Below are 56,827 nucleotides of genomic sequence, written 5' to 3'. Positions count from 1 at the left end.
ATCCGGGTACGCCGGGTCACGCCGGGGCCCGAGGGTGTCCGCCAGGACGGATCCGCCGCCGGGACGGCACGACCGCGCGCGGGAGACGCCCATGACGGTGCGGTTGCCCTGTACACCACCGCCGCGAGAAGGGAGTGCGATCCTAAATCCCCTCGACCGCGTCCAGATACAGGGCCACGTACCGTTCCACGTCGACTTCCAGGGCCACGTCGACCAGCGGCTGCTCGCGTGCGTCGCCGTGGAGTTCGGACTCGCCGGGGCGGGCGCGGCGGTCCACCAGGGTCTGGCCGCGGGCCGGGCCCGGGGAGAGGACCACCTCGACCGGGAGGCGGTGGGTGGTCAGGCCGGCCGGGTCGATCACCGCGCAGACCGCGCCCGCGTCGCCGAGGCCGCCGCCGGGGTCCGCCTCGTCGGTGGCGGGGCCGCGGTGGGTGAGCAGGGCGCCGGCGAGGCGGGTGCCGGGGTCGGTGCTCGCGCGCAGGCGGCGGACGTCCGCGCCGGGGACGACGACCCGCTCGAACACGTCCAGGCCGTACATGGTGATCGGCACCCCGGCGGTGAGCAGGATCGCCGCCGCCTCGGGGTCGTGCCAGACGTTGAACTCGGCGACCGGCGTCGCGTTGCCGGTGGCCACCGCGCCGCCCATGAAGACGATCCGCTCGATGTTGCGGGTGACCTCGGGGTGGGTGCGCAGCAGCAGGGCGATGTTGGTGGCGGGCGCGGTGGGGATCAGGGTGACCGGGCGGGGGGAGGCGAGGATCTCCCGGCGGAGGAGGGAGACGGCGTCGGTGTCGACCGGGGTGCGGGCGGGGGCCGGCAGGCCCAGGTCGCCCATGCCGTCGTGGCCGTGGACGTGCCGGGCGGTGCGCACCGCCTCGATCAGCGGGCGCTCGGCGCCGCGGGCGACGGGGATACCGGGGGCGCCGGCCTGTTCCAGCACGGTCAGGGTGTTGCGTACGACGCCGTCGACGTCCGTGTTGCCGGCCACGCAGGTCACCGCGCGCAGGTCGAGGCGCGGATGGCGGACCGCCAGCAGCAGGGCGAGGGCGTCGTCGATTCCGGTGTCGCAGTCGATGATCACCGGGATGGGCGTCGGTCGCTGCGGGTCGGTCGGCACGGTACGGGGCTCCTTCGGCGCGGCGGGGGCTGTGGCGAACTCCGGGGCCCGACCTTACGCGGGGACAGGGGCGTCGGGGGCGAGGCCCGGGGGGGGCGGCGGGGCGGGGGCAGCGGCGGGGCGGGGGCGGGGCGGGACGAGGGGCAGCGGCGGGCCGGGAACCGGTGGCGGGCCGGGGAGCGGCAGGGCCGGGGACCGGCGGCGGAACCGGGGCGGTCTACTCGTCCGGGCTCAGGCGCCGGCGGTGGGTGATCACGTCCTGGGCCGCCTCCTGGACCGTACGGCCCCGGGCGAACGCGTCGCCGCGCAGGCGGGCCAGGGCCTCGTCGGAGCCGACGCCGAGCTGGGCCATGATCATGCCGACCGCCTGGTGGATCCGGTCGTGGCCGGTGGTCAGGCCGTTCAGCCAGGACAGGCCGCCCGGAGGGCCGTCGTCGTCCTCCTCGTGCGGCAGCGCCATCAGGGCCATGGTCATCACGCCGGCGACCAGCCGCGCCGTCCGCAGTTCCTCGCCGCTGAGCCCGCCGGGGGTGTCCCGGTAGAGGTCGAGGGTGCCGAGGCACACCGAATCGCTGCCCAGCGGCAGCGCGTACACCGCGCGGACCCCGGCCGCCGCCGCCTGCTGGGCGTAGACGGGCCAACGGGCCGCCTCCGGTTCGGCCGTCACGTCGCGCACGAGCACCGGGGCACCGGTCTGCGCCGCGTGCACGCAGGGCCCGTCGCCCAGGGTGGCCTGGATCTCCGCCACCCGGCCGGCCCGCTCGCCGCTGGCGCACAGCGGCACCGGTACGCCGTCGCTGCGCAGCGACGCGCTCGCGCCGGACAGCGGCAGCAGCCGGACCACGACCTCGCACAGCCGGGCCGGCACCTCGCCGGGCGGGGCGTCGCCGACGCTCTCCGCGATCAGGTCGGCGACCCGGCCCGCGTCCGCTCGCCCAAGCCGCTCGGGCCGGTCGGCGGGCCCCTGGGAATCGTCGCTGGGCGACACGCCACCCGCCTCCTTCGCCGACCCGGAAGGCCACCTCGGCAGCGCCCGACTACCCGTGGCCGACCAGGCGAAACCGTGCCCGCCCCGCTCGCCGTTCTTGCAAGGCCCCTTGCCGTATCGGGCATGCTGGCGGCCATGAGCAGCACCGGCGGGGACACCGGCACCGGGAAACAGGACCGGCTCGCCGCCGTCGGGCCACGGCTGCGGGAGCTGCGGCGCCGGCGGGGCCTGACACTGGCCCGGCTCGCCGAGGAGACCGGCGTCAACGCGAGCACGCTCTCCCGCCTGGAGGGCGGCACCCGCAAGCCGGCCCGGGAGATCCTGCTGCCGCTGGCCGAGGTGGCCGAGGTGTCCCCCGGCGGCGTGCAGGCGCACAAGCTGCTGATCCCGCCCCGGCCCGGCACGGAACCGGACCTGAAGACCCACGAGGGCTTCGAATGGGTCTGCGTCCTCGCCGGCCGGCTCCGGCTGCTGCTGGGCGACCGGCGCCTGGTGCTCAGGGCGGGCGAGGCGGCCGAGTTCGACACCCACGTCCCGCACCGGCTCGGCCCCGACGACGACCGGACCGTGGAACTCCCCGTCCTGTCCGGCCCCCAGGGCGAGCGCGCCCACCTCCGGGCCCGCACCACCTGACGGGCGGGCAGCGCCGCTACGGCCGTTCGTACGGGTTCGCCGGCTGCGTCACCCGCCGTACCTGTGCCGCGTCCACGACCGGCGGCCAGGCCTCCTCCGAGCCGAGGGTCCCCTCCGGGCGCCATGTGCCGGTGACCGTGACCCAGGAGCCGTCGTCCGGGGCGTCGGCCGCCGCGTCGCCGCGGACCTCGACCTTGCTGGTCGTGGCGTCGGCGGCGCAGCAGGTGACCAGGAGCCGGGTGACGTACCAGGTGCCGTCGTCGTCGCGGGTGACGAAGCCGGTCAGGCGGACGGTACGGCCCTTCAGGGAGCGTCCGCTGTCGTAGATCGCGCGGGACGAGAACTCGGCGAGGGTCAGCTCCACCGGGTCCCCGGACGGCAGCGCGGGGAACGTGCCGACGCCCTGGGCGGCGCGCTGGGCGGCCTCGCGTTCGGCGCTGTAGGTGCCGAGGGCGGGCGGCGGGAAGAGGAGCAGGGCGAGGGCGGGCAGGGTGAGCAGCCAGGCGACACGGGGGCCGGCCGCGCCGTGACTGTGGCCATGGCCGTCGTCGTCATGGCCGTAGCCGTCGTCGTCATGACCGTGGCCGTCGCCGTCATGACCATGACCGTTGCCGTCATGACCATGACCGTCGTCGTCATCATGGCCGTGGCCATGGCCGTCGTCGGGCGCCTCCCCCCGTGGGCGCCGCGCGCACACCGAGACCGCCGCCAGCAGCACCAGTACCGCCCCGGACAGGATCAGGTAGGGCCGCAGCCCCTCCTGCACGTACCGCAGGTACAGCTCCGAGAAGAGCGAGATGCGCAGCACCGCCGCGCCGGTCAGCACCAGCAGAACCGCCGGTCCGTACCGCCTCACAGCAGCCACCACCCCACCAGCACACTGCTCGCCACCGCCACCACCCACGTCACCGACGCGAACCGCACCGCGAACGCCCGACCGAAGGTGCCCGTCTGGAGCGCGATCAGCTTCAGGTCCACCATCGGGCCGACCACCATGAACGCCAGCCGGGCCGTCGGCGAGAACCCGCTCAGCGACGCCGCCACGAACGCGTCCGCCTCGCTGCACACGCACAGCACCACGGCCAGCACCGCGAGCAGCAGCACCGACAGCCAGGCCGAGCCGGTGAAGACGTCCAGCACGGAGCGGGGCACCGCGATGTTGAAGGTGGCCGCCGCCCCGGCGCCCACCACCAGGAAGCCGCCCGCGTGCAGGAAGTCGTGCCGCAGCCCGGTCAGGAACCCGCCGAGGCCGTACGACGATCCGGTCCCCGTCGGCCGTTTCGGCAGCCGCAGCCACTCGTCCTTGCCGAAGCGCGCCCACAGCCAGCCCATCACCACCGCCGCCGCGAGGGAGGCCAGCAGCCGGGCCGCCACCATCGACGGCTGCCCGGGGAAGGCGATGGACGTCGCCACCAGCACGACCGGGTTGATCGCGGGCGCGGAGAGCAGGAAGGCGAGGGCCGCGGCCGGGGCGACCCCGCGCCGCATCAGGCTGCCCGCCACCGGCACCGACGCGCACTCGCACCCCGGCAGCACCACGCCCGCCGCGCCCGCGACCGGCACCGCGAGCGCCGGGTTGCGGGGCAGCAGCCGCCGGAAGACCCGGTCGGGCACGAACGCGCCGATCGCCGCCGACACCACCGTGCCGAGCAGCAGAAACGGCACGCCCTGGACGACGACGGCGGTGAACACCGTCCACCAGGCCGCCACCGCCGGGGTGTACAGGTCGAGGGCGACGACCGGGCCGAGCACCGAGACGACGGTGGCGACCGCGATCAGCGCGGTGCCGCCGACGACGGCGTACAGCAGCGCGCGCAGCACCAGCCGCAGGGCGTCGGCCGCCGTCCGCCCGTCCCGGAACCGGTTTTCCATTCGCGCAACCTAACCGAACCCCCTGTGCGCCGGCTCGCACGTCTCACAGCGGAGGCTGTGCGGGCGCGGGGCCCAGGGTGGTCGTCCCGGGCGCCGTACGGTGGCCCAGGCCCGTGCGGTACGCGTCCAGGGCGGCCTCCGTACGGCCGGTGCGGCGCAGCAGGTCGCCCAGCAGCCGGCACAGGTCGGCCAGGTCCCCGGCGGCGCCCGCCCGCTCCAGCAGGCTGAGCGCGCGCACGTAGTGCTCCTCGGCGGCCTCGGTGTCCCGGGCCTCCTCGGCCATGATGCCCAGCAGCCGGTGCGCGCCGGCCGCGTGCACGGCGCCGCGCTCGGAGGTCAGGTCGTCCAGCACGGTGCGCAGCAGGGCGGCGGCCTCCTCGGACTTGCCGCGCCGGCGCAGTACGTCGGCCAGTTCGACGGCGGCCTGGCTGGTGTAGAGGGCGGCGCGCTTGGCGGAGAGCATGTCCAGCGCCTGCCGCAGCTCGGCCTCGGCGTCTTCGAGGCGGCCGTTCTGCGCGTAGACGTAGCCGCGCATCCAGTGGCAGTTGGCCAGTTCGGTGCGGAGCTGGAGCGTGCGGTACAGCTCGGCGGCCTTGGCCAGGGAGGCGTCGGCCTCGGCAAGGCGGCCCTCGGCGACCAGGGTGCGGGCGACGGACCGGTGCATCCGGGCGACCAGCGCCGGGTCGCCGGCCTGCGGGGCCAGGGCGAGGGCCAGTTCGGCGGCCTGCGCGGCCCGGGCGTGCGCGCCCATGTCCATGTACGGGCCGATGGCGCTGGCGTAGAGGAGGAGCAGGGCGTCGGGGTCGTGCAGGCCGGCGCGGTTCAGCTCGTCGAGGGTGGATTCGAGGAGGTAGACGGCGTAGCGCAGCTCTCCGGCGAGGTAGTGGGCCAGCGCCCTGCCGCGCAGGGCCGGGACCCGGGCGGGCAGCGGGGCGCCGGTGTCGGTCAGGCGGCGTTCGGCCCGTTCGAAGTACTCCCGGCCGCGGGTCAGCTCGCCCTGCTCCACCGCGCACTCCCCGAGCCCGAGCAGCGCGGCGGCCTCGATGTCGGTCAGCCCGTGCGCCTCGGCCTCGGTGAGCAGTTCGGCGTAGTTCTCGGCCGCCGCCTCGGTGGCGCCGGTGGCCAGGGTGCGCTGGGCGCCGGTCAGCCTCAGGCGCAGGTCGGTGGCGAGGTGCGGCGGGCGGCCGGTGACCAGCTCCTCGAAGGTGACGCCGAGCCGTCCGGCGATGTGCCGCAGCGCCTCGTCGGAGGGGCGGACGCGGCCGGCCTCCAGGGTGGAGACGTAGGCGGGGGTGTAGGCCGGTTCGGCCAGCTGCCGCTGGGTCAGGCCGCGGTCGGTCCGCAGCCGCTGCACCCGGCGTCCGATGACCGCTGGATCGTCCCGGTCCTCCATCGCCAACTCCCCCTGTGCCCCTTGCCGTTCGGCACCCCCGGCCCTAGGTTAAACCGAGAGTTAAGCGTGTTTAACACACCGCCGTACATCGCTGTACCCCTCTCGTCCGATTCCCGTTCCCGTGGACCGCTGCTGCGAGGTCGCCGTGCTCGAACGCCCACGCACCGCCGAGCGCTATGTCCGTGCCGTCGCCGCCGCCGTCGCCGCCACGGCCTGTCTGCTGCTGGCCGCCACCACGGGCGGCCCGGCGCGGTCGGCGGACGAACCACCGCGCACGCCCCGCCCCGCCGCCCCCCGGCTCGACGGACCGCACACCTGAGGCGTCCTCGTCCCGCCCTAATCCGGCAGCGCCCGCCGCAGCGCCGCGTCCAGCCGTTTCGCCAGCGTCGCGTCGTCCGGCGGATCGGTGCCGAACAGCGGCCCTAGCTGCGCGGTGAAGGTCTGGGTGAACGCCCCGTACAGCGGGGTCCGCGGCCGCTGCACCGCCCGCCGCAGCGCGGGGAGCAGCACGGAGGCGGCGTAGGCGGGCCGGTCGGCGGCGTCCCGGGGCATCCGGTCGGGCCGCTCCCCGCTGGGGGCGGCCGACGGGGTCCCGGCGGTGTCCACCGGGCACCGCACGTCGTCGTCGGTGTACGCCGAGACCCGCGTCGCCGCGAACCCCGCGTCCAGCAGACAGCGTTCGCTCTCCTTGCCGGTGAGGAACTCGATCAGCTCGGCCGCCTTGTCCGCCCGCCGGGAGGCGGCCGTCACCGCCAGGTTCTGGCCGCCCAGCACCGCCCGGCCCGGCAGCGCCGTCACCCCCAGCTGACCGGCGGAGAAGCTCTGGTGCAGGGTGCGGTACACCCACGGCCAGTGCCGCAGGAAGGCGGTACGGCCGTCCGCGAAGTCGGCGAGGGAGGCCGCCTCGTCGGACTGCGCGGCGTCGGCGAGGGTGTACGGCGTGGCCGTGCGGCGGCGCAGCTCGGCGACGCCGCGAGTCAGCTCCTCGACGGTCGCCGTGTAGCGGCCCTCGTCGTCGGTGAGCGGCACGCCGCCCGGTACGGCGGCGAACGCCTCCACGGCGTTGACGGTGCGGCCCTCGTAGGCGGCGAGCTGGGTGGTCCAGCCCTTCTCGTAGCCGGGGACGTCCCGCTCGTCCAGGGCGTCGATCAGCGTCTCCAGTTTCCGCCAGTCGGTCACCCCGGCCAGCTCCGTCCGCTCCAGGCCGGCCCGCGCGAGGTGGTCGCGCCGGTAGTAGAGGAGGCCGACGTCGCTGTTGAACGGGACCGCGTAGACCTTCCCGTCCCAGCGCGCGGTGCCGGCCACCGAGTCCACGACGTCGTCGTCGACCAGCGCCTCGGGCAGCGGGCGGACCAGGCCGGCGGCGGCGAACTCCGGCACCCAGGTGACGTCCAGGTTGACCACGTCGTAGGCGGAGCTGCCGGACTGGAGGGCGCCGAGCAGCTGGCCGCGCTGCTCGTCGGCGCTGCCGGGGAGTTCCACCAGGCGGGCCTGGTAGTGGCTGCCCGCCTTCTCCTGCCGTTCGTTCCAGGCGTCGATCAGCCGCCGGCGGACCCCGTTCTGCCCGGTGACGTCCCGGCCGCTGGCGACCACGATGGAGCCGGGCACGTCGTCGGAGGGGGCCGGTCCGGTACCGTCGCCGCCTCCCGTGCAGGCGGCGGAGGCGAGCAGGACGGCGGCCAGCAGCAGGCCGATCGGGCGGCGGAACGGGCGGCCCAGCGGGCGGCGGAACGCACGGCCCAGCGGGCGGCCCAACGGGCGGACGAGCGGGCGGACGAGCGGGCGGACGAGCGGGCGGCGGGGCATCAGTTCTCCTCCCCCGTTCCGGTGCGGGCGACCTCGTCGTGCAGGGCGGCGCCCGGGTCGTCGCCGGCGTCCAGGCAGCGTCCGCCGCTGGCCTCGGCGATCCGGGCGTCGGGCCGGCCCGGGTCGCAGCCGCCGCCCGCCAGGGACACCATCGTCACCGGCACGTCGGCCGCGCGGGCCGCGTCGAGCACGGCGTCGAGCCGGTCGCCGCGCAGCCGGCCGGCGTCCTCGTCGTCGGTGACGTACACGATCAGGCCGGTCCGCTCCCGCTCGGCGTCGCGCCGCTCCATGTGGTCGAGGGCGGCCAGCAGGGCCCCGTGCGGATCGGCGTCGTCGGCGGACCGGGTGACGGCGGCCCGGTCCAGGGCCCGCTCGGCGTCCCGCCGGCGGTGCGGTCCGGTCGCCAGCAGGGTGTCGTACGGGTCGTCGCCCGTGCCGTACACCGCCCACACCCCGTACTCGTCGCGCGACCCGAGGCCGCCCAGCGAACGGGCGATCAGGCCGGGGCCGCCGCTCGGCCCGTCCCAGACGTCGCGCATCGAACGGGAGCTGTCGAGCAGGAACAGCACCCGGCCGGGCCCGTCGACGTCCCGGTAGGCCTCCAGCGCCGCCTCCATCGCGTCCCGTCCGGCCGGTTCGATCAGCGGGGCCGGGGCCGCCAGCACCCCCGCGGCCCGGCCGTCCTCGTCCAGCAGCGCCCGCTCCCCGTCCGCCGCCCGGAACCCGGCCTCGGCGAACACCTCACGCCCGCCGGTCCGGGTGAGCCACCGGCGGAAACCGTCGGCGGCGGCGTCCCGGTCCGCCGTGTCGCGGTCGGCGCCCCGCCAGCGCACCCGGACGAAGACCGGCTCAAGGCCGGGTACGTCGCCCGGGTACTGGGCCATCCGCGGGGTGCGCCGCGCGCTGTCGCAGCCGACACCGCTGCGCATCAGGAACTCGGGCACCAGGGCGGCGGTCCGGTCGTCCACGGCGTCGTCGTCGGGCAGCGCGCACAGCAGCTCGGCGGCGGTCGGGGCGGGCGGGCCGGACTGCGCGACCCGGCGTTCGGCACCGGCCGCGTCCCGGGCTTCGGCGCCGGAGTGGGTGCCGTACAGGCCGATGGTGGCGAGCAGCCCGGTGTCCGCGAACTCCGGGTCCGGGCGGCGCACCTCGGCGTCCGCGCGACGTTCGCGCAGGGCGTCGATCATGCGGTTGAGCGCGACGGAGACCCGTTCGTCCTGCGACTCGGCGGCCAGCTCCTGCGGGACGGCGAGGACGACGGGCGAGTACGCGAACGGCTGCCGGTCCTCCTCCAGCGCGGCGACCGCGTCGGTGTCCCGGCCCGACGCCGCGCGGGCGACGTCGGCGGGGGAGGAGGGTATCCAGACGTCCGGCTGCGGGCCCACGTCGCGCTGCGGGTTGGGGTCGTCGCCGGGTTCCTGCCAGGCACCGGTCTGCCGGCGCAGCGCGGTGACCGCGTCGGCGGTGCCCGCGCTGTAGACGGTGAGGCCGGCGCGGCGGCAGCCGTCGTCCGTGGTGTTCTCGTCCGAGGTGAGGTAGGCGTCGGCGGCGGCGCGCACGGTCGGCTCCAGGTCGGGGTCGGTCAGCACGCGCAGCTCCGGGGGAGGGGCGCAGGTCACGCCGGAGCCGGGCGGGGAGACGAGCCGGTAGGTGCCGATGCCGGCGGCGGCCAGGGCGAGGGCGAGCAGGGCGACGAGGACGGTCGGCAGCCGGCGCCCGAACAGGTACAGCGCGGTCACCGCGCCGGCCACGGCGCCGGCCACGGCGGAGGCCACCGCCACGAAAGCGGCGGCCGTCCGGTCGAGGAGTCCGGGCCGGCGGGATCCGTCCGGTCCGTCCCCCTCCCTGACCTGCTTTTCCGGCTTCTTCCCCGGCTTTTCCGGCTTCTTCCCCGGCTTTTCCGGCTCGGTCGGCCCGGGCGGCTCGTCCGGGGCGGCGGACGGCGCCCACAGCAGTACGTCCTCCCCCGGCTCGGACCGGCTCTGCGGCTCCCACGGCGCCGACCGCACCGTACGGTGGCCGCCGGCCGCCATCCCCTCGCGCAGCGCCTCGGCGAGCCCCCCGAACCACAGCCCGCCGCCGCCCCGCCCGTCCCGCCCGTCCCGCCCGTCCCGTCCGTCCCGTCCGTCCTGCTCCTCCAGCACCCGCAGCAGCTCCGCGGTGAACGGCGTCGGCGTGCCCGGGGCGCCCGCGTCGGTGCGGTGGTTGGCCTGCACGCTCATCAGCAGCAGGACCCGCCGCTTCTCCCGGAAGGTCTCCCACAGCCAGGCCGCGTTGCCCGCGAAACAGCAGTCCAGCACGATCACGATCCGCCGGGCCGGACCGGCCGCGAGCATCGTCAGCACGTTGGAGAACAGCTCCGCGCCCGGGAACACCGCGTGCCCGCCCGCCACCACGCTGGCGTTGCGCATCTGGAGGAACAGCTCGTCGCCCGCGCTGGGGATCGCCCCGTGCCCGGCGAAGTACAGCAGCAGGACGCCCTCGGCCTCGTCGGCGGCGGAGCGCAGCTGCCGGTTGAAGTCGTCCAGCGTCGGCGACCGGGACAGCGTGATCTCCCGCTCGCCGAAGACCCGGCCCCGCTGCAACGCGTCCCGCAGCCGGTTGAGGTTGTGCTTGACCGCGGGCAGGTCGCAGGGCACGCCGGACGGCGGCTCCGTGAAGTCGTACTCGGACACCCCGACCAGCAGCGCCCGGTTCACCTGCCCGCGCGGGTCGAAACCGGCCACCGGCCTACCTGTCGTCGGGGTTCACCGGGTCGACACGGCCCTCGGGCGGTTCGCCGTCCTCCACCTCGCGCCGATTGGTCCGCCAGGCCTCCACGGCCCCCTTGACCTGGTCGAGCAGTTCGCGGAACACCACCGAGGCGGCTCCCGACGTCACCGCCACGACGATCTCCATCCCGACGCCCATCGGGGCGCCGGACTCGTCCGTGTGCGGGCGTTCGTGGATGCGCAGCCGCCCGGCGCGGACCAGCTCGTCCAGCGGCTTCTCCCGCTCCAGCCACTTGCGCAGGGCCCCGATGTCGCTCTCGGTGGCGGTGCCGTCCAGCCGAACCCGGATGTCCTGTGTGGCCACTTCGTCCCCCTTAGCCATAACTCACCATCATGGCACCGGGAATGCGCAAGGGGGAGGGGTCGGACCGGCCGGACCGGCCGGACCGGGGTTCAGCCCTGGGTCTGCAACTGGTCCAGCTGCTTGCGTACGTGGTCCAGGGCGCCCGCGCGCCGGCCGGGCACCCGGCTCCGCAGCTCGGCCAGCACCTGGCCCAGTTCACGGGCCCGGTGCGGGTCACGGATCTGCCCCCACTGGTGGTGGGCCCGGTCCACGGCGGCCTCGACGGCGGGCGCGTCCGCCGCCTGCCCGGAGTTGAGCCGCATCCGCGCCACCTCCAGCCAGCCCCGGCAGCTGCGCACCGGGTCCCCGGCGAACATCGCCAGGTCGGCGCGGACCTCCGTCCAGTGCAGCGCGTCCTCGGAGGCCGGCCCGTGCGTGTAGGCGGCGGCCCGCTCGTGGGAGGCGGCCAGCGCGTCGGCGTCGGCGTGCCGCCCGGCCTGCACGGCCGCGGTGACGGCGTCGTGCGGGTCGCCGGGGGCCGGGCCGGGCACCGTCAGCACCAGGTCGGGGACGCGGCCGCCCCCGCCCTCGGCGGCGGCGCGGGCCAGCGCCTGCTCGTGCAGCTGCTGCAACGGCGGCCGGTGCCCGCTGCGCAGGATGGTCGCGACCCCGCGCATGTACGCCGGGACCGCCGTCCCGCGCCGGGACGGGGGCGGCGCGACGCGGCCGTAGACGGCGTTGTTGCGCCCGCAGTCCAGCGGGTGCCGCTGGAGCCACTCCCAGGTCTCCTGGTCGGCGTGCAGGTCGAGGACGAGCGTCGTGGCCCCGGTCGGGCGCAGCCGCAGCTCCTCCTTGATCCAGTGCCAGGGCAGGGCGGTGTAGCGGACGGTGGCCGGGGTGGTGCGGGCCAGCGCCAGGTGCGGCAGGTGCTGGCGGCGGTCGGTCTGGAGCTGTCCGGTGACGTACACGGTCAGCGGGCCGGGCGCCGCGGCGGCGGCCCGCAGCCGGGTCAGCACGGCCTGCGGGTCGAGCGGGTCGGCCAGTTCGATGACGTTGGCGGTGTCCGTCCCGGACAGCACCGGGGGCGGCACGGCCGCGAGGACGGGGAGCACCGAGGCCGCGTCCACCAGGCGTCCCTTGCCCACGGGCGAAGCCGCCAGCAGCAGCACGGTTCCGGGCATGTCCCCTCCCCTGTCGATCACGTACGTCAGCACCGTAACCGCTGCGGCTGCGAAGAGGGGCACCCGGCGGAAAGTGTGACCCCCGCCCCGGCCGGAGCCGGGGGCTCGCGGACATCGCGCGAACCGCCCGCCGCGCCCCTCACGCCCGGTACCGGCGCCGGACGGCGAACACCGTCGTGTCGTCGCCCAGCCGCCCGCCGCAGTGCCGCAGCGTGCCGTCGCGCACGAGGCGCACGAGCCGGCGCGGCGCGGTGTTGCGGGCGTCGGCGGCGACGGCCCGGGCGACCTCCTCGGCGTGCCGGTAGAAGCCCCCGTCCCGGTCCCTGGCCTCCGTCACCCCGTCCGTGACCAGCAGCAGCGTCTCGTCGGCGGCCAGCTCCAGCCGGCGCACCGGCGGCGGCCCCGAGCCGAGTTCGGCCAGGCCCAGCGGCAGCCCGCCGTCGACGGGCAGCTCCCGTACGCCGCGCGGGCCGACCGCGAGCGGCGGTTCGTGGCCGAAGACGACGGTGTCGACGGCGCCGGGCGCCCGGGGCGGGAAGCCGACCAGCACGGCGGTGGCGAACCGGTCGCCGCCGCCCGCCCGGCCGTGCACCGCCGCGGTGTGGCCGCGGTGCCGCGTCATGCGCACCTCCAGCCGCTCGGCGACCGTCGCCAGGTCCGGCTCGTGGTAGCCGGCCTCGCGGAAGGCGCTGAGCAGCGCCGCCGCCGTCTCGACCGCGCCCAGCCCCTTGCCCTGCACGTCACCGACGAGGACGCGGGTGCCGTGCGGGCCGGGCTGGATGTCGTAGAAGTCGCCGCCCACCCGGGCCTCGGCGTCGGCCGGCAGGTAGACGGCGGCGTGGTCGAGGCCGCCCCAGCCCGGCGGCAGCGGGCGCAGCACCACGCGGCGGGTGGTGTCGGCGACGTCCCGGATGTGCAGCATCCGCCGCTCCCCGCGCACCCGCAGCACACAGGCCAGGGTGGCCAGCAGCCCGCCCACGGCGACGAGGATGAAGTCGGGCAGCCCGCTCTGGTACTGGTGCGGCCAGGCGCTGTCCACGGTGTAGTACGTGGCGACGGCGAGGGCCGCGTAGACGGCGGTGCCCCACACCCCGCACAGGGCGGAGGCGATCCCGGGGACCAGCACGATCCAGGAGATCATCCGGAACTCGCCGCCGGTGTTCGCGTCGGCCGCCGCGACGCCGGTCAGCAGCAGCAGCGGCGGGACCCAGCCGACGCCGAGACCGCCCACCCGCACCAACGGGTTCCGGTGCGCGGCACCCGGGTCCCCGGACAGCCGGCCGGTCCGTCCCATCCGTCCCGTCCGTCCCGGCCTGCCGCGCGACGGCCGGCTCACCGGCCTCATCTCACCGGCCCCCTCAGGACGCGACCGCTCACCCGCCCAGCGAAGCACGCGCCCGCGGCGCCCGCATCCTGAGTTGCCCGGGCGCGGCACCGGGTGTGACCTGGTAGGCGGGGGCCAGGACAGAGAGGAGCGTCCTCATGGCGCACGCGGAAACCGGCTACGGCGGTACGACGAGCAGGCGGGGCCGTGGGACACGGGCACCGGCGCCGGACTCCGACGTCTTCGGTCCCCGGACCCACCTGGTGGCGAAGTGGGCGGTGCCGGTCCTGCTGGGGCTGGTCTACGGCTGGTGGGCCGCGGCCAACCGGCGCCACGGCACCGAGATCACCGGCTGGAACCTGCTGTTCGGCTGGCTGACCACGCTCGTCTTCGTGGTGCTGTACTCCGTCGTCCGCGCGGTGGCCGCACGGCTGCGGCGCGAGCAGCACGCGCTGCTGTGGGCCGCGTTCACCGGCTGCGCGGTGGGCTTCCTGATCAACCAGTCCGGCCGCAGCGTGCTCCTGTCCGCGGGCATCTCGGTGGCGGTGGCGGCGGCCATGTTCGTCACGCTGTTCTACCGCTACTACACCCACGAGGACGCGACCGGCCACCGCCTGCCTTGACCGACCCGCCCCTCGGCGGCCCGGCGGCCGGGGAGCCGGGCCCGGCGGCCAGGGACAGCCGGGTTCCGCGGCTCGGCGGCCGGGAACGGCCGGGCTCGGCCGCCGTGGGCGACCGCGCCGGCGGCCTGGCCGGTGTGCGCCTCGCGCCCACCGGCCAGGGCGGCGTCCCACCCGTCCGGTCCACCGCATGCCCCCACATGCAGTCGGGCCGCTCGCCCGCCACCCCCCGGCCGTCTTGCCTGGACCCGTGGCCCCACGTCTGCGTCTCCGCCCCCGCTCCCGCCTCCGGCACGCCCTGTCGGCCGTCCTGATCGCCCTCGCCTGCCTCCTCACCCCCTGCGGCACCCTCGCCGCCTGGGCGGCCTACGCCCTCTACGACACCGGCCGCTACGTCGACGCCATGGCGCCCCTCGCCGCCGACCCCCGCGTCCGGGACGCCGTCGCGGACACCGTCCGGGACGGCGTGTTCAGCCACATCGATCCCGGACCCGCCCCCGGCGCCACCCGCCTCTTCGTGCACGACGCCGCCCGCTCCTTCACCCGCACCGAGGCGTTCCGGGCCGGCTGGGACGCCGCCAACCGGACCGTCCACGACGCCGTGATCCGCGCCCTGCGCCGGCCGCCCCGCGCCGACGACCACCGCCCCGTCACCGTCGACCTGGCCCCCGTCACCGCCCGCGTCAGACACCAGCTCGCCCGGGACCACGTACCGTTCGCGCACCGCATCCCCGTACAGCCCACCCCGGTCACCGTCCTCGGCGCCGCCGAGGCGGACCGGCTGCGCCGGGGCTACCACGCGCTGGACGTCGCCGCCGTCTGGCTCCCCCTCGCCGCCGTCGCCTGCGCCGTCACCGGCATCGCGGTCGCCGCCCGGCGCCGCCGCGCCGTCGCCGCCGCCGGCCTCGGCACGGCCCTGGGCGGCGCGCTGCTCGCCCTGGCCGTCGCCGTCGGCCGCCGCCTCACCCTGGCCGAGCTGCCGGGCACGGTGCACGGCCCGGCCGCCGGGGCCGTCTACGACGCCCTGACGGCCACCCTGCGCACCGCCGCCTGGCTCCTCGTCGCCCTCGGCCTGGCCGTCGCGCTGGTCTCCTGGCTCACCGGCCGCGTCCGCCGCCGGACACCAGCTGTTCCCGCTCCCGGAACGCCAGGGGAACTTTCCGACCCCCCGTCCCGTCTTTGATGAAGGATTTGAGGGAGAAACCGAAACGGACCATCTGTTTCACCGAGCGGAAGGCCGGGACTTGAACACGGACACCAGGGCCGCCGCATGGGCGGTCCCCCGGCACGTACGCCGCAGACGGGCCGGCCGGCGGTCCGCCCTCACCTGCGCGGTCCTGCTGTTCACCGGTCTGAGCGTGGTCCTCGGCTGCCGGACCGCCGGCACCGACGGCATCACCCCGGTACCGCAGCTCCTGGCGTTCCTGCCCTGGCTGCTCATACCCCTCGGCGTCGCCCTCCTGATCGCCGTGTTCACCCACTGGTGGTTCGGCGCGCTCTGGGGAGTGCTGCTGCTCGGCCTGCTGGCCTGGTTCATGCAGCCCTACGGCAGGACCGGCGACCCCATCGGCCCGGCCTTCGCCGAACTGCGCGTACTGACCTCGAACGTCGAGTTCGGACAGGCCACCGACGCCCTCGTCACCGCCGTCCGCCGCGAGGAGCCGGACATCGTGTTCGTCCAGGAGTGCGACCAGGCCTGCGACACGACGCTCCGCCGGAAGCTGGGCAAGACCTACCCGGACCGCCGGGCCGTCGAGGGCGACGGCTCGAAGGGTTCCGTCATCCTCAGCCGCTACCCGCTCCGGGACGCCGAGGGCGTCGACGGCACGATGGGCATGCCCGCCGCCGTCGCGGAGGTCAGCGGCACCGACGTACGGCTCCAGCTCGCCCACCCCATGCCCCCGCTGCCCGGCCAGACGGACGTCTGGCGCGAGGAGCTGGACGCGCTGCACGACGCCGTCGCGAAGGACGACAAGACCCCCACCGTCCTGGCCGGCGACTTCAACGCCTCCCAGGACCACGCCGCGTTCCGGCCGCTGCTGGACACCGGCCTGCGCGACGCGGCCCGGCTGGCCGGTTCCGGACGGACCCCGAGCTGGCCGGCGCTGACGGCGCCCACCTTCGGGGTCCAGATCGACCACGTACTGGTCTCGGAGGACTTCACCTCGCGCGAGGCCCGGTTCCTCGGCCTGGCCGACACCGACCACCGGGCCCTGCTCGTCGACCTCACCCTGCACCGGGCCGGCTGACCCGGCCCGGCACGGGTGATCCTGAGGGCCCTCAGGCCCTCAGGCCCCCAGACCCTCGGAGCGGCCCCCAGTCCCTCAGGCCCCCCGGCCCTCGGAGCGGTCAGGACGCTCAGACGCCGATGTCGGACCCGTCCGCGCGCCACACCGCCACGACCGCCGGGCGCACGATCTTGCCCGCCCCGTCGGGCCAGGTGCTGGCCGGGTTCTCCACCGAGGCGCCGTCCACCTCGCCCGGGTGCTGCACGGCGACCAGCACGCGCCGGTCCTGGATGAGCGGACCGCAGGTCTCGGCGCCGGTCGGCACGGTCAGGAACTGCTTCAGCTCACCGCGCCGCTCACCGGAGGTCGCGACACCGAAGAGGCCGTCGTGGGTACCGAGCGCGTTGCCGTCGGTGGAGAGCCACAGGTTGCCGTGGTCGTCGAAGGCCACGTTGTCCGGGCAGGAGATCGGGCTGACGTTCTCCTTCGGGAAGCCCGCGAAGTACGTCGCGGAGTCCTCCGGGTCACCGGCCACCAGGAACAGCGACCAGCCGAACTTCAGGCTGTCCGCGCGGTTGCGGTGCTCGGTCAGCTCCAGGACGTGCCCGTGCTTGTTGGCGTTGCGCGGGTTGGCCTCGTCCGCCTTGGCGTAGGAGCCGACGCCCCGGTTGCTGTTGTTGGTGAGGGCGACGTACACCTTGCCGGTCTTCGGCGAGGGCTCGATGTCCTCGGGCCGGTCCATCTTGGTGGCGCCGACCTTGTCACCGGCGAGGCGGGTGAAGACGCACACCTCCTCGGCGCTCATCCCCTCCACGTGCGAGACGGCGCCGTCCTCGTCGGCGGTGACCAGCGGGATCCACACGCCGCTGCCGTCGAACTCGCCGTCGCCCGGCAGCTTGCCCGTGCCGTCGATCTCGATCGCGGGGGAGTCGCCGGTGAGCTTGGCGACGTACAGCGTCCCCTCGTCGAGCAGGGAGAGGTTGTGCTCGCGCGCGGCCCGGGAGGACCCCTTCTTCATCCGCTTGCTGCCGACGAACTTGTAGAAGTAGTCGAACCGCTCGTCGTCGCCGGTGTACACGACCGGACGCCCGTCCGAGGTCAGCCGCACGGTGGCGGCCTCGTGCTTGAACCGGCCCAGCAGGGTGTGCTTGCGGGGCGTGGAGTCCGGGTCGTACGGGTCCAGCTCGACGACGTAGCCGAAGCGGTGCACCTCGTTGGGCTCCTGGGCGACGTCGAAGCGCTTGTCGAACCGCTCCCACTTGCGCTCGGTGGCGCCGGTGCCGATGCCGTACCGCTTGTCGGTGGTGCGGCTGCTGTTGGCGAAGTACTGGTTGAAGTTCTCCTCGCCGTGCAGCGTGGTGCCCCACGGGGTGGTGCCGCCGGAGCAGTTGTTGAGGGTGCCGAGCACCTTCCTGCCCGTCCGGTCGGCGGAGGTCTTCAGCAGGTCGGAGCCGGCGGCCGGGCCGGTCAGCCGGAACTCGGTGGTGGCGGTGACGCGGCGGTTGAGCTGGTGCCGGGTGACGGGCGTGAGCTTGCCGGTCCTGCGGTCCTCCTCGACGACCACGGCGGACAGGCCGTGCGCGGCCCAGGCGATCTCGACCTGCTCGCGGGTCGGGTTCTCCGCGTCGTAGCCGCGGAACATGAGCACCTCGTCGGTGTACTCGTGGTTGGCCACGAGCAGCTGCCGGCCGCGCTCGTCCAGCGGCAGCAGTGCGAGGAAGTCGTTGTTGTACCCGAACTGACCGGCCTGGGCCTTCGCGGTTTGGTTCTCCGGGTCGAAGGCGGGGGCGCCGCGCAGGATGGGCTCGCCCCAGCGGATCACGACGTTCTGCCGGTAGCCGTCCGGCACGGTGACGGCGTCGTTCGTGTTGGGCGCCACGGGCGTGAAGCGCAGCCCGCGCGCACCCTTCGGTTTGCTCTGGCCGTGTCCCGTGCCCTTGCCCTTGCCGGCCGCCTGCGCCTCGGGAGCGGCACCGACGGTGACCGCGCCGGCGCCCGCCGCGGCGACGGTGACCACGGCGGCGGCCCGCATCATCGACCGGCGGCTGAGCGCCCCGGCGATGACGTCACCGACGTACTCGTTGTCACTGGTGTTGGGCACCTCGTGGAAGCAGGCGTCACCACACCGGAAACGACAGGTCATGGCGGAACGGCCGCCAGGGTGGGAACCGGACGGTGTTCCGATCAACGGCAGCAGCTTGCGCACTTTTGCTCTCCCCTTGGATGCCCTTGGTGTCAGCGTGACCGTAGGGGCACATATGTGCGGCAGTCGGGCGCCCGAATGAACAGGGGGTGAACTGAGGGCAAGCGTCGGGAAGTTCCTCGCCACCGGGACGCCACGCGCAGACGGGCCGGAAGCGGCCCTTGACGCGGGCCCGGTCCGTGTGCCAGACCGTGGCCGGAAGCGGAAGCGGAGGCCGCTAACCTTACGTGTCCGTCCTGGCCAGGGATTGGCGGGCTTCAACTCATGCGAAGGGTTGCGCACATGGGCATTCTCACTCTCCTGCGGAACGCGTTCGGCCGCTCACGCAAAGCGCGGTCCGCCCAACCGGAGGAGGCCACACAGGAGACGGCCCCGACGCCGGAACCGACGGAGACCGCGGCTGCCACGCCTCCTCCCAAGGAGGAGCCCGAGGCCCCGGCCCCGGCCCCGACCCGCCCCGAGCCCGCCCCGGCGGTCCCGGAGCCGCGCACGTCCACCGAGGACGACACCCCCGACGACGTACACGACGTACACGAACTGGTCACCGCCGCCTTCGACAACCTCACGGTCCCCAAGCCGTCCCCGTCCCCCGACGACACCCCCACCCCTACGGCAACGGACCCGACCCCCGCCCCGGAGCCCACCCCCGACCCGGAGCCTGCCCGCGAGCCCGAGCCCACCCCCGACCCGGAGCCTGCCCGCGAGCCCGAGCCCACCCCCGAGCCCGAGCCCCAGGCAACGACGACCCCCGAACCGGACCAGGAACCCGCCCCCGCCCCGGAACCACAACCGGAACCAGAACCGGACCCGGCCACCACCCCCACCCCCGACCCGGCCCCCACCACCCCCGCCACCACCACCCCCACCCCCGAACCCGCAGCCGCCGACGTCGAGGAACCCCCACAGGGGCCACCCGCACCCGAAGACGAAAGCCGCACGGGCGGTGCGGGTGGGAAAACAAAGCCGGCCGAAGCCGAAGGCGAGGCCAAAACCCCCGCCACCCCACCCGCACGCATCCGCTCCCGCGCCCCCCACCTCCTCCCCGCCCACAAGGCCGCCGCCGCCACCCTCCGCAAGAAGGACCTCACCGGCACCCGCGCCAAGGTCTACCTCGTCCTCGACCGCTCCGCGAGCATGCGCCCGTACTACAAGGACGGCTCCGCCCAGGCCCTCGCCGACCAGGCGCTCGCCCTCGCCGCGCACGTCGAGACCGACCCCGCCGTCCCCGTCGTCTTCTTCTCCACGGAGATCGACGGAACGACCACCCTCACCCTCACCGACCACGAGAACAAGATCGACACCACCCACGCGGAACTGGGCCGCATGGGCCGCACCAGCTACCACGCCGCCGTCGCCGAGATCCTGTCCCTCCACGACAAGTCCGCGGACCCCACCGCCCCCGCCCTGGTGATCTTCCAGACGGACGGCGCCCCCGACGCCAAGACCCCCGCCACCCAGGCCCTCACCGAGGCGGCGAAGACGCACCCCTCCCTCTTCTTCTCCTTCGTCGCCTTCGGCGACCCGGAGAACAAGGCGTTCGACTACCTCCGCAAGCTCAAGACCGGCAACACGTCGTACTTCCTCGCCGGCCAGGCCCCACGGGAGCTGACCGACAAGGAGCTGTACGAGGGCGTCCTCGCGTCCTGGCGCCCGGAAACGCGGGTGAGTGGATCTCCCCAGGCCAAGTAGGATTTCGACCATGGCGGCCACTGGAACCGAGAAGCAGGGGGCGAAGGCGTTCTACGTCTCGACCCCCATCTACTACGTCAACGACGCTCCTCACCTGGGCCACGCCTATACGACCGTCGCAGGCGACGTGCTCACCCGCTGGCACCGCCAGCGCGGTGAGAAGGTGTGGTACCTCACCGGCACGGACGAGCACGGTCAGAAGATCATGCGTACGGCGGAGGCGAACGGCGTCAGCCCGCAGCAGTGGGCGGACAAGCTCGTCACCGAGTCCTGGGAACCCCTGTGGGAACACCTCGACATCGCCAACGACGACTTCATCCGCACCACGCAGCAGCGGCACACCGACCGCGTCCAGGAGTTCGTGCAGGACCTGTACGACAAGGACGAGATCTACAAGGGCGGCTACGAGGGCCCGTACTGCGTGGGCTGCGAGGAGTACAAGCTCCCCGGCGAGCTGCTCGACGGCGAGGGCGAGTACGCGGGCCAGAAGCTGTGTCCGATCCACAAGAAGCCGGTGGAGATCCTCAGCGAGGAGAACTACTTCTTCAAGCTGAGCGCGTACGGCGAGAAGCTCCTCGCCCACTACGAGGCCAACCCGGACTTCATCCAGCCCGAGTCCGCGCGCAACGAGGTCGTGAACTTCGTCCGCCAGGGCCTCCAGGACCTCTCCATCTCGCGCTCGACCTTCGACTGGGGCATCCCGATCCCCTGGGACGAGAAGCACGTCATCTACGTGTGGATCGACGCACTGCTGAACTACGCCACGGCGGTCGGCTACAACCAGAACCAGCAGAAGTTCGAGGAGACCTTCCCCGCCGACGTGCACCTGGTCGGCAAGGACATCCTCCGCTTCCACGCGGTGATCTGGCCGGCCATGCTGATGGCCCAGGGCCTGCCCCTGCCCGGCAAGGTCGCCGCCAACGGCTGGCTGATGGTCGGCGGCGAGAAGATGTCGAAGTCGAACCTGACCGGCATCAAGCCGCAGGACCTGACCTCGCACTTCGGCGTGGACGCCTACCGCTGGTACTTCCTGCGCGCGATCGCCTTCGGCCAGGACGGCTCGTTCTCGTGGGAGGACTTCTCCGCCCGCTACACCAGCGAGCTGGCCAACGACTACGGCAACCTCGCTTCCCGCGTCGCCGCCATGGTCGGCAAGTACTTCGGCGGCTCCCTGCCCGAGGCCACGGCCGACGGCGCGGCCGAGGAGGCGATCCACGCGGGTCTCGCCAAGGCCGTCACCGAGGCCGACCGCAAGATCGGCGAGGAGCTGGACTTCCAGGGCGGCATCCTGGCCGTCTTCGACTTCGTGAAGCAGGTCAACGGCTACATCACGGAGCAGGAGCCGTGGAAGGTGGCCAAGGACACCTCGGACGAGGGCAAGGCCCGCCTGGCCACCATCCTCTACACGGCCGCCGAGTCGCTCCGCGCCGTCGCCGTCCTGCTCAACCCGGTCATGCCGGAGACCTCCCAGAAGCTCTGGGACTCCCTCGGCGCGGAGGGCTCCCTGGGCGCCCTCGCCGAGCAGCGGATCCAGGACGCCGCCGACTGGGGCCGGCTGCCGGCCGGCTCGACGGTGACCAAGGGCGCGGTCCTCTTCCCGCGTCTCGAGGAGAAGCCGAGCGCGTAACACACGTGCCACAAGCGCGGGGCCGGGGAGAGCGGAACCTTCTCCCCGGCCCCGCGCTCTGTCACGATCACCCCAGGCGGGCCGTCCGGCCGTCGCCGCAGCTCATCCGGGGGGACAGATCCCATGGCCCTGTTCGGCAACGCCCACAGCATCAACCCGACGCAGGCGGCCCAGGAGTACGCGCGCCTCCTGGGCCACGGCGAGCAGGTGCACGCCGCCTACCTGCTGATCCGCGACACCATCCTCTTCACCGACCGCCGCCTGATCCTGATCGACAAGCAGGGCATCACCGGCAAGAAGACGGAGTACCACTCCGTCCCGTACCGCAGCATCACCCACTTCTCCGTCGAGACGGCCGGCCACTTCGACCTCGACGCCGAACTGAAGATCTGGCTCTCCGGCACCCCCGCGCCCCTGCAGAAGACCTTCACCAAGGGCGTCGACATCTACGAGGTCCAGGCGATCCTCACCCAGTTCGTGGCCCGCTAGGCCCTGTCGAGCCCGCGCGAAGGCGCCCGGGACGGACCGTCCGTCCGTCCCGGGCGCCTTCGCGCGTACCGCCGCTCTACTTGGGCTGCGGCTTGCGCACCGACAGGTGCAGCTCCCTCAGCCGGGACTCGTCCAGCTCCGTCGGGGCGCCCATCATCAGGTCCTGGGCGTTGCCGTTGAGCGGGAAGGCGATGGTCTCGCGGATGTTGGGCTCGTCGGCCAGCAGCATGACGATGCGGTCGACGCCGGGGGCGATGCCGCCGTGCGGCGGGGCGCCGAAACGGAACGCGCGCAGCATGCCGGCGAACTCCCGCTCCACGGTCTCCGCGTCGTAACCGGCGATCTCGAACGCCTTCAGCATGATGTCCGGCTCGTGGTTCCGGATCGCGCCGGAGGACAGCTCCACACCGTTGCAGACGATGTCGTACTGCCAGGCGAGGATGGACAGCGGGTCCTGGGACTGGAGGGCTTCCATGCCGCCCTGCGGCATCGAGAACGGGTTGTGGGAGAAGTCGATCTTCCCCGTCTCCTCGTCCTTCTCGTACATCGGGAAGTCCACGATCCAGCAGAACCGGAAGACGTTCTCCTCGAACTGCCCGGCGCGCTTGGCGGCCTCGACCCGCACCGCGCCCATGATCTTGGAGACCTCGTCGAACTCGCCCGCGCCGAAGAACACCGCGTGCCCGGCGGCCAGCGACAGCCGCTTGGTCAGCTCCGCGACGTTCTCCTCGGTGAGGAACTTGGCGATCGGGCCGGTCAGCGAGCCGTCCTCACCGACCCGGACCCAGGCCAGGCCCTTGGCGCCCTGGGAGACGGCGTAGTCACCGAGCTGGTCGAAGAACTTGCGGGGCTGGGCCGCGACGTCCGGCACCGGCAGCGCGCGCACGTGCTTGCCGGCGAAGGCCTTGAACTCCGAGCCCTCGAAGATGTCGGTGATGTCCACCAGCTCCAGCTTGGCGCGCAGGTCCGGCTTGTCGGAGCCGTACTTGAGCATCGCCTCGCGGAACGGGATCCGCGGGAAGGGGGAGGTCACTTCCCGGCCGTTGCCGAACTCCGTGAACAGCTCCGTCATCAGCTGCTCGATCGGCTGGAAGACGTCCTCCTGCTCGACGAAGCTCATCTCGACGTCGAGCTGGTAGAACTCGCCCGGCGAGCGGTCGGCGCGGGCGTCCTCGTCGCGGAAGCAGGGCGCGATCTGGAAGTAGCGGTCGAAGCCCGAGATCATCAGCAGCTGCTTGAACTGCTGCGGGGCCTGGGGCAGCGCGTAGAAGCGGCCCGCGTGCAGGCGGGAGGGGACGACGAAGTCGCGGGCGCCCTCGGGGGAGGTGGCGGTCAGGATCGGCGTCGCCATCTCGTTGAAGCCGAGGGCCACCATCTTGCTGCGGATCGAGGAGATCACCGACGTGCGCAGCATGATGTTGCGGTGCATGCGCTCGCGGCGCAGGTCCAGGAAGCGGTACTCCAGGCGCCGCTCCTCGTTCACCCCGTCCTCGGTGTTGATGGTGAACGGCAGCGGCTGGGCGGCGCCGAGCAGCTCGACCTCACCCACCTCGACCTCGACCTCACCGGTGGGCAGGTCCGGGTTGACGTTCTCGGCACCGCGCGAGACGACCTTGCCGTCCACCCGGACGGTCGACTCCTTGGTCAGCTTGTCCAGCGCCTCGTACGCGTCCGTACCCGGACGGGCGACGAGCTGGGTGATGCCGTAGTGATCGCGCAGATCGATGAAGAGGATGCCGCCCAGGTCGCGCCGATTGTGCAGCCAGCCGCTCAGCCGGACGTCGCTGCCGACGTCAGAGGCGCGGAGCTCGCCGCAGGTGTGGGACCTGTACCGATGCATCGTCGTTCATCCAGTCTTCGCGGATCGGGGTGGGCGTTTCACGTGAAACAAGCCCAGCGTACCGGGCGGCCGGTCCCCGCTTCCTCCCCCTTGACTCCGCCGCGGCCATCGGCACCCCCTGACCACCGGCATCACGGCGACCACCGGCACCACCGGGACCACCTCGACCGGTGGCAACCTGCGATCACCTCTCCATAGAGTGGAGCAATGCGCACTGGTGAGCCCCTGCCCGCTGTGGGGGACGTCCTGGCCGCCCTCGCGACCGGCCTGTGGCACTGGGACACGGCCACCGGGCTCGTCACGGTCGACGCCGAGGCGGCACGGCTGCTCGGGCTGCCCGCCCGTCAGGTGAGTCTCCAGCAGGCCCAGGTGCGCTCCCGGCTGCACCCGGTCGACTGGAACGAGATCATCGGCGTCGTCCGGCTCGCCGCCACCGAAGGCACGGTCGCCGAGGTACGCGCCCGGATCATGGACGAACAGGGCCGGGTCGTCCGCGTGGCCCGCAGCCGCTCCAAGCCCTCCTTCGACCCCGGGAGCAAGACCTACCGGGTGGTCGGCACCCTCCAGGAGGTCACCGAACCGTCGCCGGGCACCGCCGCCGGGAGCGGCGCGGTCACCGGCGACTGGCGCCGCTCCCGCGAGGCGTTCCTGCTGGACGCGGGCCGGGCGCTGGCCGAGGCGCGGTCGACGGAGGAGGTGCTGCGGGTCGCGGCGGGGCTGTCGATGCCGGGGTTCTCGCCGGACGGAATGGCCGTCTTCGGCATCGAGGGCGACGAGCTGGCCATCATCGGCCACCGCACCCAGCCGGAGCGCCAGGACAGTCCGTTCGCCCGGATGGGGCTGGAGACCGACTACCCGGCCGCCGAGGTGGTCCGCACCGGCCGCGCCGTCTACCTCTCCTCCCCCGAGGAGTACGCCGCCCGCTACCCGCTCACCTGGCCGCTGGCCAAGTCCTTCCACCGGCAGTCCTGGGCGTTCCTGCCGCTGACCGTGGCGGGCCGCACGATGGGCGCCTGGATGGCCGCCTTCTCCTACCCGGTCACCTTCACCCCGGACGAGCGGTCGGTGCTGACCACCGTGGCCCGGATGATGGCGCAGGCCCTGTCCCGGGCCGGCGCGGACGAGATCCGGCGGGAGCTGACCGACGGGCTCCAGCGCTCGATGCTGCCCGCGGTGGGCCCGCAGATCCCGGGCGTGCGGATCACCGCCCGGTACGTCCCCACCGGCGGCGGGCTCCAGGTGGGCGGCGACTGGTACGACGTGATCCCGCTGCCCCACGACCGCCTCGCCCTGGTCATCGGTGACGTACAGGGCCATGACGTACGGGCCGCGGGGCTGATGGGCCAGTTGCGCATCGCCCTGCGCGCCTACGCCTCCGAGGGCCACCGTCCCGACGCGGTGCTCTCCCGCGCCTCGCGCTTCTTCCACGGCCTCACCCAGTCCGCCGACGACCCCGGCGACACCCGCTTCGCCACCTGTCTCTACGTCGAGGTCGACCCCGCCACCGGGACCCTGGAGACCGCCCGCGCCGGCCACCTCGACCCGGGGATGCGGATGGCGGACGGGACGGTGCTGGTCCGGGCCACGGCCGGCGGGCTGCCGCTGGGCGTCGACCCGGACAGCGACTACCCCATCACGCGGCTCGCCCTGGAGCCCGGCGAGACGCTGATGCTGATCACCGACGGTGTGCTGGAGACCGGCGGCCACGACCTGGACTCCGGCTGGCTGCGGCTGCGCGCCGTCCTGGAGGAGCACCGCACCAGCGGCCTGGAGGAGCTGGCCGACGCACTGGTCCAGGCCGTCCACGGACCGTCCTCCCACCACACCACCGGTCCGTTCGCCGACCGCCGGGAGGACGACATCGCCTTCCTGATGCTCTGCCGGTCGGGGAAGGACGACAACTGCGGCGAGGCGGCCCTCCCCCGCCCGCCGGGCCGCCGCACGATGCTCACGGTCCGGCAGGCCGAGCCGGAGCGGATCGGCACCGCGCGGCGGCATCTGCGCGACCTGCTGTACGACTGGCCCAGCGAGGACCAGAGGGACTCCGCGGTGCTGCTGCTCTCCGAGACGCTGACCAACGTCCTGGTGCACACCGACGCCGACGCGCTGATGGTCGCCGAGGTCACCGGCGATCCCGGCGGGCGCCGCATCCGGGTCGAGGTCTCCGACGCCGGCCAGGACCTGCCGCACAAGCGCAGTCCGGGCGAGATGGCGTCCTCCGGGCGGGGCCTGATGCTGATCGAGATGCTCGCCGACCAGTGGGGCGTCACCCCGCGCGGCGAGGGCAAGAGCATCTGGTTCGACCTCTACGAGGGCTCCACCGGCCCGGAGCTGTCCGTGTCCGTGTAGCGGTGCTGCACCTCCCGGACGATCCCGAACCCGGCGGCGGTCAGCGGCACCGCGAGCAGCATCCCCATGATGCCCGCCACCGAGGCCCCCGCGGTCAGCGCGAGCAGCACCACCACCGGGTGCATGTGCACGGTGCGGCTCTGGATCACCGGCTGGAGCACATGCCCTTCCAGCAGCTGCACGGCCACCACCACGCCCAGCGCCCACAGCGCGATCACGAACCCCCGGTCGGCCAGCGCCACCAGCACCGCCGCCGCGCCGGACAGGAACGCCCCGAGGTAAGGGATGTAGGCGCCGACGAACACCAGCGCGCCGAGCCCCAGCGCGCCCGGCACCCGCAGCACGAGCAGCCCCACGGTGATGCAGACCGCGTCGATCAGCGCGATGACCGTGGTGCCCCGCATGAACCCCTCGACCGCCTCGAAGGCCCGCCGCGCCATCGCCTCCGCGACATCCGCGCCGCTGTGCGGGACCAGCGCCCGTACCGTGCCGGCCGCCCGGTCGGAGTCGCGCAGGAAGAAGAAGACCAGCAGCAGCGCGAGTACGGCCATGGCGATCGTCTCCCCCACCACGCTCACACCGCTGAGCACCCCGGAGGCCGCGGTGCCGCCGAACCTGCGGAGCAGTTCCCGCCCGTTGGCGGCGAGGTCGTCCAGCGAGGTCCCGGCCGCGCCGAAGTGGTCGGCGAGGTCCCGCGCGGAGGTCCGCAGGGAGTCGACGATCTGCGCGCCGCTGTCGACGAGCGCCGCCACCACGATGTAGACGGCACCGCCGACCACGACCAGCACGGCGACACAGGTGAGCAGCGCGGCCAGCGACCGCTGCACATGGGCGGCGACCAGCCGCCGGTACAGCGGCCGCAGCAGGGCGGTGCCGAGCAGCGCGAGCAGCACGGGCGTCACGGTGGTCCGGAACTCGACGCAGATCCGGATGCCGACGTAGACGACACCGGTGGCCAGCAGAATGACGACACACCAGGAGGCGAACCGGCGCACGGGCACGGGAAGCAACAGCACACCCCCACCCGACCACGCGCGAGGTGGGCCGTCCCGTCAGGACGGCCCACCCGGGTGACGCTCCGTCAGCCGGCCCGGCGTCAGGCCTCCGGCCCCGTCTCCGACATCCCGTGCACCGCCGGAACGGTCCCCAGCCGCCCCTTCTGGAAGTCCTCGAAGGCCTGCTGCAGCTCGTCGCGGGTGTTCATCACGAACGGGCCGTAGTGGACCATGGGCTCCCGGATGGGCCGCCCGCCGAGCAGGACGACCTCCAGGTCGGGGGTGTTCCCGTCCTGCTTCTCGTCGGCCCGCACGGTGAGCGAGGAACCGGCGCCGAAGACGGCGGCCTGCCCGGTGTGCACCGGCCGGCGCTCGGCGCCCACCGAGCCGCGCCCGGCGAGGACGTACGCGAGGCCGTTGAAGTCCTCGCGCCAGGGCAGGGTCAGTTCGGCGCCCGGCGCGAGCGTCGCGTGGATCATGGTGATCGGCGTGAACGTGGAGCCGGGCCCCTGGTGGCCGTCCAGCTCGCCGGCGATGACCCGGACCAGCGCACCGCCGTCCGGGGAGGCGAGCAGGGCCACGCTGCCGCCGCGGATGTCCTGGTACTTCGGGGCCATCATCTTGTCCTTGGCCGGCAGGTTCACCCACAGCTGGAGCCCGTGGAAGAGGCCGCCGGACAGGACGAGGGACTCCGGCGGCGCCTCGATGTGCAGCAGGCCGCTGCCCGCCGTCATCCACTGGGTGTCGCCGTTGGTGATGGTGCCGCCACCGCCGTGGCTGTCCTGGTGGTCGAAGATGCCGTCGATGATGTAGGTGACGGTCTCGAAGCCGCGGTGCGGGTGCCAGGGGGTGCCCTTGGGCTCTCCGGGCGCGTACTCCACCTCGCCCATCTGGTCCATCATGATGAACGGGTCGAGGTGGCGGTAGTTGATCCCGGCGAACGCGCGGCGCACCGGGAAGCCCTCGCCCTCGAAACCGCTGGGCGCGGTCGTGACGGTGAGCACGGGGCGCGCCACCGCGTCCGCGGGCGCGGTCACGCGGGGGAGCATGAGCGGGTTCTCGACGGTCACGGCAGGCATGTCGACCTCCTTGGGCGGCGTGCGTTCCACTTTAGTTGAGCGTTGAACTTCTTGCTACCCCAGAACGGCGAGAGCCCGGAGGGCATTCCCTCCGGGCTCCACCGGCATACGCGGCCGGTCTCGGCCGTACACCTCAGCCGTACACCTCAGCCGTACATCCGCCGCATCGCAAAATCGACCATCTGTTCGACAGCCTTGGCGTCGAAGACCATCCGGTGCTCCCCCTCCATGTCGAGGACGAACCCGTACCCGGTCGGCAGCAGGTCGAGCACCTCGGCGCCGGTGATCACGAAGTACTTGGACTCCTTGCCCGCGTACCGGCGCAGTTCCTTGAGCGTGGTGAACATGGGGATCACCGGCTGCTGGGTGTTGTGCAGGGCGAGGAAGCCGGGGTTGTCGCCGCGCGGGCAGTAGACCTTCGAGGTCGCGAAGACCTGCTGGAAGTCCTCGGCGGCCAGCTGCCCGGTGGTGAAGGCCCGCACCGCGTCCGCGAGCGAGGGCGGGGACGGCTCGGGGTACAGCGGCGGCTGCTGCCCGTATCCGCCGGACATCGGCTGCTGCGGCGGGGCGTACTGCTGCTGCGGGCCCGCGGTCTGGTCGTAGCCGTACATGGCCCAAAGCCTAGCGAGTGAAGGGTCACAGATGGAGCGGTCGGGGTTGCGACTTATTACCGACGGGTAGCATCATCGTAGCTACCGGCCGGTACATGGCTGGTTTCACGTGGAACAGGAGCGAGGAGTCAGTGCCTCGCCGATCTCGCAACGGAGCTCAGTCATGGGGCACTACAAACCGAATCTCCGCGACATCGAGTTCAACCTCTTCGAAGTGCTGGGACGCGACGAGGTGTACGGCACCGGTCCGTTCGGGGAGATGGACGTCGACACCGCCAAGAGCGTCCTGGAGGAGCTGACCCGCCTCTCCGAGAACGAGCTGGCGGCCTCCTTCGAGGACGCCGACCGCAACCCGCCGGTCTTCGACCCCGAGACGAACACCGCCCCCGTCCCGGCGTCCTTCAAGAAGAGCTACCAGGCCTTCATGGACTCCGAGTACTGGCGCCTGGGCCTGCCCGAGGAGATCGGCGGCACCACCTCGCCGCGCTCCCTGATCTGGGCCTACGCGGAGCTGGTCCTCGGCGCCAACCCGGCCGTGTGGATGTACTCCTCCGGCCCGGCCTTCGCGGGCATCCTCTTCGACGAGGGCAACGAGGTCCAGAAGCAGATCGCGAAGATCGCCGTCGAGCGCCAGTGGGGCTCGACCATGGTGCTCACCGAGCCGGACGCGGGCTCCGACGTCGGCGCCGGCCGCACCAAGGCGGTCCGGCAGGAGGACGGCTCCTGGCACATCGAGGGCGTGAAGCGGTTCATCACGTCCGGCGAGCACGACATGTCGGAGAACATCCTCCACTACGTCCTCGCCCGCCCCGAGGGCGCCGGCCCCGGCACCAAGGGCCTGTCCCTCTTCCTCGTCCCGAAGTACGAGTTCGACGTCGAGACCGGCGAGCTGGGCGCGCGCAACGGCGTCTACGCCACCAACGTCGAGCACAAGATGGGCCTGAAGGCGTCCAACACCTGCGAGATGACCTTCGGCGACCGCCACCCCGCCAAGGGCTGGCTGATCGGCGACAAGCACGACGGCATCCGCCAGATGTTCCGCATCATCGAGTTCGCCCGCATGATGGTCGGTACGAAGGCCATCTCGACCCTGTCGACGGGCTACCTCAACGCGCTGGAGTACGCCAAGGAGCGCGTCCAGGGCCCCGACCTGGCCAACTTCATGGACAAAACCGCGCCCAAGGTCACCATCACCCACCACCCCGACGTCCGCCGCTCGCTGATGACGCAGAAGGCGTACGCCGAGGGCATGCGCGCCCTGGTGATGTACACCGCGGCCGTGCAGGACACCATCCAGGTCAAGGAGGCGAACGGCGAGGACGCCTCCGCCGACCACGCCCTCAACGACCTGCTGCTGCCGATCGTCAAGGGCTACGGCTCGGAGAAGGCGTACGAGCAGCTCGCCCAGTCGCTCCAGACCTTCGGCGGCTCCGGGTTCCTCCAGGAGTATCCGGTCGAGCAGTACATCCGCGACGCCAAGATCGACACCCTGTACGAGGGCACCACGGCGATCCAGGGCCAGGACTACTTCTTCCGGAAGATCGTCCGCAACCAGGGCGCCGCGCTGAACTCGCTCGCCGAGGACATCAAGAAGTTCCTCGCCCTCGGCACCGGCGGCGACGAACTGGCGGGCGCCCGTGAGCACCTCGCCAAGGCCGCCGTCGAACTGGAGGCGATCGTCGGCCAGATGCTCACCGACCTCGCCGCCACCGAGCAGGACGTCAAGAACATCTACAAGGTCGGGCTCAACACCACCCGCCTGCTGATGGCCTCCGGTGACGTGATCGTCGGCTACCTGCTGCTCAAGGGCGCCGCGGTCGCCGCCGAGAAGCTGCCGGCCGCGTCCGCGAAGGACAAGGCGTTCTACACCGGCAAGATCGCCGCCGCGAAGTTCTTCGCCGCGAACGTCCTGCCCGGCGTCACCCTGGCCCGCAAGGTCGCCCAGGGCGTCGAGCTGGACCTGATGGAGCTGGACGAGGCCGCGTTCTGACGGTACTTCGGCCAGGGCCCGCTCCCGGTGGACGACGGGGAGCGGGCCCTCGCCCGTCGTGCGGGTGAACGCCCCGTCGTTAAGGTGGCCCCATGAGCGAACCCCCCCGCTTCGACCGCGGCCACACCGATGACCTGATGTCCTTCCTCGCGGCGTCCCCGACGCCGTACCACGCCGTGGCGAACGCCGCCCAGCGACTGGAGAAGGCGGGCTTCAGGCAGGTCGCGGAGACGGACGCCTGGGACGCCACGAGCGGCGGCAAGTACGTCCTGCGCGGCGGCGCGATCATCGCCTGGTACGTCCCCGAGGGCGCCGATCCGCACACCCCCTTCCGCATCGTCGGCGCCCACACCGACTCGCCCAACCTGCGCGTCAAGCCGCGCCCGGACACCGGGGCGCACGGCTGGCGCCAGGTCGCCGTGGAGATCTACGGCGGACCGCTGCTGAACTCCTGGCTCGACCGCGACCTGGGCCTGGCCGGGCGGCTCACCCTGCGCGACGGCTCGACCCGCCTCGTCAACGTCGACCGGCCCCTGCTGCGCGTCCCGCAGCTCGCCATCCACCTGGACCGCAACGTCACCGCCGACGGCCTCAAACTCGACAAGCAGCGCCACCTCCAGCCCGTCTGGGGCCTCTCCGAGACCGTCCGCGACGGCGACCTGATCGCCTTCCTGGAGCAGGAGGCGGGCCTGGACGCCGGTTCGGTCACCGGCTGGGACCTGATGACGCACTCCGTGGAGGCCCCCGCGTACCTGGGCCGCGACCGGGAGCTGGTCGCCGGGCCGCGCATGGACAACCTGCTGTCCGTGCACGCCGGGACGGCCGCGCTGGCCGCGGCGGCGGCGCACGGGAGCGGACTGTCGTACCTCCCGGTCCTCGCCGCCTTCGACCACGAGGAGACCGGCTCGCAGTCGGACACCGGCGCGGACGGGCCGCTGCTCGGCACCGTGCTGGAACGCTCGGTGCTGGCCCGCGGCGGCACGTTCGAGGACCGGGCCCGGGCCTTCGCCGGCACCGTCTGCCTCTCCTCCGACACCGGCCACGCCGTCCACCCCAACTACGCCGAGCGGCACGACCCGACGCACCACCCGCGGATCAACGGCGGCCCGATCCTCAAGGTCAACGTCAACAACCGGTACGCCACGGACGGTTCGGGCCGCGCGGTGTTCGCCGCCGCCTGCGAGAAGGCGGGCGTCCCCTTCCAGTCCTTCGTCTCCAACAACTCCATGCCGTGCGGCACGACGATCGGCCCGATCACCGCCGCCCGGCACGGCATCCGGACCGTCGACATCGGCACCGCCATCCTGTCGATGCACAGCGCCCGCGAGCTGTGCGGCGCCGACGACCCGCGGTTGCTGGCGAACGCGCTGGTGGCGTTCCTCCAGTCGTAGAACGGCCCGCCACCGCATGGGTGTTGCCTCCCGGGGTAACCGAACGGAACCGGATCGACCGGAAAGACCGGAACCGACCGGACCTACAGGGAGGCGACAGTCATGGGCCTCGGCGGGTGCATCATCCTCATCGCCGTGGGAGCCATCCTCACGTTCGCGACCGACTGGGACATGCAGGGTGTCAATCTCGACCTGGTCGGCGTCATCTTCATGATCGTCGGCCTGATCGGTGTCGCGACCTTCAGCAGCATCGCCCGCAGGCGGCGCGTCGTGATGCCCCCGACGACCCCGGTCGTCGAGGAACGGCCCCACTCGCGCGACGGTTACAACAACGGTTACGGCGCCTGACCGCCCCGGCGTGACTCAGGCGCCCGGCCCCACCGGCGCGCGCTCCGGGCAGCGCGCGCTCCGGCAGCGCGGGGTTCCGGCAGCGCTTGTCCTGTCGGCGCGTCCACGTGGTCCGGCACCTCGTCGTGGCGGTCGCCGGCCGGCTCGCGCGGGCGACGCGCAGCTCGCCGGCCGCGCCGGGAGGCCGGACTCAGCCCCTCGGCCTACCGCCGACGTTTCGGACCGGCCACCGGGGAAGCGATCCCCGTATGACATCCCGTAAGAGATTCCTCGTGTACGACCGGCTCCTCGGCTTCGGTGACGACTACTGGATCGAGGACGACCGGGGCGACAAGGTCTTCCTCGTCGACGGCAAGGCGATGCGGCTGCGGGACACCTGGGAGCTGAAGGACACCCAGGGGCGGGTGCTCATCGGCATCCACCAGAAGATGTTCGCGCTGCGCGACACCATGGTGATCGAACGGGCCGGTGAGCCGCTGGCCACCATCAAGCGCAAGCGGCTGTCGCTGCTGCGCAACCACTACCGGGTGGCCCTGGCCGACGGCAACGAACTGGACGTCAGCGGCAAGATCCTCGACCGGGAGTTCGCCATCGAGTACGACGGCGACCTGCTGGCCGTGATCTCCCGCCGCCTGCTGACCGTCCGGGACACCTACGGCCTGGACGTCGTCCACGAGGACGCCGATCCGGCGCTGCTGATCGCCCTGACGGTGTGCGTGATCCACTTGGCGGAGAAGGAGCGGGAGAAGGGGCAGGAGAAGGAGCGGGAGAAGGAGCGGGGGGACCGCTGAGCGGGTGCCCGGCGCCGGGTGGGGCACCACCCTGGCATTCGAGGCGTCAACACGGGCCTACGATCGTCACACGAAAGCACTGCCGGGGTGCCGCACAGCAGCGTAACTTAGCCTCCCAAGACGCCCGCCGACCGCCGCCCGTCCACCTTGTACCGACCGCCTGTACCGACCGCCGAGGGGTCCCGTTCCGTGAGTCTGCATCCCACCCTCCAGCCCTACGCCGACGCCTGGACTCACTCCATCGAAGCGATATCCGAGCTGGTGCAGCCGCTCGTGGAAGCAGAGTGGAACCGCCGTACGCCGTGCCCCGGCTGGTCCGTGCGCGATGTCGTCTCCCATGTCATCGGCCTGGACTCGGAGATGCTCGGCGACCCGCGTCCCATCCACACGCTCCCGCGCGACCTGTTCCACGTCACCAACGACCACCAGCGCTACATGGAGATGCAGGTCGACGCCCGCCGGCACCACACGGCGCCCGAGATGACCTCCGAGCTGGAGTACATGATCATCCGGCGCAACCGGCAGCTGCGCAACGAGTCGCGCGACCCCGGCGCCAAGGTGCGCGGCCCGCTCGGCGCCGAGCTGACCCTGGAGGAGTCGATGCGCCGGCACGCCTTCGAGGTGTGGGTGCACGAGCAGGACCTGCGCACCGCCCTCGGGCACCCCGGCGACCTCGACTCGCCCGGCGCGCACGTCGCCCGTGACGTGCTGCTCGCCGAGCTGCCGCGGATCGTCGCCGAGGACGCGGACGCGCCGCGCAGTTCGGCCGTCGTCTTCGACGTCCACGGGCCCGTCGAGTTCCTGCGCACGATCCGCGTCGACATCCAGGGCCGCGGCACCCTGGAGACGGCCCCCGCGCTGGGCCCCGTCGCCACCCTGACCCTCGACTGGGAGACGTACGTCCGCCTGGCCTGCGGCCGGGTGACGCCGGAGGCGGTGGCCGACCGGGTGAAGACGGAGGGCGACCCGGAGCTGACGGCGGCGATCCTGCGGCACTTCACCGTCACCAAGTGACGGGCGTCATCGGGTGACGGCCGCCCTCGGGTGACGACGGCCACGAGGGCGGCGCGCACGGGCGCCGGAGCTACAGGACGGTGGCTACAGGACGGTGGCTACAGGACGGTGTCCGGGGGAGAGCCGAGCTGGCGCAGGGCGCCGGTCAGGTCCCAGTTGAACCAGCTCTCGGCGATCTTCCCGTCGTCGAAGCGCAGCGTGACGTGGCCGGTCGCCTCGAACGACGCCCCGCTCGGCGGGTTCCCCTGGTACGCGCCGGTGTGCCGGCCGCGCAGGACGAACCGGGCGCAGACGAGGTCGCCCTCGGCCACCATGCTCTGCGCCCGGTGGGTGAGGCCGAAGGCGTCCATCAGCTCCCGGTACACCCGCGCGGCCTCGGCGAGGCCCACCGACTCCTGGGCCATGTTCGGGTCGTGCTCGACGTAGTCGGGGGTGCAGTGCCGGGCGTAGACGGGCCCGCGGTCGTGGTCCGCCGTCTCCTCCAGGAACCGGCGGGCGAGGGTCTTGTTGTCCATGCCCCTGTCCATGCCCCTGTCCATGTCCGTGTCGGTGACCATGTCCGTGTCCATGACCCGTTCCTACCGGGGCCCGCTCCTCCCGGGCCGTGCCGCCACGCGCGGTCACACGGGAACGTGCACCGACGACACCCGACTGGCCACCAGCCGCTCCCGCTCGCGCCGCGCCGCCCGCCCGCGCAGCCGCAGGATCTGCGAGACGCCCAGCGCCTGGAGCACGAACACCGCCGAGAAGGCGACCGTGTAGTCGTCACCGGTGGCGTCCAGCAGCACGCCGATGGCCAGCAGTGTCGTCATCGAGGCGATGAAACCGCCCATGTTGGTGATGCCGGAGGCGGTGCCCTGACGCTCCGGCGGGTTGGCCGGGCGAGAGAAGTCGAAGCCGATCATCGAGGCCGGTCCGCAGGCGCCCAGCACCACGCACAGCACGATCAGCAGCCACATCGGCGCGTGCTCGGCCGGGTAGGCGAGCGTCGCCGCCCACAGCAGCGCCGTGGCGCCCACGGTCGCCAGCGCCAGCGGCAGCCGCGCCCGGTGGTGCCGGGCGATGATCTGGCCGAAGACCAGGCCGACGACCATGTTCGACAGCACCACGAGGGTGAGCAGCTCGCCGGCCGTGGCGCGGGTCAGGCCCTGGGCCTCGACCAGGAACGGCAGGCCCCACAGCAGCAGGAACACCATCGCCGGGAACTGCGTGGTGAAGTGCACCCACAGGCCCAGCCGGGTCCCCGGCTCCCGCCAGGAGGCGGCGATCTGGCGGCGTACGTACGTCGCCCCCTGGTGCGGCACCGGCTCGGGCTCGTGGCCGTCGGGGTGGTCCTTGAGGAAGAGCAGCAGCAGGACGAGGACGACCACGCCGGCCAGCGCGCTGCCGGCGAACGCCGCCGTCCAGCCGATGCCGTGCAGCAGGCGGGCGATGACCAGGGTGGAGACCAGGTTGCCGGCCATGCCGGCCAGTCCGGCGAGCTGGGCGACCAGCGGCCCGCGCCGGGCCGGGAACCAGCGGGTGCCCAGGCGCAGCACGCTGATGAAGGTCAGCGCGTCACCGCAGCCCAGCAGCGCCCGCGAGGCCAGCGCCGTGCCGTAGGAGGGGGAGAGGGCGAAACCGAGCTGGCCCAGCGTGAACAGCACCGCGCCGATGGCGAGCACCTTCTTGGTGCCGAGCCGGTCGACCAGCAGGCCGACGGGTATCTGCATGCCGGCGTAGACCAGCAGCTGGAGTATGGAGAAGGTGGACAGCGCCGAGGCGCCCACGTGGAAGCGCTCGACGGCGTCCAGTCCCGCGACGCCCAGCGACGTGCGGAAGATGACCGCCACGAAGTAGACGGCGACGCCGACGCCCCAGACGGCGAGCGCGCGCCGGCCGCCCGGGGGGTCGCCGGGCAGCGTGGTGCCGGCGCTGCTCATCGGACCTCCCCCCGGGCCAGGTGGGAGACCCAGCCGACGTGCCGGCCGACGACGGCGACGGCCGCCTCCGCGTCGCCGGCGCGCAGCGCGTCGAGGATCTCCTGGTGCTCGGTGATGGTCTTGGCGATCCGGTCGGGGTGGGAGTGCATGACGGCGACGCCCATCCGCAGCTGCCGGTCGCGGAGCTGGTCGTAGAGGCGGGAGAGGATCTCGTTGCCGCCGCTGCGGACGATCTCGGCGTGGAAGCAGCGGTCGGCGACGGCGGCGGCGGCGAAGTCCCCGGCCGCGGCCCGCTCCTTGTGCTCGTCGAGCAGCTCGGCCAGCCGCTCCAGCAGCGCGGGCGAGGCCGGTACGGCCTTGCGGGCGGCGTGCTCCTCGACCAGCAGCCGGGTCTCCACCACGTCCGCGATCTCCTGCGCGGAGACGGGCAGGACGAGGGCGCCCTTCTTCGGGTAGAGCCGGATCAGGCCCTCGACCTCCAGCCGCAGCAGCGCCTCGCGCACCGGGGTGCGTGAGACTCCGGTGGCCTCGGCCAGTTCACCCTCGGTCAGCAGGGTGCCGCCCTCGTAACGGCGGTCTAGGACACCTTGCTTGACATGTGTGTAGACGCGGTCGGCGGCGGGGGGTTGCTTCACGGCCATGCTCATGCCCACAGGATAGATACAACAGGGACGCATGAAGAGGCTCGTCCATCATGCGGACACTTCACCCGTCACAGCGCAACCATCCACCCCTGCCATGAGTCGAATACAGACGCGGCATCATGCTGTTCAGATGATGAACTGACCTCAACTCGGCCGCACCGCCGGTGAATTCCACACAATCGGGGTACTACACGTGAATACCGTCAATCAGGGCTTTCGCCTCCGCAGGGCCGTCGCCGTCGCCGTGACGAGCGGCACCATGGTGGCGACCGGTGTCCTCACCGCGGCGCCGGCCCAGGCCGCCACGACGCCGTCCATCACCGCCAAGGGCGGGTTCGTGATGAACAGCGCCAACGGCAAGACGCTCTACAGCAAGTCCGCCGACACCAAGCGGCTGACCGCCTCCACCACGAAGATCATGACCGCCAAGGTCGTGCTCTCGCAGAAGAACCTGAACCTGAACTCCAAGGTCACCATCAAGAAGGCCTACAGCGACTACATCGTCTCCAAGGGCGCCTCGTCGGCCCGGCTGATCGTCGGCGACAAGGTCACCGTCCGCCAGCTCCTCTACGGGATGATGCTGCCGTCCGGCTGCGACGCCGCGATGGCGCTGGCCGACAAGTTCGGCTCGGGCTCGACCGTCTCGGCCCGCACCAAGAACTTCATCAGCAAGATGAACTCCACGGCCAAGAGCCTGGGCATGACCAACACGCACTTCGACTCGTTCGACGGCATCAGCAACGGGTCCAACTACTCGACGCCGCGCGACCTGACCAAGCTCGCCCGCAGCGCGATGAAGAGCTCCACCTTCAAGACCGTGGTGAAGGCCAAGTCCTACAAGGCCAAGACCATCACCAAGACCGGGTCCACCCGCACCATGGCGACCTGGTCGAACACCAACACCCTGCTCGGCTGGAACGGCACGCTGGGCGTGAAGACCGGCTCCGGCTCCTCCGCCAAGTACTGCCTGGTGTTCGCCGCCACCAAGAACGGTGAGTCGGTGGTCGGCGCGGTGCTCACCTCGTCCTCCGCGGCCAACCGCACCTCGGACGTGAAGAAGCTCGTCAACTACGGCTACGCGAAGATCAGCTGACGCGCTGTCCGCGGTTCGCGGTTCGCGGTTCGCGGTTCGCGAAAGGGGTGTCCACCGCCGGCGGGCGGTGGACACCCCTTTTTCTGGCCGTGCTCGCTAGGACCAGGTGATCAGCCGCTTGGGCTGCTCCAGGATCGCGGCCACGTCGGCCAGGACCTTGGAGCCCAGCTCGCCGTCGACCAGGCGGTGGTCGAAGCTGAGCGCCAGCGTGGTGACCTGACGGGGCTTCACCTTGCCCTTGTGCACCCACGGCTGGGGTTTGATCGCGCCGATCGCGAGGATCGCCGACTCGCCGGGGTTGAGAATCGGTGTGCCGGTGTCGACACCGAAGACGCCCACGTTGGTGATGGTGACCGTGCCGCCCTGCATCGCGGCCGGGGAGGTCTTGCCCTCCCGGGCCGTGGTGACCAGCTCGCCCAGCGAACGGGCCAGCTCCGGCAGCGTCTTGGCGTGCGCGTCCTTGATGTTCGGCACGAGCAGGCCGCGGGGGGTCGCGGCGGCGATGCCCAGGTTGACGTAGTGCTTGACCACGATCTCCTGCGCGGCCTCGTCCCAGGAGGCGTTGATGTCCGGGTGGCGGCGGATCGCGACCAGCAGGGCCTTGGCGATCAGGAGCAGCGGGTTGACCCGCAGTCCCTCGAACTCCTTGTCCTGCTTCAGCTCCTCGACCAGCTTCAGCGTGCGGGTCACGTCGACCGTCACGAACTCCGTGACGTGCGGCGCGGTGAACGCCGAGCCGACCATCGCCGCGGCCGTCGCCTTGCGGACGCCCTTGACCGGGACGCGGGTCTCGCGGGCACCGCCGGACGGCACCGCCGCCGGGGCGGCGACGGAGGGCGCCGGGGCGGGGGCCGGTACGGCGGCCGGCGCGGCGGCCGGTTCCGTGGCCGGTTCCGTGGCCGCCGCGGGCGCCACCGCCGCGTGCACGTCCTCACGCGTGATGATGCCGTCCGGCCCGGACGGGGCCACGGTCGTCAGGTCGACGCCGAGGTCCTTGGCGAGCTTGCGCACCGGGGGCTTGGCCAGGGGGCGCTCCCGGGTGACCGGCGCCCGGCCGTTCAGCTCGGCCTGGACCGCGGCGGCGGCCGGTGCGGTGGCGGGCCCGGCCGGGGCCTCCTGGGCCCTGCGCGGGCGGCGGCGGGTCGAGGACGCGGCCACCCCGTAGCCGACCAGGACCGGCGTGCGGCCCTGCGGCTGCTCGGGTGCCGGCTCCACCGCCTCCTGGGCGGGCCGGGCCGGTTCGGCGGCCGTCCCGCCGCCCGTGTCCACCGCGATGATCGCCGTGCCCACGTCCACCGTGGTGCCCTCGGGCACGTGCACGGCGCGGACCACGCCGTCGTAGGGGATGGGCAGCTCGACCGCGGCCTTGGCCGTCTCGACCTCGCAGACCACCTGGCCGTCGGTGACCGTGTCGCCGGGCTGGACGTACCACTTGAGGATCTCGGCCTCGGTGAGTCCCTCGCCCACGTCGGGCATCTTGAACTCGCGCACGGCGCCCACGGACGCTTCCGTCATCGTCGTCACGACCCTCTCCTCAGTACGCCAGCGAGCGGTCGACGGCATCCAGCACCCGGTCCAGGTCGGGCAGGTACTCCTCCTCCAGACGCGCCGGCGGGTACGGCGCGTGGTAGCCGCCGACCCGGAGCACCGGGGCCTCCAGGTGGTAGAAGCAGCGCTCGGTGATCCGCGCGGCGATCTCCGCGCCGGAACCGAGGAAGACCGGTGCCTCGTGCACCACGACCAGGCGGCGGGTCTTCTCCACCGAGGACTGCACGGTGTCGAAGTCCAGCGGCGAGACCGAGCGCAGGTCGACGACCTCCAGGGACCGGCCCTCCTCCGCCGCCGCGTCGGCCGCCTCCAGGCAGAGCTTCACCATCGGGCCGTAGGCGACCAGGGTGAGGTCGGTGCCCTCGCGGGCCACCCGCGCGGCGTGCAGCGGGCCGGGGATCGCCTCCGGGTCGACCTCGCCCTTGTCCCAGTAGCGCCGCTTGGGCTCGAAGAAGATCACCGGGTCGTCGCTCTGGATGGCCTGCTGCATCATCCAGTAGGCGTCCGAGGCGTTGGACGGCGTGACCACCTTCAACCCCGCCACGTGCGCGAAGAGCGCCTCGGGGGACTCCGAGTGGTGTTCGACCGCGCCGATACCGCCGCCGTAGGGGATGCGCACGACGACCGGCAGCTTGATCTTGCCCAACGCGCGGGCGTGCATCTTCGCGAGCTGCGTGACGATCTGGTCGTACGCCGGGAAGACGAAACCGTCGAACTGGATCTCCACCACGGGGCGGTAGCCGCGCAGGGCGAGGCCGATCGCCGTGCCGACGATGCCGGACTCGGCGAGCGGGGTGTCGACGACGCGGCCCTCACCGAAGTCCTTCTGCAGGCCGTCCGTCACCCGGAACACACCGCCGAGCTTGCCGACGTCCTCGCCCATGACCAGGACCTTGGGGTCCGTCTCCAGGGCGCGGCGCAGCGACTCGTTGATCGCCTTGGCGATCGCCATCTTCTCGGCCATGATCAGACCCCCTCGGCCTCGGTGTCGGCGAACGACGCCTGGTAGGCGACGAACTGGGCGCGCTCCTCGTCGACCAGGGCGTGCCCGTCCGCGTACGCGTGCTCGAAGAGGGCCAGCCGGTCCGGGTCCGGCATGGCACGGACCACTTCGCGCACTCGTTTGCCCAACGCCTCGCTCTCGGTCTCCAGTTCCGCGAAGAAACCCTCGTCCGCGTGGTGTGAGGCCTCCAGGTGGCGGCGCAGGCGCAGGATCGGGTCCTTCGCCTCCCAGGCGATCCGCTCGTCGTCGTGGCGGTAGCGCGAGGGGTCGTCGGAGGTGGTGTGGGCGCCCATCCGGTAGGTGTACGCCTCGACGAGCGCCGGTCCCTCACCGCGCCGGGCCCGCTCAAGCGCCCAGCGGGTGACCGCGAGGGAGGCGAGGACGTCGTTGCCGTCGACGCGGACGCCCGGGAAGCCGAAGCCCTCGGCGCGCCGGTAGAGCGGCACCCGGGTCTGCTTCTCGTTGGACTCGGAGATCGCCCACTGGTTGTTCTGGCAGAAGAAGACCACCGGCGCGTTGTAGACCGCGGCGAAGTTGAACGCCTCCATGACGTCGCCCTGGCTGGAGGCGCCGTCACCGAAGTAGGCGAGGACGGCCGAGTCGGCGCCGTCCATGGCGACGCCCATCGCGTAACCGGTGGCGTGCAGCGCCTGGGAGCCGATGACGATGGTGTAGAGGTGGAAGTTGTTGCTGCCCGGGTCCCAGCCGCCGTTGTTCACGCCGCGGAACATGCCCAGCAGGTTGGTCGGGTCGACCCCGCGGCACCAGGCGACGCCGTGCTCACGGTAGGTCGGGAAGACGTAGTCGTCCTCGCGGGTGGCCCGGCCGGAGCCGATCTGCGCGGCCTCCTGGCCGAGCAGCGACGCCCACAGCCCCAGTTCGCCCTGGCGCTGCAGCGCGGTGGCCTCGGCGTCGAAGCGCCGGGTGAGCACCATGTCGCGGTACAGGCCGCGCAGCTCGTCGGGGGTGACACCGGCGACGTACGGGTCGAACTCGGCGTTCTTGACGCGCTTGCCCTCGGGCGTCAGCAGCTGCACGAGCTGCGGGTCGGTGCCCTTGCCGGCGGCGCGGGTGCCGCGCGTGGTGCGTTTGGTACCGGTGGTGCCGGCTGCCTCGGTGCCGGTGGTGCCGGTGTTCCCGGCCTTGCTCCCGGCGCTGCGTCGCGGCTTGCGCGCGGCAGTGCTCTCCACGGTCACGTGTGCTCCTCCGTCGGTCCGGCCCCCGGGTTCGCCGGGAGGCGGTGCGGCTCACCCGCGTCCGGCGGGCGCACGGGGTGGGTGCGCCGGAGCCGGGTGCGGGCGTGGCAGGTGCCCCGGCGAGCGTCCTGCAAACAGCACGTTACCCAGTACGCCACATTTCTGTGAAACCCCTCCTGACCAGCGTTTTTACTTGGGTTTCCTAGTAAATCGGCACAGTCGGGAACAGGCACTGGTCACAGCGTCGCAGGGGGCCGGGACAACGGCACGTTATCCCGGCCGCCCCGGGCGCGGGAAGACTCCGTGTGCGACACCGGTCCGGTGGGCGAAGGCGGGAAAAGCACCGCTTCGGGAACACACCGGGCGCGCTCCGATACGCCCCCTGACGGGCTGGCGACCGAAAGCGACCACCGCTGACTGTGTGTGAGAAAGCCCAGCTCACGCACGATTCCCGTGCCCTAGCATCGGCGGCGTGCCGCGCTTATGTGTACCAACCACTGTGCCTCACGCGCCCCCTCTGGGCGCTCTACTCCCCCAGTACCGCGCCGGTTCCGCGCTGTCCTGCGAACCCGTCGACGAGGGCCTGCTCAACCGCGGCTGGCGCCTGTGCACCACCCGCGGCCGCTTCTTCCTCAAGCACCACTTCGACCCCGAGACCGCCACGCCGGCCGCCATCGACCGCCAGCACCGGGCCACCCGGCGCCTGGCCCGCCTGGGCGTCCCGGTCGCCCCCGCCCTGCCCGGCCGCGACGGGCACACGGTGGTCGTGGTCGGCGGCCACTGCTACGCCCTGCACCCGTGGATCGAGGGCCGGCACCGGCACGGCGGCCAGCTGACCGAGGCCCAGTGCGAACGGCTCGGCGCGCTGCTGGGGGCCGTGCACGCCGGCCTGGAGCGGGTGATGCCGGGGTCCGAGCCGCGGACGCCGTCCCGGACCGGCTTCCCCGGCGTCCCCGACCCGGCCGCGAGCGCCGACCCCGCCGACACCTTCGCCCTCATCGACGACCTGCTCGCCCAGGTGCGCCGGCACCGCCCCGCCGACTCCTTCGACGCACTCGCCCGGCACCGGCTGCTGGAGCGCCGCGAACTCCTCGAACGGCACGCCGACCGGCGTCCCCCGCGCGGCGGGGCGGTGGGCTGGGTGCACGGCGACTTCCACCCGTTCAACCTGCTCTACCAGGGGGAGGCGCCGGCCGCGATCGTGGACTGGGACCGGCTCGGCGTGCGCCCGCGCGCGGAGGAGGCGGTACGCGCCGCAGCGATCTTCTTCGTCCGCCCGGCCGGCCCGCTCGACCTGCTGAAGGTACGCGCGTACGCGCGCGCGTACCGGCGCACGGCGGGGGCGACGCCCTCCCAGCTGGTGGCCGCCGTGCACCGGGTGTGGTGGGAGCGGCTCAACGACTTCTGGATGCTGCGCTGGCACTACGAACGCGGCGACCGGCGGGCCGACCCGCAGTTCCCGGCGGCGTCGGCCCTCGCGGTGTGGTGGACCCGGGAGTACGAGGCGGTGTGCGAGGCGTTCGCCGACTGACCCGGCCTGGCGGGGCCGACCAGGGCGGGACCGGGGACGAGGGCGGGGACGGGGACGGGGACGAGGACAGGGGCGGGGGCGGGGGCGGGGGGCTCAGCCGCCCAGGCCGCCCAGGCCGCCGTCGTCCTCCTCGCCCTCGCCGTCGCCGCCGGTGTCGTCGGTCGCGGTGTTCGTGGGCTGGGTACCCCCGGTCTCCCCGCCGTCGCCGCCGGTGTCGTCGGTCGCGGTGTTCGTGGGCTGGGTGCCCCCGGTCTCCTCGCCCGACGGCTGCACGCTGGTCTCCTGGGACTGCGTCGCGGTCGGCGTCCACGACTGCTGGTACGACGGCGACGTGTACTGGTCACCGCTGCCGCTGCCGGTGTCCTGCTCGGTGTCCGTCTCGCCGGAGGACTCGTCGGTGGACTCGTCGGTCGGCGACTCGGAGGTCTTCTCCTCACCGGTGCTCTGCGTGGCGCTCGGCGACGTGGACGTGCCGGTCTTGCCGCCGCTCTCGTTGCCGCCCTGGTTCAGCGCCAGCGCGACGCCGCCCGCGATGGCGATCACCGCGAGCACGGCCAGGATCCACAGCTTGCCCCGGCCACTGCCCCGGTTCCCGTGTCCCTCGAAGCCGCCGTCGTCTCCGCCGCCGTACCTGCCCGGCAGGATCGGCTGGGGGATCTGCGCGGTGCCCGAGTGGTCGGGGTGCGGCAGCGCGGTCGTGCCGGCCATGCCCATCCCGGCCGCGGGCGTCTGCCGGCCGTCGTGGGCGACCGGGCCGGTGTTCCAGGTGCCGCTGTGGCCGCCCTGGTCGTACAGCATCTGCAGCCCGTACTGGACCAGCCCGCGCATCTCCTCGGCGGTCTGGAAGCGGTCGTCGGGCTCCTTGGCCAGCGAGCGCATGACGAGGCCGTCCAGCTCCGGCGGGACCGCGTCGGAGACCTCGGACGGGGGCGTCGGGATGTCCTGGACGTGCTGGTAGACCACCGACAGCGGGGTCTCGCCGGTGAACGGCGGGCGCAGCGCGAGGAGTTCGTAGAGCAGGCAGCCGGTGGCGTACAGGTCGGAGCGGTGGTCGACGGCCTTGCCGAGGGCCTGCTCCGGGGAGAGGTACTGCGGGGTGCCCATGACCATGCCGGTCTGCGTCATCGTCGTCGACGCCCCGTGCAGGGCGCGGGCGATGCCGAAGTCCATCACCTTCACGGCGCCGCTGTTGGTGATGATGACGTTGGCCGGCTTGATGTCGCGGTGCACGATGCCGTGCTGGTGCGAGTAGGCCAGCGCCTCCAGGACGCCGGAGACGATGATCAGCGCCTGCTCGGGGCCGGGCGCCTCCGCGTTCAGGAGGAGGTCGCGGATGGTCCGTCCCTCGACGATCTCCATCACGATGTACGGCACGGACTGGCCGCCGACGAAGTCCTCGCCGGAGTCGTACACGGCGACGATCGCGTGGTGGTTGAGCCCGGCCACGGACTGTGCCTCGCGCGTGAAGCGGGCCTTGGAGACCGGGTCTTCGGCGAGGTCGGCACGGAGCAGCTTGACCGCCACGGTACGTCCCAGGCGGACGTCCTCCGCGGCGAACACCTCGGCCATGCCGCCCCGCCCGAGTCTGCGGGTCAGCCGGTACCGGCCGTCGCCGACCAACCCGCCGTTGCCCCAGGTCTCCGGCGCGTCCGACATACCGCCGCCAGTCGCCTCGGGTTCGGACGGGCCCTGAGCGCGCTGCTGCTGTGCCATCAGTCCTCGCCGTCGTTTCTGCCCGCGGTACGCGCGGTGTTGTGTCACGGTCTCCGTCGGCCACGCTACAGCCTCCGCGCGAGCCTCCGTTCCGAGATGGGCGCCGGGCCCGGCACGTGACGGACCGGTCATGAAACCGTGCTTCCGTACTGTCGTGCAAATTCTGTGTACCGTCCGCGCCCGCGCTGTAACGCATCCATGACGCTTCCTTCGCGTACGGTCACGGATCGGGCACCGCGCTTGACGTGTCGGGGCCCTTCGGCAGACTTGGCGGAACCGCGGATCGGATCATGTTTTCCCTTCCGCCGTTCCGGCCGGGGTCGCATCGCCGTGAGTGACCTTCGCCACGGTCCCGGTCGTGCCGGTGGGCGTGGTCGCCGGCGGTTCGCCGTGCGCCGGAACGTGCCGAACGCCGAAGGCCCGGCAGTCCTCGCTGCCGGGCCCTGCGGGTTCGGTGGTCCAGGGGTGGTGGGACGCGGTGGGGCGGCCTAGAGGTACGGCCCGCCGGAGCGGCCGCCCGGGTGGGGGCCCTCCTCGGCGTCACCGATGCCGGGCGGGAGGGCGCGGCGCATCTGCTCCAGCTGGGCGCGGGCGGCCATCTGCTGGGCGAACAGGGTGGTCTGGATCCCGTGGAACAGACCCTCCAGCCAGCCGACCAACTGCGCCTGGGCGATCCGCAGTTCCGCGTCGCTGGGGGTCGCCTCCTCCGTGAAGGGCAGGGAGAGCCGCTCCAGTTCCTCCACCAGCTCCGGCGCGAGACCGTCCTCCAGCTCCTTCACCGAGCTGGAGTGGATCTCCTTGAGCCGGGCCCGGCTGGCGTCGTCCAGGGGAGCGGCGCGCACCTCCTCCAGGAGCTGCTTGATCATGCTGCCGATGCGCATGACCTTCGCGGGCTGCTCGACCTGGTCCGTCACCGGGGTCTCCCGGGCGTCCTCGTCTCCGTCACCGCCGCCGCCGCTGAGCGCCATGCCGTCCTGGCCGACGACCAGGATCTGGGGGTTCTCCGACGACCTGTCGTTCCTCGGCATCTCCATGCCGTCATTCTCTCGCACGCCCCCACCGCGTCACCGGGGCGCCCCTGCCCGAACCGGGTTCCCCGCGTTCGGCTCCATCCGGAATGCCGGAATGGTCAGTGAGTGTGAGGCTTGTTCCGTCGATCTTGACGACGGCTACGACCGATTTACCGGGTTTGACGGGTTTGACGGGTACCGAGAGGCGGTCACCGGCGTGACTCCATGGCGGGACACACCGCTAGACACACTGCGGAACACACCACGGATCACACCGCGGAACACACTGCGGGTCACACTGCGGGTCACGGCACTGGCAGGTCTCCTGGGGCTGAGCACGGCCGTGTGCCCCTGCGCGGCGAGCACGGCGTACGCGACCGGCACGGACTACGCCGCGAGCGCGACCGGCGCGGCGTACGACCCCGGCCCCGCGTCACCGGACGCCGTGGCGTCCGCCCCGCCGGCCACGCGTACCGCCCGGCCCCCGTCTCCGGCCCCCTCAAGCTCCACGCACGCCTCACCGGGCAACCGCCCGGAGCCCTCCCGCGCCGGGAGCCGGGCCGGCGAGGGGCGGCAGCGACCGGGGCGGGACGAGGAGACGGAGGAGACCCGAGAGGCGAGGGAGACCGGGGAGATGAGGGAGACGCGGGTGGCGCAGAAGGCAAGGGAGACGGACGCCGGGCCCGAGGAGAAAGGAAGGAGCAGCGCCGTACCGGTCGCCCCGGACGACGCCTCTGCGGGGCCCGGGGAGGCCGGACTGGCGCCTCCCGAGACTCCGGTACGCCGTCCCGCCCCCCGGCCCGTCGCACACACCGAGGACGGGTCCGGTCCCGCCCCGCGGATCCTGCCCCTGGGCAGTGGGCTGGTCCTCGTCGGACTGGGCCTGGCCCTCGCCTTCGTCGGTCTCCGGCTGCGCCGGACATGAGCGGGGCGAGCACGACGCCCGTACCACGGCCGTTACGGCGCGACCAGCAGTACCTTCCCGATGTGGCCGCTCTCCTCGACGATCCGGTGGGCGGCGGGCGCGTCGCTCATCGGCATCTCCCGGTCGACGATCGGGCGTACCCGGCCCTCGGCGAGGAGCGGCCAGACGTGCTCGCGTACGGCCGCCACGACGGCCGCCTTCTCCTCCTGGGGACGGGCCCGCAGCCCCGCGGCGGTCACGGCGGCGCGCTTGGCGAGGAGGGCGCCGATGTCCAGTTCGGCCTTCCGGCCGCCCTGCATGCCGATGATCGCCAGCCGGCCGTTGAAGTTCAGCGCCTGCACGTTGCGGTCCAGGTACTTGGCGCCCATGTTGTCGAGGATGACATCGGCGCCGGCGCCGCCCGTGGCCTGCTTGACCTCGGCGACGAAGTCCTGCTCCCGGTAGTTGATCAGGATGTCCGCGCCCAGCTCGGCGCAGCGCTCCAGCTTCTCGGCCGTGCCCGCCGTCACGGCGACCTTGGCGCCGACCGCCTTGGCCAGCTGGATCGCCATGGTGCCGATGCCGCTGGAGCCGCCGTGCACGAGGAAGGTCTCGCCGGGACGGAGGTGGGCGATCATGAAGACGTTCGACCAGACGGTGCAGACCACCTCGGGCAGCGCCGCGGCGTGCTTCAGGCCGACGCCCTCGGGGACCGGCAGCAGCTGCCCGGCCGGGACGACGACCTTCTGGGCGTAACCGCCGCCCGCCAGCAGCGCGCACACCTCGTCACCCACCGACCAGCCGGAGACGCCGGTGCCGAGGGCGGCGACGCGTCCGGAACACTCCAGGCCGGGGTAGGGGGACGCGCCGGGTGGCGGCGGGTAGAAACCCTGCCGCTGCATGATGTCGGCCCGGTTGACGGCGCTGGCCGTCACCTCGACGAGGACCTCGCCCTCGCCGGGCACGGGGTCGGGGACCTCGGCCCAGACCAGCGCCTCGGGGCCTCCGGGTTCGGGGATCGTGATCGCATGCATGAAAGGGACGCTACTCCCGCCCGCCCCGCCCGGCCCGTCCGACCCGTCCGACCCGGCCGCCCGGAACGGCTCCGTCGCATCGAAGACACCGCGCGGCAGCCTCCCGGGAAAACCCGGTGCGCGAGCGATGAGTTTGCGGGACGGTAAAGGTCTTCCCATGCGTGGACCAAGAACGCGGAAGGACTCTCAGCATGAGCACGCAGACGTCCGGCCTCGCGATCGAAACCGCGGGCCTGGTGAAGACGTTCGGCGAGACCCGGGCCGTCGACGGGGTGGACCTCCGGGTGCCGGCCGGCACGGTCTACGGCGTGCTCGGTCCGAACGGGGCCGGCAAGACCACCGCGGTGAAGATCCTCGCGACGCTGCTGCGGCCGGACGGCGGCCACGCCCAGGTCTTCGGCCACGACGTGGTCCGCGAGGCGGACGAGGTACGCGGCCGGGTGAGCCTCACCGGGCAGTACGCGTCCGTGGACGAGGACCTCACCGGCACCGAGAACCTGGTGCTGCTCGGCCGGCTCCTGGGCCACGGCAAACGGGCCGCCCGGCAGCGCTCTGCGCAGCTCCTGGAGGCCTTCGGGCTGACGGACGCCGCCGCCAGGCAGGTCAAGCACTACTCCGGCGGCATGCGGCGCCGTATCGACATCGCCGCGTCCATCCTCAACACCCCCGACCTCCTCTTCCTGGACGAGCCGACCACCGGTCTGGACCCGCGCAGCCGCAACCAGGTGTGGGACATCGTGCGCGCGGTCGTCGCCCAGGGCACCACCGTGATGCTGACCACCCAGTACCTGGACGAGGCCGACCAGCTGGCCTCCCGGATCGCCGTCATCGACAAGGGCAAGGTGATCGCCGAGGGGACCAAGGGCGAGCTGAAGGCGTCCGTCGGCGCCGGTTCCGTCCATCTGCGGCTGCGCGACGCGGGCCGGCGGCCCGACGCCGAGCGGGTCCTGCGCGAACTGCTGGTCGCCGAGGTGCAGCTGGACGGTGACCCGGTCGCGCTGACCGCCCGGCTGAGCGCGGCGGCCGAGGAGACCGCCGCCGACCAGGCCGCCCGCGCGCTCACCGCGCTGACCCGGGCCGGCATCACCGTCGACAACTTCTCCCTGGGGCAGCCCAGCCTCGACGAGGTCTTCCTCGCGCTGACCGGACACGACACCGGGCAGGACGCCGGGCAGGGTGCCGGCCGGCACTCCGGACGGCACTCCGGCCGGGACTCCGGCCATGACCCGGCTCCGGGCACCGGCGAGGGCACGGACGGCACGGACGGCACGGACGGCACGGACGGCACGGACGGCACGAAGGACGGGGTGGCGGCATGAGCACGGTCACGAGCACCGGGAACAAGGACCTCGCACCGGTCAGCGCCGAGTCCCTGGCCACCCTGCTGGTCACCGGGGAACGGCCCCCGCGGCCCAGTTCCCTCTCGGCATCGCTGACGTTCGGCTGGCGCGCGATGCTCAAGATCAAGCACGTGCCGGAACAGCTCTTCGACGTCACCGCGTTCCCGATCATGAACCTGCTGATGTTCACGTACCTCTTCGGCGGTGCGCTGGCCGGTTCGCCGAGCGACTACATCCAGTTCGTACTGCCCGGCATCCTGGTGATGTCGGTCGTCATGATCACGATGTACACCGGGGTGTCGGTCAACACCGACATCGAGAAGGGCGTCTTCGACCGCTTCCGTTCGCTGCCGATCTGGCGGCCGGCCGCGATGGTCGGCTATCTGCTCGGTGACGCCCTGCGCTACACCATCGCCTCCGTGGTGATGCTCGTGGTCGGGCTGATCCTCGGCTACCGGCCGGACGGCGGGGTCGGCGGTGTGGTCACCGGGATCGCCCTGCTGCTGGTGTTCTCGTTCGCCTTCTCGTGGATCTGGACGATGTTCGGGCTGATGCTGCGCACCGAGAAGGCGGTGATGAGCGTCAGCATGATGGTGATCTTCCCGCTCACCTTCCTCTCCAACGTCTTCGTCGCCCCGTCGACCATGCCCGGCTGGTTGCAGGTGTTCGTCAACAACAGCCCGATCACCCACGTGGCCTCCGCGGTGCGCGGTCTGATGGCGGGCGACTGGCCGGCCGACGAGGTCGCCTGGTCGCTGGGGTGGTCGGCGCTGTTCCTGCTGGTCTTCGGCCCGATCACGATGCGGCTCTACAACCGCAAGTGACCCGCCCGGCGGTCAGTCCCTGGGCAGGGGACGGGTGTCCGGCGCGACCTGAGTGCTGGGCGTCGCCCGGACGATCGTGATCAGCCGGTCCGTGAGTTCCAGCCCACCGACGGCGGGGTCGTCGTACCCGAGCACCCGGTGTCCGCGCAGGACGCTCACCACCAGGTCGTCGACCTCCCTCGGTCCCCTGCCCACCTCGGCCTTTATGACGGGCCGCTCCACGATGTCGAGACCGCTGCCCTGGCTGATGAGGTCCTCCATCACCATGCCGGCGGCGGGGCTGAGCACGGAGAGCCCGAGCAGCCGGCCGGCGGCGCTGGCGCTGGTGATCACGGCGTCGGCGCCGGACTGCTTCAGCAGCGGCGCGTTCTCCTCCTCGCGGACCGCGGCCACGATCTTGGCGCCCTTGTTGAGCTGCCGGGCCGTCAGCGCCACCAGCACCGCCGTGTCGTCGCGCTGGGTCGCGATGATGATCTGCCGTGCCCGGTGCACCTCGGCCCGCTTGAGCACCTCGCTGCGGGTGGCATCGCCTATCACCCCGGCGAAGCCGTCGGCCGTGGCGGCCTCGATCGCCTTGCCGCTCGGATCGACCACCACCACCTGTTCCTTCCGCAGCCCCGTCGCGCAGACGGTACGGACCGCCGACCTGCCCTTCGTGCCGAAGCCGACGACGACGGTGTGATCGCGCAAGGTGGACCTCCAGCGGTTCAGTCGCCATTCCTCCCGGGTGCGTTCGGTGAGGGCTTCCAGCGTGGTGCCGACCAGGATGATCAGGAACAGCACGCGCAGGGGCGTGATGACGAAGATGTTGGTCAGCCGGGCGGCGTCACTGACCGGTGTGATGTCGCCGTACCCGGTGGTGGAGAGGGTGACGGTCGCGTAGTAGAACGAGTCGAGGAGATCGACGGAACCGTCGGAGTTGTCGTTGTAGCCGTCGCTGTCGGCCCACACGATGAACGCGGTCGCCACCAGGACGATCAGGGCCCAGGAGAGCCGCTTCCCGACCTGGCGGAACGGGTGTTCCACCAGCTTTCTCGGGAGCCTCACCTTATGGGTCACGAGGTGTTCGTCCGCCTGGCGCGCGATCGCGTCCTGGCCGGGAAGTTTCACGTGAAACACACTCCGATTCCGCCGGTGGCCCAGGGCAGCGAGAGCACCTCGGCCTCCTGACCCGGCCGCACCCCGCCCGGCGGTACGACCGCCAGGGCGTCGGCGGCCGCGATCCCCCGCAGCATGGCCGGTCCGTTGTAGTGCAGCGGCACGGCCCCGTCGCCCCGCAGGACCACGGGGACGAGCCGGGTGTCGTGCGGGTGGCCGTGCGCCTCACCGCGCAGCGGCAGGGCGTACGGCTCCGGGGCCGGGCGGGCCGTCAGGGCCCGCAGCAGGGGCTCGACGAGCGTGAGCAACCCGGAGACGGCGGCGAGCGGGTTGCCGGGCAGCCCCACGAGGTGCTGCTCCTCCCCGGTCCGCGCCAGCAGCATGGGGTGACCGGGCCTCACCTGGACGCCGTCCACCAGGAGTTCGGCGCCGACCCGGCGCAGCGTGGGGTGGACGTGGTCGACCGGGCCCCCGGCGGTCCCGCCGGTCGTCACGACGAGGTCGGCGTCGGAGGCGGTGACCGCCCGGTGCAGGGCCCCGGCGTCGTCGCCGAGCCGGCGCACCGCGGTCACCTCGGCGCCCAGTGCCCGCAGCCAGGAGGGCAGCATCGGACCGAGCGCGTCGCGGATGAGGCCGTCGTGCGGCAGCCCCTCGGTGAGCAGTTCGTCGCCGAGGACCAGGACCTCGACGCGGGGGCGGGGCACCACGGTCAGCGTGTCGTACCCGGCCGCCGCGGCCAGTCCCAGCACCGGCGGGGTCACCAGGACACCGGCCGACAGGAGTTGATCACCGCGGCCGCATTCCTGGCCGCGCGGGCGGATGTCCTGGCCGTGCACGACCGCACGGGTGGCGTGCAGGCGGTTCTGCGGGTCGGTACGGCCGTGTTCGCTGCGGAGCACGCCCGTGGTGCCGGCGGGGACCCGGGCACCGGTCGCGATCCGTACGGCCTCGCCGTCGGCGAGGAGCGGCTGCCCGGCGTGGCCCGCGAGGACGCCCTCCTCGCGCACGGTCCAGGGGCCGGGTCCCGCGACCGCCCAGCCGTCCATCGCCGAGGTGTCGAAGGAGGGCAGATCGGTGAGGGCCGCGAGGGGCGCGGCCAGGGTGAGCCCGAGGGCCGCGTCGACGGGGACGGAGACCGTCGGCCGGCCGGCGGCGGAGGCCCCGCCCCGGCCGGCCCGCTCGGCGCTCCTCCGCGCGTCGGGCCAGGGGGTGGCGTGGTGGCGTGAGCCGTCCCGGCGGGGGGCCGGGCGGGGGGCATCTCGGTGGGGATCGTCTCGGTGGGGGGCGTCTCGGTGGGGGGCGTCTCGGCGGGGGGCGTCTCGGCGGGGAGCCCGGCGGGAGTCGGCCGTGTGGTCGGCGCGGTCGTCGCCGCGGTGGCCGCTGCGGTCGTCGCCGCCGAGGCCGGTCCGGCCCGCCTGGTCGTCGCCACCGGGGTCGGCCTGGTACTCGTCCCAGTGGTCGACCCGCTCCTCAGCCCGCGCGTCGTCCCGCGCGTCGTCCCGCTCACCGGCTCGCTCACCGGCTCGGCGGTCCTGCCGCCGAGGCCCGCGTACGGGTCCGCGGCCGTGATCATGATCGTGATCGTCGGAAACGGGACCGCGGCTGTCGCTCACGAGGGCGAGTGCCTCCTCGACATCGAGGTCCTCGGCGTCCAGCCCCGTCCCGCCGGAGCGGGCGGTCATCCGGCGTCCGGACGGCTGCCGGGGGCGGCGTCGGCCGCGCCCGCGCCCGAGGGCGGGGCCGACGTCCCGGAGGCGCTTTCCTCCTCCCAGCGCAGGGCCAACGCCGCGGCCTTGCGGGCGGCCTCGGCGACGGCTTCCGGCCCGCCACCGGCCCGTGCGGCCGCGTAGCCGACGAGGAAGGTGGTCAGCGGGGCGGCGGGCCGGGCCACGCCGTGGGCGGCGTCGCGGGCCAGGTCGAGCAGGACGGCGGTGTCGACGTCGAGATCGATGCCCAGTTCGTCCTTGGCGGCGGAAATCCATTCATCCAACACGTGACCATGCTCCCTGATGCGTGCCCTAGCGGTGGCGATGTCGTCCCAGGTGTCGCAGTCGAAGGACGCGACGGGACCGGGGACGCGAACGAGTCGCAGCCCCCCGGTCAGCCGGCGCAGGGGCAGCCCGGTGAGCCCTGCGTGCGCGGCGGCCAAGGCGGCCAGTTCTCGGCGGAGCGCGGACGCCCGGTACGCGGCGACGAGCGGCTGGTCACGCCCGTCGGCGTCGGTGAGCAGCGCGCCCTCGGCGGTGGCGGGCGCCTCGGCGAGAGCCGTCAGCAGGGCGTCCACGGTCGCCCCGTCGAGGAACGGCAGGTCGGCCGAGAGCACGACGACGTACTCCGCCGTCGTACGGCCCAGCCCCGCCGCGAGCGCGGCGACCGGTCCGCCGCCGGGCGGATCCTCACGGGCCCACACGACGGGCCGTACGGTCGGCCGCGGGGCGGCGACGACCACGGTGGCCGAGGCTCCGGCGCAGGCGGTCAGCACCCGGTCGAGCAGCGCGCGCCCGCCGACCCGGACGCCGGGCTTGTCGGCGCCGCCGAGCCGCCGGGCGGCACCGCCGGCCAGCACGACGGCGTCGTGGACGACGGGGGCGGCCCCCGCCCCGGGGACGCCGCCGGGGCCGCCGGAGGACTCGTACGCGCTCACCCCCCGAGTATGCGTGCCGGGGAGATCACAGGGAACGCAGGGGGAGCCCCCGGCAGGGATACGGCGGGGATACGGCGGGGATACGGCAGGGACCGGCGGGGACCGCGGTCAGAGTGTGCGCAGCAGCACCGCCGGCTGCTCCACGCAGTCCGCGACGTACCGCAGGAAGCCGCCCGCCGTGCCGCCGTCGCACACCCGGTGATCGAAGGTGAGCGACAGCTGGACGACCTGGCGCACCGCCAGTTCCCCTTCGTGCACCCAGGGTTTGGCCGCGATCCGGCCGACACCGAGCATGGCGGCCTCGGGGTGGTTGAGGATCGGGGTGGAGCCGTCGACGCCGTACACGCCGTAGTTGTTCAGCGTGAAGGTGGAGCCGGTGACATCGGCGGGGGCCAGGGTGCCGGCCCGGGCGGCCTCGGTCAGCCGGGCCAGCTCGGCGGTGAGGGACTCGGCGTCCCGGGTGTGCGCGTCGCGGACCACCGGCACCACCAGGCCCCGGTCGGTCTGCGCGGCGAAGCCCAGGTGGACGCGGTCGAGCCGGACGATCTCCCGGGCCTGGGTGTCGACGGTGGCGTTCAGCTCGGGGAAGCGGGCGAGAGCGGCGGTGCAGATCCGGGCCAGCAGGGCGAGCAGGGAGATCTTCGGCTCCCCGGCCGCGTTCATCGCGGCGCGCGCCCGGGTCAGCTCGGTGGCGTCGGCGTCCACCCAGACGGTCGCGTCCGGTATCTCGCGCCGGCTGCGGGTGAGCTTGTCGGCGACGGCGCCGCGGACGCCCTTGAGCGGCACGCGGTGACCGTCCGCGGGACCGGTCTCCGGCCGGGCGGGGGCCTGTGCCGCGCGTACGTCCGGCTCACCGCGCGCCGCCACCGTACGGCCCTGCGCGGCGGCGGCGCGCAGCGCGTACTCCACGTCGGCGCGCAGGATCAGCCCGTCCGGGCCCGAACCGGACAGCTCGCGCAGGTCCAGACCGTTCTGCCGGGCCAGCCGGCGCACCAGAGGGGAGATGACCGGCACCGGCCCCTCGGCCCGCTCGGCGTCCACCGTCCGGCCGTTCACCCGGTCCGGAGGTCCGCCCACGGACACCGGCTCCCCGGTCCGCACCCGGCGCCGCCGCGCGGGCGCCCGCGCCGTCCCGTACCCCACGAGCACATTGCCCGAGCCTTCGTCCCGCCCGCCCGCACCCCCGGCGCCGTCTTCCGTACCCTCACCAGCACCCGCACGGGAAGCGGCACCGGCTCCGACCCGCGCCCCCTCACGCGCACCGCCGCCGTCACCCCCGTCACCGCCGAGGTCACCGTCGGCCACCGTCAGCAACGGCGCCCCCACCGGCACTTCCGTGCCCTCTTCGCCGAAGCGCTCGGTGACGGTCCCGCCGTAGGGGCAGGGCACCTCCACCATCGCCTTGGCCGTCTCGACCTCGACGACCGGCTGGTCGACGGCGACGACGTCACCGACCTCGACCATCCAGCGCACGATCTCCGCCCCGGTGAGCCCCTCACCGAGGTCGGGGAGCCTGAACTCCCGCACCTGTGCTGCCATCAGCTCTCGGCCTCCCATTGCAGACGCGCCACCGCGTCCAGGACACGGTCCACCCCGGGCAGGTGGTGGCGCTCCAGCATCGGCGGCGGGTACGGGATGTCGAACCCGGCCACCCGCAGCACCGGCGCTTCCAGGTGGTGGAAGCAGCGCTCGGTGACCCGGGCCGCGATCTCCCCGCCCGGGCCGCCGAAGGAGCCCGACTCGTGGACGACGACCGCGCGTCCCGTCCGCCGCACCGAGGCGCACACCGTCTCGTCGTCGAACGGCACCAGCGAGCGCAGGTCGACGACTTCGAGGTCCCAGCCCTCGGCCCGGGCCGCCTCCGCCGCCTCCAGGCAGACGGGCAGGGACGGTCCGTACGTGATGAGCGTGGCGCTCCGCCCCGAGCGCCGCACCACCGCGCGGCCTATCGGTTCAACGGGTGCCGGCTCCTCGGGGTTCCAGGCGTCCTTGGACCAGTACAGGCGCTTGGGCTCCAGGAAGACCACCGGGTCGTCGGAGGCGACGGCGGCGCGCAGCAGCCCGTAGGCGTCGGCGACGGTCGCGGGCGTGACGACGTGCAGGCCGGGGGTGGCCAGGTAGTACGCCTCGGAGGAGTCGCTGTGGTGCTCGACGCCGCCGATGCCGCCGCCGTAGGGGATGCGGACGGTGAGCGGGAGGGGCATCGTCCCGCGCGTGCGGTTGCGCATCCGGGCCACGTGGGAGACGAGCTGCTCGAACGCCGGGTAGGCGAAGGCGTCGAACTGCATCTCCACCACCGGGCGCAGCCCGTACATCGCCATGCCGACGGCGGTGCCGAGGATGCCGGCCTCGGCGAGCGGCGTGTCCGTGCAGCGGTCCTCGCCGAACTCCTTCGCGAGTCCGTCGGTGACCCGGAAGACGCCGCCGAGCGTGCCGACGTCCTCGCCCAGGACGTGGACGGCCGGGTCGGCGGCCATGGCGTCGCGCAGCGCGCGGGTGAGGGCCTGGGCCATGGTGGCCGGCCGGGCGGCGACGGTGGTCATCGCCCCGCCCCTTCCGGCCCCGCCCCGGCCGCGGCGTGCGCTTGCGCCACGGCATCCGGCTCCGCCACGGCATCCACCTCCCCCTCCGCCTCCAGCTCCGCCCGCAGTCGCTCCCGTTGCTCGCGCAGTTGCGGGGTCGGTTCGGCGT

49 protein-coding genes (1 of these 49 running past the window's edge) are annotated in these 56,827 nt (G+C 73.1%); 19 read left to right on the top strand and 30 right to left on the bottom strand.

Going from position 1 to position 56,827, the window contains the following annotated elements:
- Positions 1-142: 142 nt before the first annotated feature.
- Both ACIQR3_RS16575 and ACIQR3_RS16570 read right to left on the bottom strand, forming a co-directional pair.
- Positions 143-1,117, bottom strand: coding sequence for a nucleoside hydrolase (locus tag ACIQR3_RS16575; RefSeq protein ID WP_403539077.1), 975 nt, complete (start codon positions 1,115-1,117; stop codon positions 143-145).
- Positions 1,118-1,334: 217 nt separating this feature from the next.
- Complete coding sequence (locus ACIQR3_RS16570) at positions 1,335-2,105, bottom strand: GAF and ANTAR domain-containing protein (RefSeq protein ID WP_403539074.1); 771 nt, start codon at positions 2,103-2,105, stop codon at positions 1,335-1,337.
- Between the two features lie 135 nt (positions 2,106-2,240).
- On the opposite strand from ACIQR3_RS16570, the gene ACIQR3_RS16565 reads away from it, so the two are divergent.
- Positions 2,241-2,738: a helix-turn-helix domain-containing protein gene (locus tag ACIQR3_RS16565; protein WP_403539072.1), complete on the top strand. Its 498-nt coding sequence runs from the start codon at positions 2,241-2,243 to the stop codon at positions 2,736-2,738.
- Positions 2,739-2,754: 16 nt separating this feature from the next.
- Here ACIQR3_RS16565 and ACIQR3_RS16560 read toward each other — a convergent pair whose 3' ends face one another.
- Genes ACIQR3_RS16560 through ACIQR3_RS16550 form a run of 3 tightly spaced genes read right to left on the bottom strand, consistent with a single transcriptional unit; the run spans position 2,755 to position 6,003 of the window.
- On the bottom strand, positions 2,755-3,594 hold the full coding sequence (locus ACIQR3_RS16560) for a TIGR03943 family putative permease subunit (protein ID WP_403539287.1): 840 nt from the start codon (positions 3,592-3,594) through the stop codon (positions 2,755-2,757).
- A complete protein-coding gene (locus tag ACIQR3_RS16555; RefSeq protein WP_403539069.1) occupies positions 3,591-4,610 on the bottom strand; it encodes a permease in 1,020 nt (339 codons plus the stop codon). The genes ACIQR3_RS16560 and ACIQR3_RS16555 overlap by 4 nt, the downstream gene beginning before the upstream one ends.
- Positions 4,611-4,653: 43 nt before the next feature.
- Positions 4,654-6,003 carry a tetratricopeptide repeat protein gene (locus ACIQR3_RS16550; protein ID WP_403539067.1) on the bottom strand — a complete coding sequence of 450 codons (1,350 nt, stop codon included), beginning with the start codon at positions 6,001-6,003 and terminating at the stop codon, positions 4,654-4,656.
- Positions 6,004-6,124: 121 nt separating this feature from the next.
- Between ACIQR3_RS16550 and ACIQR3_RS16545 the strand changes: the two genes are divergently transcribed.
- Complete coding sequence (locus tag ACIQR3_RS16545; RefSeq protein ID WP_403539066.1) at positions 6,125-6,322, top strand: hypothetical protein; 198 nt, start codon at positions 6,125-6,127, stop codon at positions 6,320-6,322.
- A 17-nt stretch (positions 6,323-6,339) separates the two neighbouring features.
- On the opposite strand, the gene ACIQR3_RS16540 is transcribed toward ACIQR3_RS16545, so the two are convergent.
- The 5 genes from ACIQR3_RS16540 to ACIQR3_RS16520 all read right to left on the bottom strand — a co-directional run bounded on the left by ACIQR3_RS16540 (position 6,340) and on the right by ACIQR3_RS16520 (position 13,338).
- The gene (locus ACIQR3_RS16540; RefSeq protein ID WP_403539064.1) at positions 6,340-7,809 is read right to left on the bottom strand and encodes an extracellular solute-binding protein; all 1,470 of its coding nucleotides are present in this window, start codon (positions 7,807-7,809) and stop codon (positions 6,340-6,342) included.
- The gene (locus ACIQR3_RS16535) at positions 7,809-10,535 is read right to left on the bottom strand and encodes a substrate-binding domain-containing protein (RefSeq protein ID WP_403539061.1); all 2,727 of its coding nucleotides are present in this window, start codon (positions 10,533-10,535) and stop codon (positions 7,809-7,811) included. Before ACIQR3_RS16535 ends, ACIQR3_RS16540 begins: the two co-directional genes overlap by 1 nt.
- A gap of 4 nt (positions 10,536-10,539) precedes the next feature.
- Positions 10,540-10,884, bottom strand: a complete 345-nt coding sequence (locus ACIQR3_RS16530; RefSeq protein WP_403539059.1) for a hypothetical protein — start codon at positions 10,882-10,884, stop codon at positions 10,540-10,542.
- Positions 10,885-10,973: 89 nt separating this feature from the next.
- Positions 10,974-12,044, bottom strand: a complete 1,071-nt coding sequence (locus ACIQR3_RS16525; protein ID WP_403539056.1) for a hypothetical protein — start codon at positions 12,042-12,044, stop codon at positions 10,974-10,976.
- A gap of 139 nt (positions 12,045-12,183) precedes the next feature.
- Complete coding sequence (locus ACIQR3_RS16520; protein WP_403539053.1) at positions 12,184-13,338, bottom strand: PP2C family protein-serine/threonine phosphatase; 1,155 nt, start codon at positions 13,336-13,338, stop codon at positions 12,184-12,186.
- Between the two features lie 188 nt (positions 13,339-13,526).
- Between ACIQR3_RS16520 and ACIQR3_RS16515 the strand changes: the two genes are divergently transcribed.
- From ACIQR3_RS16515 to ACIQR3_RS16505, 3 genes are all read left to right on the top strand, one after another.
- On the top strand, positions 13,527-13,991 hold the full coding sequence (locus tag ACIQR3_RS16515; protein ID WP_215172124.1) for a hypothetical protein: 465 nt from the start codon (positions 13,527-13,529) through the stop codon (positions 13,989-13,991).
- Between the two features lie 247 nt (positions 13,992-14,238).
- Positions 14,239-15,171 (top strand): hypothetical protein, encoded by a 933-nt coding sequence (locus ACIQR3_RS16510; RefSeq protein WP_403539050.1) that lies wholly within the window; start codon positions 14,239-14,241, stop codon positions 15,169-15,171.
- Between the two features lie 61 nt (positions 15,172-15,232).
- Positions 15,233-16,237, top strand: coding sequence for an endonuclease/exonuclease/phosphatase family protein (locus tag ACIQR3_RS16505; protein WP_403539047.1), 1,005 nt, complete (start codon positions 15,233-15,235; stop codon positions 16,235-16,237).
- A gap of 109 nt (positions 16,238-16,346) precedes the next feature.
- Here the strand turns inward: ACIQR3_RS16505 and ACIQR3_RS16500 are convergent, their stop codons facing one another.
- Positions 16,347-18,422 carry a PhoX family protein gene (locus ACIQR3_RS16500; RefSeq protein WP_403539045.1) on the bottom strand — a complete coding sequence of 692 codons (2,076 nt, stop codon included), beginning with the start codon at positions 18,420-18,422 and terminating at the stop codon, positions 16,347-16,349.
- Positions 18,423-18,701: 279 nt separating this feature from the next.
- On the opposite strand from ACIQR3_RS16500, the gene ACIQR3_RS16495 reads away from it, so the two are divergent.
- The 3 genes from ACIQR3_RS16495 to ACIQR3_RS16485 all read left to right on the top strand — a co-directional run bounded on the left by ACIQR3_RS16495 (position 18,702) and on the right by ACIQR3_RS16485 (position 22,224).
- The gene (locus ACIQR3_RS16495; RefSeq protein WP_403539042.1) at positions 18,702-20,108 is read left to right on the top strand and encodes a VWA domain-containing protein; all 1,407 of its coding nucleotides are present in this window, start codon (positions 18,702-18,704) and stop codon (positions 20,106-20,108) included.
- 10 nt (positions 20,109-20,118) lie between these two features.
- Positions 20,119-21,735: a methionine--tRNA ligase gene (gene metG, locus ACIQR3_RS16490; protein WP_403539039.1), complete on the top strand. Its 1,617-nt coding sequence runs from the start codon at positions 20,119-20,121 to the stop codon at positions 21,733-21,735.
- A gap of 123 nt (positions 21,736-21,858) precedes the next feature.
- A complete protein-coding gene (locus ACIQR3_RS16485; RefSeq protein WP_215167799.1) occupies positions 21,859-22,224 on the top strand; it encodes a PH domain-containing protein in 366 nt (121 codons plus the stop codon).
- 76 nt (positions 22,225-22,300) lie between these two features.
- On the opposite strand, the gene aspS is transcribed toward ACIQR3_RS16485, so the two are convergent.
- Positions 22,301-24,064 (bottom strand): aspartate--tRNA ligase, encoded by a 1,764-nt coding sequence (gene aspS, locus ACIQR3_RS16480; RefSeq protein ID WP_215167801.1) that lies wholly within the window; start codon positions 24,062-24,064, stop codon positions 22,301-22,303.
- Positions 24,065-24,271: 207 nt separating this feature from the next.
- Between aspS and ACIQR3_RS16475 the strand changes: the two genes are divergently transcribed.
- Positions 24,272-26,413: a SpoIIE family protein phosphatase gene (locus ACIQR3_RS16475; protein WP_403539035.1), complete on the top strand. Its 2,142-nt coding sequence runs from the start codon at positions 24,272-24,274 to the stop codon at positions 26,411-26,413.
- Here ACIQR3_RS16475 and ACIQR3_RS16470 read toward each other — a convergent pair.
- The 3 genes from ACIQR3_RS16470 to ACIQR3_RS16460 form a co-directional block, all read right to left on the bottom strand.
- On the bottom strand, positions 26,371-27,429 hold the full coding sequence (locus ACIQR3_RS16470) for an AI-2E family transporter (protein WP_403539033.1): 1,059 nt from the start codon (positions 27,427-27,429) through the stop codon (positions 26,371-26,373). The two genes, ACIQR3_RS16475 and ACIQR3_RS16470, sit on opposite strands and share 43 nt — an antisense overlap.
- A gap of 80 nt (positions 27,430-27,509) precedes the next feature.
- Positions 27,510-28,487 (bottom strand): pirin family protein, encoded by a 978-nt coding sequence (locus ACIQR3_RS16465; protein WP_403539029.1) that lies wholly within the window; start codon positions 28,485-28,487, stop codon positions 27,510-27,512.
- Between the two features lie 146 nt (positions 28,488-28,633).
- Positions 28,634-29,098, bottom strand: coding sequence for an SseB family protein (locus ACIQR3_RS16460; RefSeq protein WP_215167805.1), 465 nt, complete (start codon positions 29,096-29,098; stop codon positions 28,634-28,636).
- Positions 29,099-29,261: 163 nt separating this feature from the next.
- Here ACIQR3_RS16460 and ACIQR3_RS16455 point away from each other — a divergent pair, with 163 nt between their 5' ends.
- The 5 genes from ACIQR3_RS16455 to ACIQR3_RS16435 all read left to right on the top strand — a co-directional run bounded on the left by ACIQR3_RS16455 (position 29,262) and on the right by ACIQR3_RS16435 (position 34,632).
- Positions 29,262-31,088 carry an acyl-CoA dehydrogenase gene (locus ACIQR3_RS16455; protein WP_403539026.1) on the top strand — a complete coding sequence of 609 codons (1,827 nt, stop codon included), beginning with the start codon at positions 29,262-29,264 and terminating at the stop codon, positions 31,086-31,088.
- A 92-nt stretch (positions 31,089-31,180) separates the two neighbouring features.
- Complete coding sequence (locus tag ACIQR3_RS16450; protein WP_403539023.1) at positions 31,181-32,479, top strand: M18 family aminopeptidase; 1,299 nt, start codon at positions 31,181-31,183, stop codon at positions 32,477-32,479.
- A 102-nt stretch (positions 32,480-32,581) separates the two neighbouring features.
- Entirely contained in the window at positions 32,582-32,827 is a 246-nt protein-coding gene (locus tag ACIQR3_RS16445) for a DUF6458 family protein (protein ID WP_215167808.1), read from the top strand.
- 248 nt (positions 32,828-33,075) lie between these two features.
- Positions 33,076-33,618, top strand: coding sequence for an LURP-one-related/scramblase family protein (locus tag ACIQR3_RS16440; RefSeq protein ID WP_403539020.1), 543 nt, complete (start codon positions 33,076-33,078; stop codon positions 33,616-33,618).
- Between the two features lie 189 nt (positions 33,619-33,807).
- A complete protein-coding gene (locus ACIQR3_RS16435; protein WP_403539017.1) occupies positions 33,808-34,632 on the top strand; it encodes a maleylpyruvate isomerase family mycothiol-dependent enzyme in 825 nt (274 codons plus the stop codon).
- Between the two features lie 98 nt (positions 34,633-34,730).
- Here ACIQR3_RS16435 and ACIQR3_RS16430 read toward each other — a convergent pair whose 3' ends face one another.
- From ACIQR3_RS16430 to ACIQR3_RS16420, 3 genes are read right to left on the bottom strand one after another with little or no spacing between them, the layout of a single operon-like run.
- Positions 34,731-35,201, bottom strand: coding sequence for an ester cyclase (locus ACIQR3_RS16430; RefSeq protein ID WP_403539016.1), 471 nt, complete (start codon positions 35,199-35,201; stop codon positions 34,731-34,733).
- A 51-nt stretch (positions 35,202-35,252) separates the two neighbouring features.
- Complete coding sequence (locus ACIQR3_RS16425; protein ID WP_403539013.1) at positions 35,253-36,554, bottom strand: nitrate/nitrite transporter; 1,302 nt, start codon at positions 36,552-36,554, stop codon at positions 35,253-35,255.
- Positions 36,551-37,201 (bottom strand): GntR family transcriptional regulator, encoded by a 651-nt coding sequence (locus tag ACIQR3_RS16420; RefSeq protein ID WP_403539010.1) that lies wholly within the window; start codon positions 37,199-37,201, stop codon positions 36,551-36,553. Before ACIQR3_RS16420 ends, ACIQR3_RS16425 begins: the two co-directional genes overlap by 4 nt.
- 256 nt (positions 37,202-37,457) lie before the next feature.
- On the opposite strand from ACIQR3_RS16420, the gene ACIQR3_RS16415 reads away from it, so the two are divergent.
- On the top strand, positions 37,458-38,291 hold the full coding sequence (locus tag ACIQR3_RS16415; RefSeq protein ID WP_403539284.1) for a D-alanyl-D-alanine carboxypeptidase family protein: 834 nt from the start codon (positions 37,458-37,460) through the stop codon (positions 38,289-38,291).
- A 96-nt stretch (positions 38,292-38,387) separates the two neighbouring features.
- Here ACIQR3_RS16415 and ACIQR3_RS16410 read toward each other — a convergent pair whose 3' ends face one another.
- The 3 genes from ACIQR3_RS16410 to pdhA (ACIQR3_RS16400) are packed head-to-tail and all read right to left on the bottom strand — an operon-like array spanning position 38,388 to position 42,038.
- Positions 38,388-39,815: a dihydrolipoamide acetyltransferase family protein gene (locus tag ACIQR3_RS16410; protein ID WP_403539007.1), complete on the bottom strand. Its 1,428-nt coding sequence runs from the start codon at positions 39,813-39,815 to the stop codon at positions 38,388-38,390.
- 10 nt (positions 39,816-39,825) lie between these two features.
- Positions 39,826-40,803, bottom strand: coding sequence for an alpha-ketoacid dehydrogenase subunit beta (locus tag ACIQR3_RS16405; protein WP_403539004.1), 978 nt, complete (start codon positions 40,801-40,803; stop codon positions 39,826-39,828).
- A 2-nt stretch (positions 40,804-40,805) separates the two neighbouring features.
- On the bottom strand, positions 40,806-42,038 hold the full coding sequence (pdhA, locus tag ACIQR3_RS16400; protein ID WP_403539001.1) for a pyruvate dehydrogenase (acetyl-transferring) E1 component subunit alpha: 1,233 nt from the start codon (positions 42,036-42,038) through the stop codon (positions 40,806-40,808).
- A 499-nt stretch (positions 42,039-42,537) separates the two neighbouring features.
- On the opposite strand from pdhA (ACIQR3_RS16400), the gene ACIQR3_RS16395 reads away from it, so the two are divergent.
- A complete protein-coding gene (locus tag ACIQR3_RS16395; RefSeq protein WP_403538999.1) occupies positions 42,538-43,569 on the top strand; it encodes a phosphotransferase in 1,032 nt (343 codons plus the stop codon).
- Between the two features lie 93 nt (positions 43,570-43,662).
- Here ACIQR3_RS16395 and ACIQR3_RS16390 read toward each other — a convergent pair whose 3' ends face one another.
- A complete protein-coding gene (locus ACIQR3_RS16390; RefSeq protein WP_403538996.1) occupies positions 43,663-45,282 on the bottom strand; it encodes a protein kinase in 1,620 nt (539 codons plus the stop codon).
- A 488-nt stretch (positions 45,283-45,770) separates the two neighbouring features.
- On the bottom strand, positions 45,771-46,316 hold the full coding sequence (locus tag ACIQR3_RS16385) for a bacterial proteasome activator family protein (protein ID WP_403538994.1): 546 nt from the start codon (positions 46,314-46,316) through the stop codon (positions 45,771-45,773).
- Positions 46,317-46,926: 610 nt separating this feature from the next.
- On the opposite strand from ACIQR3_RS16385, the gene ACIQR3_RS16380 reads away from it, so the two are divergent.
- The gene (locus ACIQR3_RS16380) at positions 46,927-47,217 is read left to right on the top strand and encodes a hypothetical protein (protein WP_403538992.1); all 291 of its coding nucleotides are present in this window, start codon (positions 46,927-46,929) and stop codon (positions 47,215-47,217) included.
- A 32-nt stretch (positions 47,218-47,249) separates the two neighbouring features.
- Here ACIQR3_RS16380 and ACIQR3_RS16375 read toward each other — a convergent pair whose 3' ends face one another.
- On the bottom strand, positions 47,250-48,230 hold the full coding sequence (locus ACIQR3_RS16375) for an NAD(P)H-quinone oxidoreductase (protein WP_403538989.1): 981 nt from the start codon (positions 48,228-48,230) through the stop codon (positions 47,250-47,252).
- 191 nt (positions 48,231-48,421) lie between these two features.
- Here ACIQR3_RS16375 and ACIQR3_RS16370 point away from each other — a divergent pair, with 191 nt between their 5' ends.
- On the top strand, positions 48,422-49,549 hold the full coding sequence (locus ACIQR3_RS16370; RefSeq protein WP_403538987.1) for an ATP-binding cassette domain-containing protein: 1,128 nt from the start codon (positions 48,422-48,424) through the stop codon (positions 49,547-49,549).
- Complete coding sequence (locus tag ACIQR3_RS16365; protein ID WP_403538984.1) at positions 49,546-50,394, top strand: ABC transporter permease; 849 nt, start codon at positions 49,546-49,548, stop codon at positions 50,392-50,394. The genes ACIQR3_RS16370 and ACIQR3_RS16365 overlap by 4 nt, the downstream gene beginning before the upstream one ends.
- A 12-nt stretch (positions 50,395-50,406) precedes the next feature.
- Here the strand turns inward: ACIQR3_RS16365 and ACIQR3_RS16360 are convergent, their stop codons facing one another.
- From ACIQR3_RS16360 to pdhA (ACIQR3_RS16335), 6 genes are all read right to left on the bottom strand, one after another.
- On the bottom strand, positions 50,407-51,504 hold the full coding sequence (locus ACIQR3_RS16360; protein ID WP_403538981.1) for a potassium channel family protein: 1,098 nt from the start codon (positions 51,502-51,504) through the stop codon (positions 50,407-50,409).
- The gene (locus ACIQR3_RS16355) at positions 51,501-53,174 is read right to left on the bottom strand and encodes a molybdopterin molybdotransferase MoeA (RefSeq protein ID WP_403538979.1); all 1,674 of its coding nucleotides are present in this window, start codon (positions 53,172-53,174) and stop codon (positions 51,501-51,503) included. The genes ACIQR3_RS16360 and ACIQR3_RS16355 overlap by 4 nt, the downstream gene beginning before the upstream one ends.
- Entirely contained in the window at positions 53,171-54,136 is a 966-nt protein-coding gene (locus tag ACIQR3_RS16350; RefSeq protein WP_403538977.1) for an NTP transferase domain-containing protein, read from the bottom strand. The genes ACIQR3_RS16355 and ACIQR3_RS16350 overlap by 4 nt, the downstream gene beginning before the upstream one ends.
- Positions 54,137-54,244: 108 nt before the next feature.
- Complete coding sequence (locus tag ACIQR3_RS16345) at positions 54,245-55,675, bottom strand: dihydrolipoamide acetyltransferase family protein (RefSeq protein ID WP_403538974.1); 1,431 nt, start codon at positions 55,673-55,675, stop codon at positions 54,245-54,247.
- Complete coding sequence (locus tag ACIQR3_RS16340; protein WP_403538971.1) at positions 55,675-56,679, bottom strand: alpha-ketoacid dehydrogenase subunit beta; 1,005 nt, start codon at positions 56,677-56,679, stop codon at positions 55,675-55,677. The genes ACIQR3_RS16345 and ACIQR3_RS16340 overlap by 1 nt, the downstream gene beginning before the upstream one ends.
- Positions 56,676-56,827: the 3' portion of a pyruvate dehydrogenase (acetyl-transferring) E1 component subunit alpha gene (gene pdhA / locus ACIQR3_RS16335; RefSeq protein ID WP_403538969.1), read on the bottom strand. The gene runs 1,051 nt beyond the window's last position; only the last 152 of its 1,203 coding nucleotides appear in the window; its start codon lies off the right edge, out of view; its stop codon occupies positions 56,676-56,678. Before pdhA (ACIQR3_RS16335) ends, ACIQR3_RS16340 begins: the two co-directional genes overlap by 4 nt.

Origin of the sequence: Streptomyces sp. NPDC090994, assembly GCF_044768905.1 — a bacterium.
Classification (GTDB): Bacteria; Actinomycetota; Actinomycetes; order Streptomycetales; family Streptomycetaceae; genus Streptomyces.
This window is presented reverse-complemented; position numbering and strand designations above follow the sequence as displayed.

Bases quoted from the DNA above. Each gene is read 5' to 3' on its own strand.
- ACIQR3_RS16385 (WP_403538994.1), bottom strand. From the start codon at position 46,316: ATGGAGATGCCGAGGAACGACAGGTCGTCGGAGAACCCCCAGATCCTG.
- metG (WP_403539039.1), top strand. From the start codon at position 20,119: ATGGCGGCCACTGGAACCGAGAAGCAGGGGGCGAAGGCGTTCTACGTC.
- ACIQR3_RS16515 (WP_215172124.1), top strand. From the start codon at position 13,527: ATGGCGCACGCGGAAACCGGCTACGGCGGTACGACGAGCAGGCGGGGC.
- ACIQR3_RS16465 (WP_403539029.1), bottom strand. From the start codon at position 28,487: ATGCCTGCCGTGACCGTCGAGAACCCGCTCATGCTCCCCCGCGTGACC.
- ACIQR3_RS16540 (WP_403539064.1), bottom strand. From the start codon at position 7,809: ATGCCCCGCCGCCCGCTCGTCCGCCCGCTCGTCCGCCCGCTCGTCCGC.
- ACIQR3_RS16370 (WP_403538987.1), top strand. From the start codon at position 48,422: ATGAGCACGCAGACGTCCGGCCTCGCGATCGAAACCGCGGGCCTGGTG.
- ACIQR3_RS16390 (WP_403538996.1), bottom strand. From the start codon at position 45,282: ATGGCACAGCAGCAGCGCGCTCAGGGCCCGTCCGAACCCGAGGCGACT.
- ACIQR3_RS16440 (WP_403539020.1), top strand. From the start codon at position 33,076: ATGACATCCCGTAAGAGATTCCTCGTGTACGACCGGCTCCTCGGCTTC.
- ACIQR3_RS16420 (WP_403539010.1), bottom strand. From the start codon at position 37,201: ATGAGCATGGCCGTGAAGCAACCCCCCGCCGCCGACCGCGTCTACACA.
- ACIQR3_RS16365 (WP_403538984.1), top strand. From the start codon at position 49,546: ATGAGCACGGTCACGAGCACCGGGAACAAGGACCTCGCACCGGTCAGC.
- ACIQR3_RS16550 (WP_403539067.1), bottom strand. From the start codon at position 6,003: ATGGAGGACCGGGACGATCCAGCGGTCATCGGACGCCGGGTGCAGCGG.
- ACIQR3_RS16405 (WP_403539004.1), bottom strand. From the start codon at position 40,803: ATGGCCGAGAAGATGGCGATCGCCAAGGCGATCAACGAGTCGCTGCGC.
- ACIQR3_RS16525 (WP_403539056.1), bottom strand. From the start codon at position 12,044: ATGCCCGGAACCGTGCTGCTGCTGGCGGCTTCGCCCGTGGGCAAGGGA.
- ACIQR3_RS16485 (WP_215167799.1), top strand. From the start codon at position 21,859: ATGGCCCTGTTCGGCAACGCCCACAGCATCAACCCGACGCAGGCGGCC.
- ACIQR3_RS16345 (WP_403538974.1), bottom strand. From the start codon at position 55,675: ATGGCAGCACAGGTGCGGGAGTTCAGGCTCCCCGACCTCGGTGAGGGG.
- ACIQR3_RS16460 (WP_215167805.1), bottom strand. From the start codon at position 29,098: ATGTACGGCTACGACCAGACCGCGGGCCCGCAGCAGCAGTACGCCCCG.
- ACIQR3_RS16355 (WP_403538979.1), bottom strand. From the start codon at position 53,174: ATGACCGCCCGCTCCGGCGGGACGGGGCTGGACGCCGAGGACCTCGAT.
- ACIQR3_RS16450 (WP_403539023.1), top strand. From the start codon at position 31,181: ATGAGCGAACCCCCCCGCTTCGACCGCGGCCACACCGATGACCTGATG.
- ACIQR3_RS16475 (WP_403539035.1), top strand. From the start codon at position 24,272: ATGCGCACTGGTGAGCCCCTGCCCGCTGTGGGGGACGTCCTGGCCGCC.
- ACIQR3_RS16445 (WP_215167808.1), top strand. From the start codon at position 32,582: ATGGGCCTCGGCGGGTGCATCATCCTCATCGCCGTGGGAGCCATCCTC.
- ACIQR3_RS16520 (WP_403539053.1), bottom strand. From the start codon at position 13,338: ATGGGACGGACCGGCCGGCTGTCCGGGGACCCGGGTGCCGCGCACCGG.
- ACIQR3_RS16425 (WP_403539013.1), bottom strand. From the start codon at position 36,554: ATGAGCAGCGCCGGCACCACGCTGCCCGGCGACCCCCCGGGCGGCCGG.
- ACIQR3_RS16455 (WP_403539026.1), top strand. From the start codon at position 29,262: ATGGGGCACTACAAACCGAATCTCCGCGACATCGAGTTCAACCTCTTC.
- ACIQR3_RS16340 (WP_403538971.1), bottom strand. From the start codon at position 56,679: ATGACCACCGTCGCCGCCCGGCCGGCCACCATGGCCCAGGCCCTCACC.
- ACIQR3_RS16495 (WP_403539042.1), top strand. From the start codon at position 18,702: ATGGGCATTCTCACTCTCCTGCGGAACGCGTTCGGCCGCTCACGCAAA.
- ACIQR3_RS16375 (WP_403538989.1), bottom strand. From the start codon at position 48,230: ATGCATGCGATCACGATCCCCGAACCCGGAGGCCCCGAGGCGCTGGTC.
- ACIQR3_RS16380 (WP_403538992.1), top strand. From the start codon at position 46,927: ATGAGGGAGACGCGGGTGGCGCAGAAGGCAAGGGAGACGGACGCCGGG.
- ACIQR3_RS16565 (WP_403539072.1), top strand. From the start codon at position 2,241: ATGAGCAGCACCGGCGGGGACACCGGCACCGGGAAACAGGACCGGCTC.
- aspS (WP_215167801.1), bottom strand. From the start codon at position 24,064: ATGCATCGGTACAGGTCCCACACCTGCGGCGAGCTCCGCGCCTCTGAC.
- ACIQR3_RS16430 (WP_403539016.1), bottom strand. From the start codon at position 35,201: ATGGACACGGACATGGTCACCGACACGGACATGGACAGGGGCATGGAC.
- ACIQR3_RS16415 (WP_403539284.1), top strand. From the start codon at position 37,458: ATGGTGGCGACCGGTGTCCTCACCGCGGCGCCGGCCCAGGCCGCCACG.
- ACIQR3_RS16555 (WP_403539069.1), bottom strand. From the start codon at position 4,610: ATGGAAAACCGGTTCCGGGACGGGCGGACGGCGGCCGACGCCCTGCGG.